The organism is Scopulibacillus daqui, from assembly GCF_016908855.1.
GTDB classification, from domain to species: domain Bacteria; phylum Bacillota; class Bacilli; order Bacillales; family Sporolactobacillaceae; genus Scopulibacillus_A; species Scopulibacillus_A daqui.
This window is the reverse complement of the sequence record NZ_JAFBER010000016.1, coordinates 1-57671: the sequence shown is the minus strand read 5'-3', so window position 1 is coordinate 57671 and position 57671 is coordinate 1. Positions and strand designations below refer to the sequence as shown.

General features: G+C 41.9%; 51 protein-coding genes and 3 pseudogenes (1 of these 54 running past the window's edge). 23 read left to right on the top strand and 31 right to left on the bottom strand.

Annotation, left to right across the window (positions count from 1 at the left end):
- Nucleotides 1–488, bottom strand: the 5' portion of a protein-coding gene (locus JOD45_RS11595) for a GNAT family N-acetyltransferase (RefSeq protein WP_205004055.1). Its footprint begins 37 nt before the window's first position; the window shows 488 of its 525 coding nt (coding positions 1–488); it begins with the start codon at nt 486–488; its stop codon lies beyond the left edge, outside the window.
- Between the two features lie 211 nt (nt 489–699).
- Here JOD45_RS11595 and JOD45_RS11590 point away from each other — a divergent pair, with 211 nt between their 5' ends.
- Both JOD45_RS11590 and JOD45_RS11585 read left to right on the top strand, forming a co-directional pair.
- The gene (locus JOD45_RS11590) at nt 700–1500 is read left to right on the top strand and encodes a Cof-type HAD-IIB family hydrolase (RefSeq protein ID WP_205004054.1); all 801 of its coding nucleotides are present in this window, start codon (nt 700–702) and stop codon (nt 1498–1500) included.
- Between the two features lie 261 nt (nt 1501–1761).
- On the top strand, nt 1762–2292 hold the full coding sequence (locus JOD45_RS11585; protein ID WP_205004053.1) for a DUF3189 family protein: 531 nt from the start codon (nt 1762–1764) through the stop codon (nt 2290–2292).
- A 32-nt stretch (nt 2293–2324) separates the two neighbouring features.
- On the opposite strand, the gene cls is transcribed toward JOD45_RS11585, so the two are convergent.
- Nucleotides 2325–3776 (bottom strand): cardiolipin synthase, encoded by a 1452-nt coding sequence (gene cls / locus JOD45_RS11580; RefSeq protein WP_205004052.1) that lies wholly within the window; start codon nt 3774–3776, stop codon nt 2325–2327.
- A gap of 235 nt (nt 3777–4011) precedes the next feature.
- On the opposite strand from cls, the gene coaA reads away from it, so the two are divergent.
- Complete coding sequence (gene coaA, locus JOD45_RS11575; RefSeq protein WP_205004051.1) at nt 4012–4929, top strand: type I pantothenate kinase; 918 nt, start codon at nt 4012–4014, stop codon at nt 4927–4929.
- A 34-nt stretch (nt 4930–4963) separates the two neighbouring features.
- On the opposite strand, the gene JOD45_RS11570 is transcribed toward coaA, so the two are convergent.
- Complete coding sequence (locus JOD45_RS11570; protein WP_205004050.1) at nt 4964–5299, bottom strand: YolD-like family protein; 336 nt, start codon at nt 5297–5299, stop codon at nt 4964–4966.
- Nucleotides 5296–6531, bottom strand: a complete 1236-nt coding sequence (locus tag JOD45_RS11565; protein ID WP_205004049.1) for a DNA polymerase IV — start codon at nt 6529–6531, stop codon at nt 5296–5298. The genes JOD45_RS11570 and JOD45_RS11565 overlap by 4 nt, the downstream gene beginning before the upstream one ends.
- Nucleotides 6532–7040: 509 nt before the next feature.
- Between JOD45_RS11565 and JOD45_RS11560 the strand changes: the two genes are divergently transcribed.
- The gene (locus JOD45_RS11560) at nt 7041–7580 is read left to right on the top strand and encodes an NAD(P)H-dependent oxidoreductase (RefSeq protein WP_205004048.1); all 540 of its coding nucleotides are present in this window, start codon (nt 7041–7043) and stop codon (nt 7578–7580) included.
- Nucleotides 7581–7605: 25 nt separating this feature from the next.
- Complete coding sequence (locus tag JOD45_RS11555) at nt 7606–8073, top strand: hypothetical protein (protein WP_205004047.1); 468 nt, start codon at nt 7606–7608, stop codon at nt 8071–8073.
- Nucleotides 8074–8240: 167 nt separating this feature from the next.
- Here JOD45_RS11555 and JOD45_RS11550 read toward each other — a convergent pair.
- The 3 genes and pseudogenes from JOD45_RS11550 to JOD45_RS11540 form a co-directional block, all read right to left on the bottom strand.
- A pseudogene (locus JOD45_RS11550) lies at nt 8241–8357 on the bottom strand (GNAT family N-acetyltransferase); the annotation flags it as partial.
- 50 nt (nt 8358–8407) lie between these two features.
- Complete coding sequence (locus tag JOD45_RS11545; protein WP_205004045.1) at nt 8408–9205, bottom strand: SDR family NAD(P)-dependent oxidoreductase; 798 nt, start codon at nt 9203–9205, stop codon at nt 8408–8410.
- Between the two features lie 252 nt (nt 9206–9457).
- A complete protein-coding gene (locus JOD45_RS11540; protein ID WP_205004044.1) occupies nt 9458–11071 on the bottom strand; it encodes a M20/M25/M40 family metallo-hydrolase in 1614 nt (537 codons plus the stop codon).
- 118 nt (nt 11072–11189) lie between these two features.
- On the opposite strand from JOD45_RS11540, the gene JOD45_RS11535 reads away from it, so the two are divergent.
- The 3 genes from JOD45_RS11535 to namA all read left to right on the top strand — a co-directional run bounded on the left by JOD45_RS11535 (nt 11190) and on the right by namA (nt 14231).
- The gene (locus tag JOD45_RS11535) at nt 11190–11921 is read left to right on the top strand and encodes a glycerophosphodiester phosphodiesterase (RefSeq protein ID WP_205004043.1); all 732 of its coding nucleotides are present in this window, start codon (nt 11190–11192) and stop codon (nt 11919–11921) included.
- A 215-nt stretch (nt 11922–12136) separates the two neighbouring features.
- Nucleotides 12137–13117 (top strand): alpha/beta hydrolase, encoded by a 981-nt coding sequence (locus JOD45_RS11530; RefSeq protein ID WP_205004042.1) that lies wholly within the window; start codon nt 12137–12139, stop codon nt 13115–13117.
- A 91-nt stretch (nt 13118–13208) separates the two neighbouring features.
- Nucleotides 13209–14231 (top strand): NADPH dehydrogenase NamA, encoded by a 1023-nt coding sequence (namA, locus tag JOD45_RS11525; RefSeq protein ID WP_205004041.1) that lies wholly within the window; start codon nt 13209–13211, stop codon nt 14229–14231.
- A gap of 29 nt (nt 14232–14260) precedes the next feature.
- On the opposite strand, the gene rnz is transcribed toward namA, so the two are convergent.
- Entirely contained in the window at nt 14261–15178 is a 918-nt protein-coding gene (gene rnz, locus JOD45_RS11520) for a ribonuclease Z (RefSeq protein ID WP_205004040.1), read from the bottom strand.
- A gap of 432 nt (nt 15179–15610) precedes the next feature.
- Here rnz and nagE point away from each other — a divergent pair, with 432 nt between their 5' ends.
- On the top strand, nt 15611–17566 hold the full coding sequence (gene nagE, locus JOD45_RS11515) for an N-acetylglucosamine-specific PTS transporter subunit IIBC (protein ID WP_205004039.1): 1956 nt from the start codon (nt 15611–15613) through the stop codon (nt 17564–17566).
- Between the two features lie 56 nt (nt 17567–17622).
- Nucleotides 17623–18540 (top strand): DUF7916 family protein, encoded by a 918-nt coding sequence (locus JOD45_RS11510; protein WP_205004038.1) that lies wholly within the window; start codon nt 17623–17625, stop codon nt 18538–18540.
- A 19-nt stretch (nt 18541–18559) separates the two neighbouring features.
- Here JOD45_RS11510 and JOD45_RS11505 read toward each other — a convergent pair whose 3' ends face one another.
- Nucleotides 18560–19789, bottom strand: a complete 1230-nt coding sequence (locus JOD45_RS11505; RefSeq protein ID WP_205004037.1) for a DNA polymerase IV — start codon at nt 19787–19789, stop codon at nt 18560–18562.
- 307 nt (nt 19790–20096) lie between these two features.
- On the opposite strand from JOD45_RS11505, the gene JOD45_RS11500 reads away from it, so the two are divergent.
- A complete protein-coding gene (locus JOD45_RS11500) occupies nt 20097–21494 on the top strand; it encodes an amino acid permease (RefSeq protein WP_205004036.1) in 1398 nt (465 codons plus the stop codon).
- Between the two features lie 122 nt (nt 21495–21616).
- Here JOD45_RS11500 and JOD45_RS11495 read toward each other — a convergent pair whose 3' ends face one another.
- Nucleotides 21617–22033 carry a DoxX family protein gene (locus JOD45_RS11495; RefSeq protein WP_380898763.1) on the bottom strand — a complete coding sequence of 139 codons (417 nt, stop codon included), beginning with the start codon at nt 22031–22033 and terminating at the stop codon, nt 21617–21619.
- A 129-nt stretch (nt 22034–22162) separates the two neighbouring features.
- Here JOD45_RS11495 and JOD45_RS11490 point away from each other — a divergent pair, with 129 nt between their 5' ends.
- Nucleotides 22163–22480, top strand: a complete 318-nt coding sequence (locus JOD45_RS11490; RefSeq protein WP_205004034.1) for a winged helix-turn-helix transcriptional regulator — start codon at nt 22163–22165, stop codon at nt 22478–22480.
- Between the two features lie 197 nt (nt 22481–22677).
- Here JOD45_RS11490 and JOD45_RS11485 read toward each other — a convergent pair whose 3' ends face one another.
- From JOD45_RS11485 to mce, 4 genes are all read right to left on the bottom strand, one after another.
- Nucleotides 22678–24135: an amino acid permease gene (locus JOD45_RS11485; protein ID WP_205004072.1), complete on the bottom strand. Its 1458-nt coding sequence runs from the start codon at nt 24133–24135 to the stop codon at nt 22678–22680.
- A gap of 700 nt (nt 24136–24835) precedes the next feature.
- Nucleotides 24836–25954, bottom strand: coding sequence for a M20/M25/M40 family metallo-hydrolase (locus JOD45_RS11480; protein ID WP_205004033.1), 1119 nt, complete (start codon nt 25952–25954; stop codon nt 24836–24838).
- Nucleotides 25955–26002: 48 nt separating this feature from the next.
- A complete protein-coding gene (locus JOD45_RS11475) occupies nt 26003–27547 on the bottom strand; it encodes an acyl-CoA carboxylase subunit beta (protein WP_205004032.1) in 1545 nt (514 codons plus the stop codon).
- Nucleotides 27548–27563: 16 nt separating this feature from the next.
- Nucleotides 27564–27989, bottom strand: a complete 426-nt coding sequence (mce, locus tag JOD45_RS11470) for a methylmalonyl-CoA epimerase (protein WP_338056088.1) — start codon at nt 27987–27989, stop codon at nt 27564–27566.
- A gap of 227 nt (nt 27990–28216) precedes the next feature.
- Between mce and prli42 the strand changes: the two genes are divergently transcribed.
- The 3 genes from prli42 to JOD45_RS11455 all read left to right on the top strand — a co-directional run bounded on the left by prli42 (nt 28217) and on the right by JOD45_RS11455 (nt 30004).
- On the top strand, nt 28217–28312 hold the full coding sequence (gene prli42 / locus JOD45_RS11465; protein WP_205004031.1) for a stressosome-associated protein Prli42: 96 nt from the start codon (nt 28217–28219) through the stop codon (nt 28310–28312).
- Nucleotides 28313–28788: 476 nt separating this feature from the next.
- Nucleotides 28789–29322 carry a peptide-methionine (S)-S-oxide reductase MsrA gene (msrA, locus tag JOD45_RS11460; protein WP_205004070.1) on the top strand — a complete coding sequence of 178 codons (534 nt, stop codon included), beginning with the start codon at nt 28789–28791 and terminating at the stop codon, nt 29320–29322.
- A 157-nt stretch (nt 29323–29479) separates the two neighbouring features.
- Nucleotides 29480–30004, top strand: coding sequence for a DUF420 domain-containing protein (locus JOD45_RS11455; RefSeq protein ID WP_380898760.1), 525 nt, complete (start codon nt 29480–29482; stop codon nt 30002–30004).
- A 103-nt stretch (nt 30005–30107) separates the two neighbouring features.
- Here JOD45_RS11455 and JOD45_RS11450 read toward each other — a convergent pair whose 3' ends face one another.
- Nucleotides 30108–31664 carry a hypothetical protein gene (locus tag JOD45_RS11450; protein WP_205004029.1) on the bottom strand — a complete coding sequence of 519 codons (1557 nt, stop codon included), beginning with the start codon at nt 31662–31664 and terminating at the stop codon, nt 30108–30110.
- A 556-nt stretch (nt 31665–32220) separates the two neighbouring features.
- On the opposite strand from JOD45_RS11450, the gene JOD45_RS11445 reads away from it, so the two are divergent.
- The gene (locus JOD45_RS11445; RefSeq protein ID WP_205004028.1) at nt 32221–33804 is read left to right on the top strand and encodes an APC family permease; all 1584 of its coding nucleotides are present in this window, start codon (nt 32221–32223) and stop codon (nt 33802–33804) included.
- A 139-nt stretch (nt 33805–33943) separates the two neighbouring features.
- Here JOD45_RS11445 and JOD45_RS11440 read toward each other — a convergent pair whose 3' ends face one another.
- Together JOD45_RS11440 and JOD45_RS11435 are read right to left on the bottom strand one after the other, a co-directional pair.
- Nucleotides 33944–34270, bottom strand: a complete 327-nt coding sequence (locus JOD45_RS11440; protein WP_205004027.1) for a CHY zinc finger protein — start codon at nt 34268–34270, stop codon at nt 33944–33946.
- A gap of 121 nt (nt 34271–34391) precedes the next feature.
- Nucleotides 34392–35858 carry a catalase gene (locus JOD45_RS11435; protein ID WP_205004026.1) on the bottom strand — a complete coding sequence of 489 codons (1467 nt, stop codon included), beginning with the start codon at nt 35856–35858 and terminating at the stop codon, nt 34392–34394.
- Between the two features lie 592 nt (nt 35859–36450).
- Between JOD45_RS11435 and JOD45_RS11430 the strand changes: the two genes are divergently transcribed.
- The 6 genes from JOD45_RS11430 (at nt 36451) to JOD45_RS11405 (ending at nt 42539) form a co-directional block, all read left to right on the top strand.
- The gene (locus JOD45_RS11430; protein ID WP_239549238.1) at nt 36451–37512 is read left to right on the top strand and encodes an iron ABC transporter substrate-binding protein; all 1062 of its coding nucleotides are present in this window, start codon (nt 36451–36453) and stop codon (nt 37510–37512) included.
- Nucleotides 37512–39068, top strand: a complete 1557-nt coding sequence (locus JOD45_RS11425; protein WP_239549237.1) for an ABC transporter permease — start codon at nt 37512–37514, stop codon at nt 39066–39068. The genes JOD45_RS11430 and JOD45_RS11425 overlap by 1 nt, the downstream gene beginning before the upstream one ends.
- A gap of 54 nt (nt 39069–39122) precedes the next feature.
- Nucleotides 39123–40196 carry an ABC transporter ATP-binding protein gene (locus JOD45_RS11420; protein WP_205004025.1) on the top strand — a complete coding sequence of 358 codons (1074 nt, stop codon included), beginning with the start codon at nt 39123–39125 and terminating at the stop codon, nt 40194–40196.
- A 332-nt stretch (nt 40197–40528) separates the two neighbouring features.
- Nucleotides 40529–41320 carry a fumarylacetoacetate hydrolase family protein gene (locus tag JOD45_RS11415; protein ID WP_205004024.1) on the top strand — a complete coding sequence of 264 codons (792 nt, stop codon included), beginning with the start codon at nt 40529–40531 and terminating at the stop codon, nt 41318–41320.
- Nucleotides 41317–42087 (top strand): fumarylacetoacetate hydrolase family protein, encoded by a 771-nt coding sequence (locus tag JOD45_RS11410; protein WP_205004023.1) that lies wholly within the window; start codon nt 41317–41319, stop codon nt 42085–42087. The genes JOD45_RS11415 and JOD45_RS11410 overlap by 4 nt, the downstream gene beginning before the upstream one ends.
- A gap of 53 nt (nt 42088–42140) precedes the next feature.
- Nucleotides 42141–42539 carry a 5-carboxymethyl-2-hydroxymuconate Delta-isomerase gene (locus JOD45_RS11405; RefSeq protein WP_205004022.1) on the top strand — a complete coding sequence of 133 codons (399 nt, stop codon included), beginning with the start codon at nt 42141–42143 and terminating at the stop codon, nt 42537–42539.
- Nucleotides 42540–42732: 193 nt separating this feature from the next.
- Here the strand turns inward: JOD45_RS11405 and JOD45_RS11400 are convergent, their stop codons facing one another.
- From JOD45_RS11400 to JOD45_RS11340, 13 genes and pseudogenes are all read right to left on the bottom strand, one after another.
- Nucleotides 42733–43302: an NAD(P)H-dependent oxidoreductase gene (locus tag JOD45_RS11400; protein WP_205004021.1), complete on the bottom strand. Its 570-nt coding sequence runs from the start codon at nt 43300–43302 to the stop codon at nt 42733–42735.
- A gap of 491 nt (nt 43303–43793) precedes the next feature.
- A pseudogene (locus JOD45_RS11395) lies at nt 43794–44957 on the bottom strand (MFS transporter); the annotation flags it as partial.
- A gap of 310 nt (nt 44958–45267) precedes the next feature.
- The gene (locus JOD45_RS11390) at nt 45268–45594 is read right to left on the bottom strand and encodes a MarR family transcriptional regulator (RefSeq protein WP_205004020.1); all 327 of its coding nucleotides are present in this window, start codon (nt 45592–45594) and stop codon (nt 45268–45270) included.
- A 280-nt stretch (nt 45595–45874) separates the two neighbouring features.
- Complete coding sequence (locus JOD45_RS11385) at nt 45875–46306, bottom strand: BrxA/BrxB family bacilliredoxin (RefSeq protein ID WP_205004019.1); 432 nt, start codon at nt 46304–46306, stop codon at nt 45875–45877.
- Nucleotides 46307–46433: 127 nt separating this feature from the next.
- Nucleotides 46434–46622 (bottom strand): annotated as a pseudogene (locus tag JOD45_RS11380) (AIM24 family protein); the annotation flags it as partial.
- 214 nt (nt 46623–46836) lie between these two features.
- On the bottom strand, nt 46837–48117 hold the full coding sequence (locus JOD45_RS11375) for a dihydrolipoamide acetyltransferase family protein (RefSeq protein ID WP_205004018.1): 1281 nt from the start codon (nt 48115–48117) through the stop codon (nt 46837–46839).
- A gap of 27 nt (nt 48118–48144) precedes the next feature.
- A complete protein-coding gene (locus JOD45_RS11370) occupies nt 48145–49128 on the bottom strand; it encodes an alpha-ketoacid dehydrogenase subunit beta (RefSeq protein WP_205004017.1) in 984 nt (327 codons plus the stop codon).
- 11 nt (nt 49129–49139) lie between these two features.
- Complete coding sequence (locus JOD45_RS11365; RefSeq protein ID WP_205004016.1) at nt 49140–50132, bottom strand: thiamine pyrophosphate-dependent dehydrogenase E1 component subunit alpha; 993 nt, start codon at nt 50130–50132, stop codon at nt 49140–49142.
- A gap of 13 nt (nt 50133–50145) precedes the next feature.
- Complete coding sequence (gene lpdA, locus JOD45_RS11360) at nt 50146–51567, bottom strand: dihydrolipoyl dehydrogenase (protein ID WP_205004015.1); 1422 nt, start codon at nt 51565–51567, stop codon at nt 50146–50148.
- Nucleotides 51568–51655: 88 nt separating this feature from the next.
- Nucleotides 51656–52783, bottom strand: coding sequence for a butyrate kinase (buk, locus tag JOD45_RS11355; RefSeq protein WP_380898719.1), 1128 nt, complete (start codon nt 52781–52783; stop codon nt 51656–51658).
- 15 nt (nt 52784–52798) lie between these two features.
- Nucleotides 52799–53893, bottom strand: a complete 1095-nt coding sequence (gene bcd / locus JOD45_RS11350) for a branched-chain amino acid dehydrogenase (RefSeq protein ID WP_205004013.1) — start codon at nt 53891–53893, stop codon at nt 52799–52801.
- Nucleotides 53894–53973: 80 nt separating this feature from the next.
- The gene (gene yqiS, locus JOD45_RS11345) at nt 53974–54876 is read right to left on the bottom strand and encodes a phosphate butyryltransferase (RefSeq protein WP_205004012.1); all 903 of its coding nucleotides are present in this window, start codon (nt 54874–54876) and stop codon (nt 53974–53976) included.
- Nucleotides 54877–55000: 124 nt separating this feature from the next.
- Nucleotides 55001–57064 carry a sigma-54 interaction domain-containing protein gene (locus JOD45_RS11340; protein WP_205004011.1) on the bottom strand — a complete coding sequence of 688 codons (2064 nt, stop codon included), beginning with the start codon at nt 57062–57064 and terminating at the stop codon, nt 55001–55003.
- 128 nt (nt 57065–57192) lie between these two features.
- On the opposite strand from JOD45_RS11340, the gene JOD45_RS11335 reads away from it, so the two are divergent.
- A complete protein-coding gene (locus JOD45_RS11335) occupies nt 57193–57459 on the top strand; it encodes a DUF2627 domain-containing protein (RefSeq protein WP_205004010.1) in 267 nt (88 codons plus the stop codon).
- A gap of 8 nt (nt 57460–57467) precedes the next feature.
- Here the strand turns inward: JOD45_RS11335 and JOD45_RS11330 are convergent.
- Nucleotides 57468–57671, bottom strand: a 204-nt coding sequence (locus JOD45_RS11330; protein WP_205004009.1) for a hypothetical protein, incomplete at its 5' end; no start/stop codon positions are given.

Below are 57671 nucleotides of genomic sequence, written 5' to 3'. Positions count from 1 at the left end.
GCATAGACCAATGCAGTATGCCCGTTAAACGTTACGGTTTTTGCGTAGGTCATGCCTGTCTTTCTGGCAACAAAAATCGAGGCGGGATGATTCGGATTAATGATCGAAATGAGGCGGTGCAATCCCAATTGATGAAAAGCATAGTCTCTGAATGCTTTAGCCGATTCAAGAGCAAACCCCTTCCCCCAGTAATCGCGCGCCAGCCAGTATCCTAACTCGACTTCTTGCCTATCCTCGACCTCCTGAACAACAAGCCCAGTATGGCCGATAATTTCACCGCTTTCTTTAAGAACTGCCGCAAACAGTCCCAGCCCGTCATGATAACTTGGCAAAATCCAGCTTTTTAAGCTTTGGGCCGCCTCTTGACGCGTTTTCGTTTCGCCGTTATTAATATAACGAACGACTTCCGGGTCAGCCCACAACGCTCCGTAAGCCTCTAGATCATCCATTGTATATTCTCTAAATAATAGCCTTCTCGTTTCAATCATCCTCTTCCCCTCTTTCTTAAACCTGTCTGAGTTTTACATTTTTTTCATTATAACAATGTTTTTATCTGCCAGTCATGATTTGGATGAAAAATCATATTAAATATTTTGAGTGTTTATGCGAATCAATGGACGTCTACTTCCAAAAGGTTTACAATTCATGCTAAATGGTTTTTTATATCATTTATTACATAAAAGAAAGGTCGGGAAGAGGATGAAACTGATCGTTTGTGATCTTGACGGCACCCTTTTAACTCATGATCTTAAAATTGCAGAAACAGACAGAGAAGCGCTGCAAAAAGCAAATGAATCGGGTATTGAAATAGCCATTGCTTCAGGAAGAATGTATCCCGATATCAGTCGAATAATGAGTCAATTAGACATAAAAGGCTGCAGCGTCGGCCAAAATGGGGCAAGCGTTTATTCCAAAACCGGGGAACTCATTGCCGAAAAAACTTTTGATCCCGAGCTGTTTTATGATCTTTATCATGCCGGCAGAAAATTAAATTCTGCCCTTACAACACTTATTTGTACTCATAACCAAATAATTATTGAAAAGCATTCAGATGAATCTTTAATTTTGGCTAAAAAGTTTCTTTCGCCTATTTTGGAAGATCATAATATTATTTCTAAAATCGGCGCCAAAGTCCATCCCAGCAAATTGACTTTTCTCGGTTCGACCGAAGCTGTGCTTGATGTCAAAGTATTATTGGAAAGCCTTTATGGCGATCATATCGAAGTCACCTTATCAGAATCCGGATGCATAGATGTGATGCCTAAAGGTATTACCAAAGGCGCCGGTCTCAGTAAACTGATGAACAGATTAAACATCCCTGTACAGGAAATGGCTTGCATTGGCGATTCATACAATGACTTATCTATGTTTGACTTAACGCCGTATAGCTTCGTCATGAATCAAAGCCCTGATGATGTAAAGGCGCGGGCAAACTATCAAGTGTCAAGCGTAGCTGATGCTGTTCATCGGCTTCTTGATGAAACGTTTCCTGTCAAATAGACCGTTTTATTAAAAACAGCTGTCCAACTCTAAATGAAGCAAGTGAAGAAAAATAGTCTTTTTCTCCACTTGCTTTTTTGCATTACTGCTGAACGTTGCCCTTCATATTTTTATTCTCAAAAAGGTTCAATGTCCCCCAACAGCCTTAAAGCTATTTTCCGAAAAGCGCTTTAAGATTCATTTTTATTTTTATAAATTCTTCCATCTCTGGGCATCATAAAAACTCATATAAGATCTTTTTTAAAGGGGAGGTGCTCCAGATTGATATATATCTACAATTGTTTCGGAGGCACACACTCATCTGCTTTGGCGGCTGCATACCATCTTAATAAATTGCCTTTAGATCATCAACCAACAAAAGAAGACATTCTCCGCGTGGACATTTTTAATAAATTAACTTATAAAGATAGAGGAAAGTTTTACTTGCACGGCGTTGATGAAGACAATAATAAAGTCTACACACTTGGAAGAGGCAACTCAAAAGCGTTAGTTCCTGCACTTCGCCATTTGGCTCTTATCCTTCAAGAAAAACAGGCTGTCAAAGAGCCGATTGTTATATCCAATACCTCTCCTACTGTTCCGTTAGCCATGACCTTTGGCGGCTTTTTCTCAAGAGGTTTGAAGCTTCATTTCATTGGCGTTCCTCTGCTTGTTATGGGCGCAAAAAAAGCCCATCAGAATATTATTAATCTTGTTAACCATACGAAAGAGTACGGACGGACATTAAAATCCGAAATTGAAATTTTGGATAATAAAGCTTTTAAAAGTCATTCTGCGATTGACAAGGCTTAATAAAGCAAAAAACTTGGCACAAGCCAAGTTTTTTATAAAATGGGCGATAACAGGCGCGAGATGGATTCTTTGAATTTGACGCGTCTGGGACGCTGCTTATATATTTCAGGCGTTAATTCCCAGCATTTCTTTAAATCTTGTTCAAACGTTTTTTTCAGCTCCAAAGAAACTTGAGAATCATAAATAAATGCGGTCGTTTCAAAATTCAATTTTAAACTTCGGATATCAATATTCGCCGTTCCAACCGAGGCAATTTTCCCGTCAACGACAATGGTTTTTGCATGAATGAAGCCTTCGTTGTAAATATAGCATTTCACCCCGGCATCAAGCAGTTCGCCAATATGAGATAAAGATGCCCAATAGACAAAGATATGATCCGGCTTATTAGGGATCATGATTCGGACATCGACCCCTGAAAGCGCCGCGATTAAAAGGGCATTCATAACACTGTCGCTCGGGATGAAATAAGGCGTTTGGATATATACGCTCTCTTTTGCCAAATGAATCATGCTGATAAAGCCATTTTTTATTTGCTGCCACTTCGAATCAGGGCCGCTTGAGACGATTTGCATTCCCGCTTTCCCTTTCGGCTCTAAGATATTCGGAAAATATTTCTCGTCAAATTGAAGCAAATGCTGGTGCGATGCATTATTCCAATCAAGGAAAAAGCGGCTTTGCAGCAAATGGACAGCACTTCCGCATATTTTCAAATGGGTATCGCGCCAGTAGCCAAATTTCTTCCTTAACCCTAAATACTCCTCACCTACATTAAAACCGCCCAAAAATCCGCATATACCGTCAATCACAACAATCTTACGGTGATTGCGGTTGTTTAATTTAAAATTAAGGTAAGGGATTTTCGATGGAAAAAAAGCGGCCACTTCGCCGCCCGCAGCTCTTAAATCCTTAAAAAAGCGCCTCGGGACTCTTGTCCCCCAGTCATCGCACAGAACCCTGACTTTAACGCCCTCGTTCGCTTTTTTTGTTAAGATGTTCACCAGCTTTTTCCCGAGGTCATCATTTCTAATAATGTAATACTGCAAATGAATGTGCTCGCGGGCTTGTTCCAGACTTTCAAACAAAGCTTCGAACTTTTTACGTCCATCCGTAAAGATTTCAATATGATTATCTTGTGTGAAAGTAGAATGCCCTTTGTTAAGATTCATGTAGATCATTTCTTCATAATCTACCATGACAGGGTCATTATAGTGAACCAATTCATGCCTCAGTTCATTTTCTTGTTTCTGGATAGTCTCTTGTATTTCATCAATTTCCTTTGAAGATAAATGAAATATTTTCTTCTTGCTCAAATTCCGGCCAAATATGAGATAAATAATAAAGCCAGCAATCGGAATAAAAACTAAAACCATCAGCCACGACCAAGTGGAAGCAATGTTGCGTCTTTCAAGAAAAATAATCGCAGCGGCAAGAGATATGTTTAAAATTAAAATAAGAGTAAATAAAATGCTGATAACTAGACTCATCAAGTTCCTTCCTTTATTAGACCTTATTCTTCTATATCTTTAGCAAATTTTTATTCTTATACAGAATACCATAATTGATGGTTTAGTGTTTACAACAAATGATGATTTTATCAAATAAGAAGACGTCAGCCAGCTCTTTCATTCCATGATAAAAGGCATTTTAAAGCTTTCTTATTAATCATACTCATGTGGTAAAATAAAATAAAGCATTTATTCCAACTTTAAGGAGATCCATATGAAGATAAGTAAAAAGCTTCCTCATATGTATTGGTCATACACGCGCGGACAATGGATGGAACGAACGTCCCCATTCACTTTAAAGCCGGTTCGCCCTATTAAGCTCATTAGTGATAAGGAATTAAAAGACATATACTTGCCGCTTGCAGTCTTCATTAAGGAGCGTTATCAACTATCGCTTCGCCGCCGTCAGCATATTGCTTCGATGCTGGAGGAATCTCCGGCTCCAACACCATTTATTATCGGCATTTCAGGAAGCGTTGCGGCCGGAAAGAGCACAATAGCTGTTATCTTCAAAGAACTTCTCGCCCAATTGCTTGATCAGCCGGCCATTGATATCATTCCGACGGATAACTTTTTATTTTCTAATGAAATTTTAGAGAAAAAAGGACTCTTGGAGCAAAAAGGTTTTCCGGAAAGCTATGATACAGAGTCATTCATACATTTTCTTCAATCCATAAAATTCGGTCAAGGCGAACAACTTATTCCCGTTTATTCTCACGCTAGTTACGATATCATACCCAATAAATATCAAACGGTCCGTCCTTCAGACATTTTTATTGTCGAAGGCATCAACACCCTTCAAAGGGTTAAAATAAATGAGTCCGGATTGGCCGTTCCTGATTTTCTGGACTATGCGATATACATAGATGCGCCTGAAGACTATATTATAGAATGGTTCCTTCAACGGATTGAGTCTATATTTTTGGACAATCAACATATACCGTCTTCCTATTTTCATCAATTTGCCGGTTTATCGGTACAAGGAGTTCGCCAGCTGGCCAAACAAGTTTGGGAACAAACCAATGGGCCTAATCTGCGTCAGTTTATTTCCCCTGCCAAATATCGTGCGGATTTAATTTTAGAGAAAGACCGCAATCACCAAATAAAGCACATTAGTTTGAAAAAGATTTAAAGCCGCCCTTCGCAGCTGAGCGGCTTTTTCCCTTTTACAGTTTCACCTCAAGAATATCGGCGGCTTTTAACGTTAAGCTTTGCATTGAGCCGCCGGCAATCCGCAATTTTTTATTGATGTCATCGAAACCATCAATATAGCCGGCTGCCTCATGGAGAGCTCCGTTTTGAAAATAAACCACTCGTACGGGCAAACGGTTGTTTTTAGCATAGCAAATGGATTGATTTAATGCTTCAAGCTGCTGTTCATCTAATATCGGCTTAGCGATTTTTTGCTGATTTCTTCTTCGTTTTAATAAAGCTTGTTTATGTTCGGGGAGAAACATTCTCGACCCCTCCCAAAGCTTATTTCCCCGCTTAAGTTCATTCATTTATAATGCCCCCCTATCTTCTTCGCCCGATCCGCTGCCTGGCCGGCTTCGGTCAGAGAGATTGCCCTTATGATCGCATCCGGGCCGTAACGCTGCTTAATTCGGTCCATTGTATAGCCTATTTCCCTCCGCAATTCATAGTCATCAAAAAAACTGATTTGCCGTACCTTATCGCTGCATAAATGAGAAAGGTTGACCGTTATTCTGCGAACCGGCTGCCCATCCCAAAATTTTAAAAATAATTTTTTTGCTTCATGAAAAACATCCATTGTATGATTCGTAGGATTTACAAGGGTCGTTTGCCTATAAAAACCTGCGGGTGAATCGTTGTTTGCCCCTTGGCATCCCGTCGAAACAGTGTATCCCATCACACCGGATGTCCGGGCCCTAGAGCATACCTCTTCACTAAGCTCTAAAAGAATAACCTTAATTTCTTTTTCGAAATTTTGATAATCGCGGGGGAGTGTCATGGCATGGCCGATAGCTTTCTGACCTTCATGGGATGAAACCGAAACCGGCGAATGATCAATGCCGTTCGCTGTTTCCCAAAGGACTTGGCCGTTGATCCCCCACTTTTTCTTCAAGATGTCTAACGGATAGTTTGCCAGCCGGCCAATCGTTGAAATCCCCAGCCGGCGCAGATGCCTTTCCATACGGCTGCCGACACCGAACATGGCGCCAACAGGCAAAGGCCACATGCATTGCTTGATATTATTTTGGTTCAGCTGAAATATGCCGGTATCGTTCTTTTTTGAAAAATGATCGCAGGCGATTTTGGCCAAAACCTTGTTTGGCCCTATTCCGCACCGGGCATTTACGCCTGTTCTATCTTTAATGGCAGCCTTGACCTTTTGAGCGATTTCAGAAGGCATCCCAAAAAGGCGCTGACTCCCCGTAACATCCATAAATTGTTCGTCAATTGAGTAAGGTTCAACCATGTCCGTAAATTCTTCCAGTATATCTGTAATTTCCATTGCAACATCAAGATAGCGCTGCATGCGCGGGCGGACAACTACAGCCTCCGGACAGAGCTGCTGCGCTTCCCAAAGCCTATAAGCATTCTTCACACCGCGTTTTTTAGCAAGAGGACAAGCAGCCAAGACAACCCCCGACCTTCTTTCAGGATCACCTGAAACAATCACTGGATGATTTTTTAATTCAGGGTGATCAGCTTTTTCAACACTAGCATAGAAAGATTCCATATCAACGAGAAGAATAGCCTTCTCTGCCATGTTGTCCTCACCTCACCAAAAAATTTAGAAACAGAACATGCATTCCCATGACAATATTTATTTTATACGAATAAACGTTCGTTTTATACTGGTAAATAATACTTTTTACCCTTTTTGAAGAAAATGTAAACAAGAACTTCAACACCCTTTGTTTACACATTTCCCCATTGACTCATGAAAAACATATTATATAATTGTCTTTGTGGTTAATTCGTATACAAATTATTTATCTTGCTAACTAAAGTAATAGGTATAAAGACATGCTTGGTAAGCAAAAAATGTATAATAGTTGTTTTAAACATTTAGGAAACATTATAATAAGTTAAGGTATTTACCGGTCAGCAGGAGGCGACGACAAAATGTCCTCATTTCTTATTGTTTATATAGTCTGTGCCATAATCATTATTGTCGGCTTAAATGTGATGCTGCGCCGTCAATGGAACAATCGGCAAAGCAAAAAATAAGACATAGCAAAAAATAATGTGATGCATTAAAGGGGAGACAATCAAATGAACATTTATGTTGTTTATGACAGTGAAGATGGCCACACTCAAGTACTGGCAAGAGCTATCGCGGAAGGGGCTGGCGAACATCCCGGATCCAACGTCTATTTAAGGCACGTCAAAGAGGCCGATGTTCGAGAGCTTGCTAATATGGATGCGATTATATGGGGCTGTCCGGGCCACTTCGGTTCAATTAGCTCCGGCCTAAAGGAATGGATCGATAAGTTAGGATACTTATGGGCAAGAGGAGAATTGATAAATAAAGTCGGCGCCGTTTTCTGCACGACGGCGACCCACCATGGCGGCACTGAAATGACGCTTTGGAATTTAATAACGCCAATGCTTCATAACGGCATGATTATCGTCGGTCTTCCGGCCAATGTTCCTGAAAATGTCTTATACGGCTCTTACTATGGTGTAGGTATAACCTGCCCTGTTGAATACAGTGCCGATGCCCCGCCGAATATGCCTTCAGACAATGACCTGGCTTTAGGAAGAGCCCTTGGCCGTCGTGTGGCTGAAGTCACCAAAAAACAAATAAGTTAAAATAAAATAGCGGGGTGAGGAGTATATGTTATTTTTTGTCATTTGGGTTATTGTTGTTATAGTGGCATTGGCCTTATTAATGACATACAACATTATTGCTTTTAGAAAAAACGAAGCAAAACCTAACAATAAAGAAAGAAAAAATGCAAAAGAAGTAAAGGAAAATGCGCCGCCTGAAGCTGCGCCTAACCATATTTCAGACGAAGAAAAAACCTTTGATTATACTGTAAAGGAAGAAAAAAGCGACATTAACGATAATCCTTCCTTTGTTGCAGAACAAAAAAGCGTTGGCGATATGCCTTCAAACGATACAGAAAAAGCGCCTTATACACCTGATCAATCAGACATCAAAAGCGATGACAAAGATTATCGGAGGGCGCTTCGGGAATTAATGTCCGGACAAACCGCTGTTGAAGAAAAAGCCGAGGAAGAAAAAGCTTCCAGTGACTCTGAATATCGTGAAGCACTTCGGTCATTATCGAAAAAACAATAAAAAATGAACGAGACCAAGGAACATCATCGTCCTTGGTCTCTAAATGTTATTTAGCTTGTTTTTGTTTTGCCCATTGAACCACTTCAACCACACCGCTAAACAAACACTGAAATCTGAAAATAGAATCATTATTAGTGGTGTACTCTACTGTGTAAAACTAACATGCTTTATAAATAAATAGCCATTAAAATATCATCAACATAGGTTCCGTCTTCAAAACGAATTTGATTAACTTGGCGTCCCTCTTCTTTAAAACCCATTTTTTTATAAACATGCATTGCCCTAGCGGCTGGGGCGAAATTATCCTCGTTTTTATTCAATTGGATGATCACATTTATTTCTTATTCAGCAGGTTAGCAGCAGCTTTTTCAACCAATCTGGGGAAAAATTGATAAAGCCGGGCGCCGGCATTCATTGTCCAGGGAATATTAACTTCGCGCGTATTTGTTCCGATCACATTAACAACCCTTTTGGCCACTTGTTCAGGTTCAACGATATACCGGCTGACATTGGCTATATATTGGCCGCTCGGATCAGCGATGTCAAAAAAATTCGTTCGTATTGGACCAGGGTTGACAGCTGTCACATGAATATTTGTTTTCGCAAGTTCCATTCTCAGCCCATTGGTAAAACCTAGTACAGCATGTTTGCTTGCAGCATATACGGTTGATTTTGGAGTTGCAAGCTTCCCCGCAATGGATGCCACATTAATGATATGCCCCCGATTACGCTTCAACATATAAGGAACGAGCATCCTCGTGCAAACCATTAGTCCGATCACATTCACTTCAAACATTCGTTTAATATCATCGGGGGACGCTTCGGAAAAATAATCGAACACGCCAAATCCGGCGTTATTAATGAGAGCATCTATATCTTTATGTTTTTCAATCATTTCATTAAATACAAGACGCACCGCATCTGAATCGCTAACATCAAGACTATGGATATCCGGAACGATATCATAATCATGATGGATATGCCTTTGAATCATTTGCAGCTTGTCCAGAGATCGAGCCAACAATATAGGAACGGCGCCCCTGCTTGCAGCGATGATTGCCATTTCCTTTCCAATCCCGCTGGAAGCGCCCGTAATAATAATTTTTCGGTTTTTTAAGGATTTGTTTCTCATTCATATTTCCTGCCTTTATGTGTGCAACGCTTTTTTTATAACTGTTTTTATATCAGAATACATCATTTCTTTGTATATGCCGGTTTGCAAAAGCAATATATGTTAAATAAGCTTTGGAAAACATCTCTTTCCAACATCAAATGCCGTTTCCTCGCCCGATATGATGCAGCTTAACACGCTATGCCTTCGCTCTGCTTCAAACCAAGAACACAAGCACGATGATCAGATGATGCTAGTTTCCTAACACTCTCCTTATCGCAAAAGCTGCTCAACACAATATGTAAGCAATGGACGGAGTTTTCCAAATGAGAAATCCACATCTAATCGTTCTGTCCATTTATGGGCATCTTTTCCATAAGGTCCAAGGTTTAATACAGGCAAATTAAGCGTCTGCATAGCATTTATAGGCAAATCATAACGTTTCCCGTTAAGCGGCATATTGCCAAACAAATGATACAAAGAAACCGAATCCTGCTGCAAAGCTGCGTAACTTAAATCAGACAGGCCGGCAAAATAATATTGATGTTCTATATCAATGTTCTGTTCTTTTGCCGCCTTAATGACGTTAGTCACGACATCCATGATCCGAGGGTTATCTCTTGATGAAACGGCCGGATAAAACGGCGGACTGTAAAACAAAATGATCATCGGCGCCAAATGTTTGCATAGACTGGCTAAATCGTATACGAGCCTTGTTGACAAATCCCTGTCGCCAAGCTCTTGAAAATTAGCCAGGGTATAAGATTCGAGACGATCTATCTCAGATTGTCCATATAAGGCAATGGCTTCTTTTTTTAATTGTTCAAATGTCATCACTCGGACGGACATAGACTGAGGCTTAAACGAAGCCCATTGAGAGAACTTTTTTGATTGGTTAAAATGATGTTCTTCAATCTGTCCGGCCGCCGCCTTCGCAACTTTTAACAATTCAGCATTAATCTCATCAATCGGCTGGTTAAGTGTTAAAAGATTGAACATGGCAACAGCTGTATGAGGGATTTGAACAGAATAATCGATCTTTAAATCTTTTTGCATTAAATTTGTTGGCGGCGGTGTGATTTCTCCTTCAATCATTTCACAAAAGTCTGTATTTAATTCCATTAAACGGTTAATTTCTGAAACCATATAATTCGCATTAAGACCTGAAAGCGGCTCGCCGACATGCGTTTCTTTTCCGTAACAAAAAAATCCGGGCAGCACTTTCCCGATAGAACCCGTATATATATAACAAGTTTCATCACCGGGATATTTTGAGAAGGAAGGCTCAGTATTCAGAACAGCCGTATATTCTAAGTCATATTTTTCAGCTAAGTCTAAAAGCACGCTTACAGCAGTAGTCATCCCAAGAGAATTGACTTCTTCATCAGGAACAGATAATAATAAAACATTTCCAGTAAAATGGCCGGCGCTTGCTTCTTCCAAGACTGACATTTCTAAAGCTAAGCCTGCTTTCATATCCATGCTGCCTCTTCCGAACAGCCATTGTCCTTTCTCAAGGTCATCTTTCACATCTTCAGGCAAACGGTCTTTGTGATTGTTAAACGCCTGCGTTAATTCATCGGGCCTGAAAGCAAGGTTTTTCCAATCGCCGAAGTCCTCAATGTCGACAACATCAAAATGGCTGAGCAAGATGACAGTCTTTTTTGAACGGCCATTTTTTACTAAAGCGGTTACAAGTTTGCGGCCGTCATGAGTCGGATGCAATTCTAACATATGCGGATTTGCTTTAAAAAAATCGAGTTCGGATAATTTGAGCTGAATATACTCACTCATAGCAATTTCGGATGCTGATCCGGTGACGCTTGGAATCTCTACAAGTTTGACTAATAATTCCTTCAGTTGTTCTTTCGTTTGCCAATTTCCCATAGTCTATGATCACCTTTCCACGCCATATACTGTATTAAAAAATTCTATGTTTTTTCTCGAAACCCTTTAATATTTCGACATGTCATTATATGATTAGCGTATAGATTGGAGTGTCGAGATGTCAACAAAGATATTCGCTCATCGGGGTTACAGCGCAAAATACCCTGAAAATACAATGCCTGCTTTTCTTGCGGCACATCAATGCGGCGCCCACGGCATCGAGCTAGATGTGCAATTGTCAAAAGACGGCGTACCCGTTATTATTCATGATGAAGCCGTCAACCGTACAACTAACGGAAAAGGACTGGTGAAGGACATGACTGCCAGCTGCCTGACTAAACTGAACGCAGGCCAGCGGTTTAAATGGCTTAATCGAAAAGCAGCCATTCCTACATTAGAAGAAGTGCTTGATTGGCTGTCAAAAACGAACCTTATTCTAAATATCGAATTGAAAAATAGTGTCTTTCCTTATAAAGGAATGGAAGAAAAAGTTATTAAAATGGTTCATGACTTTGATTTATCATCGCGAATCATATACTCGTCATTTAACCATGACAGCCTTGTGAAAATTCATAAAATCGATTCTTCGGCGGAAACGGCAGCCTTATACAAAAAAGCTATGCCAGTGCCATGGGAATATGCAAAGTCTATACATGCATCAGCTATTCATCCGCATTACCGCAATGTAACTAAAGAACTCATTGAAACGGCGCAGCAACATCACATCCAAGTGAGAGCTTACACGGTAAATAAAACCAAACTTATTAAACAGCTTATTTCATGGAAAATAGCTGGAATTATCACTGATAATCCGTGCCATGCCCTGTCTTGCCTGGAATCTTCCAAATAACCGAATATCATCTTTTTATCATTGGCCGGCGGTTTGATCTCGCTCGTAAATCAACAGCGGATAAACAAACCGCTGGCCTTTGATATTTTTGGATCCAAAATTCGACAACGATTATTCTACAAAATATCATTCATTTTTTTGATATAATGCATTTATAATTAACTAAAAATTCACAAAAGATCAACTGTTTCACTTAAGAAAGGAGGGCTATTTATATGGGGACCGTTATCCGTGAAATACATAAGAAGCCAAACCTAAGACCCCCGAAAAAAAGAAGAAGATGGATCATGACTTTTATTTCTATTATCATGATTATCCTTTTAGCGATCATCGTCATTAGCTACTTTGTGACAAACGCTTTGATTCACCCTGCGCGGCAGCCTGTTGCTGAAAATCCCAGTGCTGTCGGACTGCCGTATCAAAACATCACTTTTACAAGCAGAGAAGGGCACTTAAAATTAAACGGCTGGCTGATAAAGGCTGAAAAACCAACGCACAAATGGATCATTCTTTCCCACGGCTACACAGAAAACCGGTTAATCTGGCCTGACATTGATTCCGGCAAACCGGGTCTAGAATTCATGAAATTCCTTCACCAAGCAGGATTCAATGTTGTCACCTTCGACTTTCGCAACAGCGGATCATCGGAGGGCAAAACAACGACCGTCGGCTACTATGAAAAATATGACTTACTGGGAGCCATAGATAAAGTTAAAAGCTTTGATCGTCATGCGGAAGTTGGCCTCATCGGCTGGTCACAAGGCGCTGCGACATCTTTAATGGCCGCTCCGAAGAACCCATCCGTTAAATTTGTTGTCGCTGATTCTCCTTTTACTAATTTAAAAAAATACTTAGAAACAAACCTGCCCCATTGGTCACACTTGCCTTCATTTCCATTCACACCCGTTATTCTTGATTTTTGGGCGCCGATTTTATCAGGGTTGGATGCGAGTGAAGTTTCACCCATCAATGCCGTCAAACATTTTAACGGCCCAATCTTGCTTATCCATTCAACAGCTGACGAAGCTATTCCGGATTCCAACAGCCTGGCCATTTATCACAAATATAAAAATCATAAAAACATACGCCTTATCACATTTGATGAAGCAAGCCATACTGAATCATTTTTGTTGTTTCCTGACCGCTATAAGAAAGCCCTATTAAACTTTTTTGCCCAAAACAACTTTACGCCTTGAGCATTTTCAATGTACCTAAAAAAACCATATGCTATAATAGCGTGCACATGAGAATATTATCACTGGAGATTTTCAAAAGGATGTGAGACAAATGGCAAAGCAGCTCTTCTCTTCTTATACAATAAAAGATTTGACGCTAAAAAACCGCATCGTCATGTCGCCAATGTGCATGTATTCTTGTACAAATAAGGATGGGAAGGTTACGAATTGGCATTTAACCCATTACACAAGCCGCGCTGTCGGCCAAGTCGGCCTGATCATTGTCGAAGCAAGCGCCGTTACCCCGCAAGGAAGGATTTCTGACCAAGACTTGGGCATTTGGAGCGATGACCACATCGAAGGGCTAAAACAATTAGTAGACCTTAACCATGAGCATGGCGGAAAAATCGGGATTCAAATCGCCCACGCCGGCCGTAAAGCGGAAATCGACGGCCCCATCATCGCGCCGTCGCCGGAAGCATTTAATGAAAAAATGAAAGTCCCTGAAGAGATGACGATTGAAGACATTAAAGAAACAGTGGAAGCGTTTAAGCAAGGCGCCCGCCGAGCCAAAGAAGCCGGATTTGATGTTATTGAAATACATGGAGCCCACGGCTACTTAATTAGTGAATTCCTGTCACCGCTCGCCAATAAACGGACGGATAAATACGGCGGTTCAAGAGAGAACCGTTACCGCTTCTTATCGGAAGTGATTGATGCGGTTAAAGAAGTCTGGCAGGGACCATTGTTTGTCCGTGTTTCAGCAAATGACTTTGTGGAAGGCGGAAATACACCGGATGACCATGTTTATTTTGCTAAGAAAATGAAAGAGCAAGGCGTAGATTTAGTCGACTGCAGTTCAGGCGCTGTAGCTCCAGCCCATATTGATGCCTTCCCTGGCTATCAGGTTCCTTATGCAGATCAAATCAAAAAAGAAGCCGGCATTCCAACAGGGGCCGTCGGTCTTATATTAGATCCTTTCCAGGCAGAAGAAATTCTGAAAAACAACCGTGCCGATTTAGTCTTTTTGGGCAGGGAACTGCTCCGTGATCCCTACTGGCCGAGAACGGCGGCCGTTAAGTTGGGAGAGGCGATTGATACGCCTGTGCAATATGAACGCGGCTGGCGGTTTTGATTAAACCGCTCGCCTTTAATAAAAGAAAATTAATCTATTTTATACGTCCAAAAGTCTTTAGCTAGATAAACAGGGCTGAAAATCTCCCGCGCTTCTTCAAGCAGCAAATGATCATCTTCTTGAAAGCGGGAACTGATATGGGTCAAAATCAAGGCGGCAGCATTTGCCGCCTTCGCTGTTTGAGCCGCTTGCGACGATGTTGAATGGAAATAGTCGTAGGCCTTTTCCTCCATCCCATGAGAAAACGTCGATTCGTGAATAAGCACATCCACTCCTTCAGCAAGGTCTACAGCCGCCTGACAAATTCGCGTATCGCCTAAGACAGCAATTTTCCTGCCTTTTTTGTCTGGTCCAATATAGTCGGAAGAATTTAAGGTTCGCCCATTAGGCAGCGTAACGGCTGCTTTTTCTTTAAACTCTCTATAAATCGGCCCCGGCATGATCCCTTCAGCCTTTAACCGATCAACCAAAAGCGTCCCCGGCTGATCCTTTTCCTCAATACGGTATCCATAGCAAGTGATGCCGTGCTCAAGTTCTTTTGCTGATACTTTAAAATATTTATCCTCATAAATAACGCCATCCTCATCGATTTCAATGATTTCCAGCGGGTATTTTAAATAAGTTGATGATATAGAAAGGCTCATCTCAATAAAATCCTTAATGCCCTTTGGGCCAAATACAGTTAATTGATCATCTCCGCCTTGAAATGAGCGGCTTCCTAACACGCCCGGCAAGCCATAAATATGGTCGCCGTGCAAATGAGTGATAAAAATCTTTTTGATTTTAGATAGTTTAACAGAAGTATGAAGAATTTGATGCTGGGTCGCTTCGCCGCAATCAAACATCCATGCATCGCCTTGATATTCAGGCATCGTAAGCACCATTGACGCCGTATTGCGCAATTTGGCGGGCACGCCGGCACCGGTGCCCAGAAAGGTAAAGTACATATGTATCATTCCTTTATATATCGAACTAAATGGCCCATTCAATTATAAAGCATCTCACCGTATTAATAAAATCCTGTCCCTTCCCTTTTTAAAAAGAAAAAAAGATAGTGCGATTGACACAATACAATATTGACAGCTTTTGATCTTCTGAAAAACTTAAGCAAAACAAAATTTCATTGTCCGGATATATCATATAAAATATCGAAACGGAATATTTATTTTAAAAGTCATACAACTCGTTTTTATTTTTCATTGGCCGGCCGTCTACACTGAGAAGCCATACATAAAATGTAATATAAAAGTCCTAAATACGCCGTTATCTATCAATCTAAGGGGGTGAAATAAACAATCCATTTTTACCATATATACAGAGGCAATAAAGAAAGCGCTATCATTATTTTATGTCATTGAAATCAAAAGGGAGGTTCAACCATGTTAAGCTTTCTTCAGCGCATTGGCAAATCTTTAATGCTCCCGATTGCCATTCTGCCTGCAGCTGCCATTTTAGTGCGTTTAGGCGACAAGGACATGCTTAATATTCCTTTCATACATGGCGGCGGACAGGCGATCCTCGATAATCTTCCGCTTATTTTCTCTATCGGCGTGGCGATAGGCTTTTCGAAGGATCAAAGCGGTACAGCCGGTCTCGCCGGAGGTGTTGGATATCTTGTCCTGACAGCCGCGGCTACCGCTATTAATAAAGATATTAATCTAGCTGTCTTAGGCGGCATTATAGCCGGTATTCTCGCTGGTCTAATGTACAATCGCTTTTACAAAATCCAGCTGCCGGATTGGCTGGCTTTCTTTGGCGGCAGGCGCTTTGTACCGATAGTAACTTCCATTGCTATGGTTATATTAGGCGGTATTTTCGGGATAATATGGCCGCCCGTACAACAAGCCATTGAAGCTGTCGGCAATTGGATCATTGACTCCGGAGCCATCGGCCTGGGAGCTTTTGGCTTTCTCAACCGTCTGTTAATCCCAACAGGGCTGCATCATGTCGTCAATTCTCTTATTTATTTTGAGTTCGGCACTTATAAGGATGCCGCCGGCCATATCGTTCACGGCGATTTAACAAGATTCTTTGCAGGAGATCCAAATGGCGGCAAATTCACCGCAGGATTTTTCCCGATCATGATGTTTGGTTTGCCGGGGGCTTGTCTTGCCATGTATGCCGCCGCACACAAACATCGAAGGAAAATGCTGGCCGGATTCTTTTTCGGCATTGCCTTCACCTCTTTTCTGACCGGGGTGACTGAGCCGATCGAGTTTTCATTTATGTTTCTGGCCCCTTTTCTATACGTGATTCACGCCTTGCTGACAGGCTCTTCACTGATTGCCGCCAATTTATTGGGCGTCCATGATTCATACGGTTTTTCTGCCGGCGCGATTGACTATCTCTTAAACTTCACTAAAGCACAGCATCCGTTGCTGCTGCTCTTACAAGGCGTTGTTTATTTCTTCATTTATTTTGCCGTCTTTTATTTTGCTATAAAACGATTTAACTTAAAGACGCCTGGACGTGACGATGACGGCAAAAACGGCCCCGGCGATACTTCCTGGTTATTTGATCAACAGGTTTCATCTCCTGCTGTTAAGGAAAAACTATTAAACGATAAATATACACAAGCTGCCTATCATTATTTGCAAGATCTCGGAGGCAAAGACAATATTGATTCACTTGATCATTGCGCTACCCGCCTGCGCTTAGTCCTAAAAGACATGAGCAAAATAAACGAAAGCGCGTTAAAGAAACACGGTGCAAGCGGTGTGATGAAAATGGGCAAAAGAAACATCCAGGTCATCGTCGGTACTAAAGTTGAATTTGTGGCTGACGCTATGAGGGAAATCATCCAATCAGACCAGTCATTTGTACCGCCAGCCGGAGTCATTCCGGAACCCGAACTTGAAAATGGCCGCCGTGATCCGTTAACTGCGGATGACTTTATGATGCCATTAGATGGCACCTTATTGCCCATAGCTGAAGTGAAAGATGAGGTCTTCTCAAGAAAAATGATGGGCGACGGGTTTGCCATTGAACCAACCGAAGGAACGCTGATCTCGCCTGTCGATGGTGAAGTCATTAACATCTTCCCAACCAAACACGCTATCAGCATCAAGTCGAAACAGGGTTATGAAATCTTAATTCATCTTGGACTGGATACCGTTGATTTAAAAGGCGAAGGCTTTGAGGTGTTAGCAGAAGAAAATACTGAAATAAAACAAGGGGATATCCTCATAAAAATGGATCTTAACTTGATAAAAGAACATGCGCTGTCAGCTGTCACACCGGTTGTTTTTACGAACTTAAAAGAAAATGAGTCCATTGAGCTTCATAAAACCGGAAAAATGACTAAAGGAACAAAAGGCATTATAACGATTAAATAACAAGAAAGGAGTTCTCTTATCAGTAAGGGGACTCCCCATTTCAGGAGGCAGAATTCATGAAAAGACTCATAAGCTGTTATGCTTCAGATCTTAAAGCCATGAACGGACAGCAATTAAAGCAGGCCATCGCGGCTTCGGAAGGCAGAGTTATTGTTTCTGAGGCCATTCCGACCGCTGCCCCGCTATACAGAGAAGTCACTAATATCGAATTGGCGGCGGCTTTCGGCACAGATTTAATATTATTTAACCTGTTTGATGTCTTCAAGCCGCAAATCATTGGATGGGAAGCGATTGACCCGGAGAATCTTATCGGAGAAGCGAAAAAGCTGACTGGGCGTCCGATTGGCGTTAACCTTGAACCCGTTGATCCGAAGGCAAAAGCCGCCGAAGAGTTAAGCCCTCTGCCGAAAGGGCGTATGGCTTCGAAAGAGACATTTAAAGCCGTGAAAGAATTAGGTTTTGATTTTATCTGTTTAACAGGCAACCCGAAAACAGGCGTCACTAACCATGAGATTATCGAGGCGGTTCAAGCCGCGAAAACGGTGCTTGGCGATGATTGTTTCATTATCGCCGGCAAAATGCACGGAGCCGGCATTATAGGAGAGGCAGGATCACATATCCTTTCGCAAGAAACAATAAAGGCGTTTGCGGAAGCAGGTGCAGATGTCGTCTTAATCCCTTCCCCGGGTACGCTGCCGGGAGTGACGAATGACGTTGCGCTCAGTTGGGTCAAAGCTATAAAAAAAGAAGGCTGCCTCGCTATGTCCGCCATAGGGACAAGTCAAGAAGGGGCAGACGAAAGCACCCTCCGACAAATAGCGCTCAATAATAAATCAATCGGCGCTGACATCCATCATATTGGCGACGCCGGCTATACCGGGATTGCTGTCCCCGAAAATATTATGGCCTATTCAATCGCCATCCGCGGCAGAAGGCATACTTATGTTCGCATGGCCTCTTCTATTCTGCGCTAAAACGATTCATGGGCATGAGTCAATGATCATGCCCGGCGTCCTTTTTTCTTGACCTATGAGCGTTTTTATAATTTGCAGCAGAACCTATCATACCTTCTCCGAATTTCGATTCTATTTGATTAATCGCCTGAATAAGCGGCTCATCCTTCAAATCGCTTTGATAAGAAAATAAATCCAATTGTTTGCTGGCATGGCCAAGTTCTTCGAACGATTGAACGGTAATGCCTAATAGCCGGATCGGCCGGCCGTCCCAATGTTCATGAAAAATCGGCATAATATGACCCATTATATCATCTTTGGTCTGTATCGGCTGTTTAACGGTATGCCCTCGGCTGATATTTTTCCAGTCGTGATACCGGATCGATAAAGTGATTTGATAAGCGGATACCTTTTTCTTTCTTAGTCTTCCTTCTATTTTTTCCGCCAGCATCATTAATGTTTTCCGAACAACTGCCACAGATGTTGTATCATCAGATAAGGTCGTCGATTGACTGATACTTTTAAAAGTTTCTTCTGCCTCAGGGTCAACCATTCGATGATCAATGCCGTTGGCTCTTTCATATAACTTTTCTCCGTACAAACCAAAACGCTCCGCTATATACGCTTTATCGCTTTTGGCAAGATCGCCTATTGTATGAATGCCGATTCTCTTTAACTTTTCCTCTGTTTTAGAACCAACGCCATGCATCTCTCCAACCGCAAGCGGCCATAATTTTGATTGAATGTCCCGTTTTCTAAGAACAGTAATGCCCAATGGCTTTTTCATATCGGAGGCCATTTTTGCCAAAAACTTATTCGGGGCTATCCCAATACTTGATGGCACTTTTAATGTATCTAATACTTTTTGTTGAATTGATTTTGCTAATTGAACCGGATGAATATCAGACGCAACCTCGGTTACATCCATATAGCCTTCATCAATAGATACTTTTTGAACGAGAGGCGTATAACTCCGCAAAAGCTGAAATAACCGCTGTGAAGTTGCCCTATAAAGCGGAAAATTCGGCGTTTTAACGATCAATTCAGGACAATGCCGCTTCGCTTCCCAAACAGGCATCGTTGTCCTTACGCCTTGGGCCCGCGCCTCATAACTGCTTGTTACGACAATCCCGCGGCGGTCCTCAACCTTACCTGCTATGGCCAACGGTTTTCCTCTTAATTCCGGATCATGAGCCGTTTCAACTGAAGCATAGAAGCTGTTCATATCAATATGAAAGATAATGCGAGCGCGTTTTTTGGCGGTATCCATTTTGATCACCCATTATCAAATCTTCATTGCTCTTATCTATATTATACACCTTAGTTTTTCTTAACAATAATTTTAAAATAGACAAGCTGTTCATTCGATAAAATGAAAAAAATTAACAGCCATGATCCGCGTATCTTTTCTTTCTCGTCAATGTTCGTCATGATATAATAAAAAATGAGTCAAATCATCTGAATTTTAAAACGACTGAATTATTGAACTCAAATGAATTTCCATTTAGATTGAATACCCTTTTATAAGAGAGAGCTGATATTTGAAATTCCGGCAATTAATGGTAGGAGGAGACGCAATGACAAATAAAGAGTTAAATAGGGGTTTGAAAAGCCGTCATATTCAGATGATTGCTTTGGGCGGCACGATTGGTGTTGGATTATTTATGGGATCTACCAGCACCATTCAATGGACAGGTCCATCTGTCATGCTGGCTTATGCGGTTTCAGGAATATTTATATTTTTAATCATGCGGGCAATGGGAGAAATGTTGTATTTAGAACCTAGCACAGGTTCATTTGCGACCTTTGGCCACAACTATATCCATCCTTTGACAGGCTATTTAACCGCTTGGAGCAACTGGTTCCAGTGGGTTATTGTAGGTATGTCGGAAATTATTGCCGTTGGAACGTATATGCAATACTGGTTCCCGGATTTGCCGGCATGGATACCGGGAATCATCGCCATGATTATTCTTGGGGCAGCCAACTTGATTTCGGTTAAATCATTTGGCGAATTTGAATTTTGGTTTGCGATGGTTAAAATCATTACAATTATATTGATGATTGTCGCTGGCTTAGGCCTTATTTTCTTCGGGTTCGGGAATGGCGGACATGCCATCGGGTTATCAAACTTATGGAAGAACGGGGGCTTCTTTACAGGCGGATGGTCAGGGTTCTTCTTTGCTTTGTCATTAGTTGTTGCATCTTATCAAGGTGTCGAACTCATTGGGATAACAGCCGGTGAGGCAAAAGATCCGCAAAAAACATTGACTAAAGCCATTCAAGGCATCATTTGGCGCATTTTAATCTTTTATATCGGAGCCATTTTTATTATTGTAACGGTTTACCCTTGGGATCAATTGGGTGCCATCGGCAGTCCTTTTGTCGCAACTTTTGCGAAAGTTGGTATAACGGCTGCAGCGGGAATAATTAACTTCGTTGTCATTACTGCTGCAATGTCTGGATGCAACAGCGGCATTTACAGTGCGGGCCGTATGCTTTATACACTGGGAATGAATGGCCAGGCGCCTAAGATCTTTACGAAACTGTCTCATAATGGCGTCCCATTGCTCGGTACAATAGGTGTACTGGTTGGTTTAGCCATTGGTGTTATTCTAAGCTATACAGCTCCAGATAATTTATTTGTATATGTATACAGCGCAAGTGTTCTTCCTGGAATGGTTCCATGGTTTGTTATTCTTATCAGCCATATTCGCTTCCGAAAAATAAAAGGCACTGAGCTGGACAACCATCCGTTTAGAATGCCCTTTGCACCTATAACAAACTACTTGACCATCGCTTTCTTAATAATGGTATTAATCGGTATGTGGTTTAATGATGATACACGCATATCGCTTATTGCAGGAATATGTTTCCTCGGTCTTGTTACAATAAGTTATTACGCTTTTGGAATAGGCAAACGTATACCGTCAGATGCAGAAATTTCCCGGGAAGATGATAAAGCCTTTTCATAAAATCAACCTCATCTTTGTCGTTTAAACAATCAGACCGAAGACATTCGATGTCTTCGGTCTTTCTATTCCCATCTTAGTTTTTTACCTGAAACAACTGTCAGCGAATATTCGTTTTGTACAAATCAAGCTGAAACTTTTTCATCTTGATCAGCATTTTTTGACCGAAAAATCACACGATCCAATGCGGGCAGTGACTGATTGGCAAAAATAAAATAAACAGAGATGACGAATAAGGCTAATTCAAATTCATATCCTCCCATAAAACCTGAATTAAGCTTAACTTTTACAATTGCCCCCAGCATAAGTAAAGCAAACAGAGCAGATACGAGCCGCGTGCCGAGTCCCAAAATAACCGCTATACCGCCAGCCAGCTCAATGACCGCTGTAACGATACCGAGGAATCCCGGTAAACCTAAGCTTTCAAAGAACTTCTCTGTCTGACTAATACCGCCCTGAAACTTAGAAAACCCGTGTATAAAAAATGTTAATCCTAAAAACAGGCGTAAAATCAGTGCAGCTGCTTTTTCCTTTTTTCCTATCATTACTTTTCCCCCTTTGGTTACTTTATGTAAGTTAGTTTATAAATATTAATTGCTTTTGTCAAGTATAAAATTTATTATTTGTTATGGCACTGTCTTTGTTTTAAAATATCATTGAGGTGGATGGAAATGAAACAATCTTCAATATGCCCAAGATTTGAAAAAGCAGTCGCCTTACTCAGCCATCGTTGGACTGCATTGATCATTTATCAATTACTTTCTGGTCCAAAACGATTTTGTACAATTGAGTCTTCTATTGCCATCAGCGGTAAAGTGCTCTCAGAAAGACTAAAGGAATTAGAACATCACGGAATTGTTAAACGGAAGGTATTTCCTGAAACGCCTGTTCGAATAGAGTATTCTTTAACTGAAAAAGGACTCGCATTTGCCCCTGTATTGAAGGAAATTGAAGAATGGTCTCAAACGTGGATGTCAATCGAAGAATAATCTGCAAATCATTAAATCTATGTATTCTGATGTAAGAAGAGCTGTTTCACTGTCTTTCTTCTCGATATTTTCACTTTAACTTTTCAAGAACCTTATGAATTATAGTCAAGCCGCTGTCTATTTAATGGATGCCGACCCCCTTTAAGGGGAATCGGCTGATACCATCAGGGATGGTTGAAGAACGGGTTATGTTTACATTAATCTTTTTGAGGATCTAAAACACATTCTTTAAGAGGTATGACCTTCGTCTTCTTCGTCAATTTATATCCAAGCCATATGAAAACAAACAATGGAATACTTAGATAGATAGATATAACACTTTTCCAATCTATATGCCCGCCTGTCATTTCTTGATAACCTTGCCCTAATAATACAAAGAGACAAACAATCAAAGCAAAAATTGGTCCTAAAGGAAACCATTTTGCCCGATAAGGAAGATCATCTAATGAATAGCCTTGGGCAATATATGCTTTTCGAAAACGATAGTGGCTGATAGAAATGCCAAGCCAATTAATAAATCCAGTTACCGATGAAGCACTAAGCAGCCAATAATAGATGGCGCCATCGCCAACTACAGAAGATAGAAATGCCAAAATTCCGAATATTGTTGTGGCTAGCAGCGCGTATATCGGCACCCCGCGGCGGTTCACTTTGCCTAAAAAACGCGGAGCCTGACCCGATAAAGCCATTGCATGTAAAATTCGGGAAGAACCATAAAGAAAAGAGTTTCCTGCTGACAATACTGCCGTTAAAATGACAGCATTCATGACCGAAGCTGCAAAAGCCAAGCCGGCCTTTTGGAAAATCATCGTAAATGGGCTGACCATCACATTATCGCTAAGCAGCTTATGATTAGTATAGGGGATAAGCAAGCCTATAATAAATATCGCCAGCACATAAAACAATAAAATGCGCCAAAAGATCGTTCTTGTTGCTCTAGGAATATTTTTTTCCGGATTTTCGCTTTCTCCAGACGCAATACCGACCATTTCTACGCCTTGAAATGAATAGGCGGCTACAAGCATTACGCTAAAAACGGTCATAAAACCCCCACGGAAAGGCGCATCGCCGATCGTTAAGTTTTTAAATCCGACAGCTTGTCCGCCCATAATGCCAAAGATCATTAAAACCCCAACAATAATAAAGATAATAACCGTAGCCACTTTAACAAATGAAAACCAATACTCTCCTTCTCCATAACTTTTAACAGACAAGACATTGATTGTAAAAATAATAAGAAGAAACATCCCGCTCCATAATAATGATGGACTGTGAGGAAACCAAAACTTCATAATGAGTGTCGCAGCTGACAATTCTGCAGGAAGCGTAATGGCTCCGTTAAACCAATAGTTCCAACCTAACGCCAAACCGAAAGCAGGATCAACAAACCGCGTGCCATAAGCACTTAATGAACCGCTTATCGGCATGTAAGCTGCCATTTCTCCAAGCGAAGTCATAATAAAAAAAATCATTATTCCAATCATCATGTAAGCCAAAAGCGCACCGCCCGGACCTGCCGTATGAATGGTAGCGCCAGTGGTGAGAAATAATCCCGTACCAATTGCTCCTCCTAAAGAAATCATAATAAGATGACGGAATTTCAGATTTCTTTTCAACTCATGTTCTGATGAACTGGTCTCGCCTGTTTCAAGCATCTGGATGGTTTTTTCCAAATTCTACACTCCCTATCTCATTTGTTTTCAAGTGCGATTTGGGAAGACTTTACTTGAATAGTTTAAAGCATTGTTTCTGATATGATTTCAGCAAAGCCGGAGCATCGTATGATCAGACTTGACTTTCCCATATATCCTGTAAAAAGGCATGGCTGTATATAAACCTATGCCATTAGAACGATGGATTAATCGTTTCCTAACTTAAGTCCTTTTTAAAAAGCGCCGCGTTAGCGCTTCGGTTATGTTACCGCTTCCATTTTCTTAATATTTCGATATTTGAAACGCCATTTCACATTTCATTTATATAGAACTATCATCATTATACCTATTTTTCATTATATTTCAATGGTTCAGATAATTATTTCACTCTGCTTTTTTCGACATCATTCAAAATATAATCATCATGCTTCCTGCCTTTATATACCATCAAATCTAATAGGCTTGGATTTTTTGTATGATTTCCCGGCATGAAAAAAGCCTGATATCGGCAAATTTGAACTGACCTCTGTCAACTAGCATAAACAGACGATTGGTTGAAGTTTGGAACAAATTTTATCCGTTACTTATATCTCCTTCTTCTAGTTTCTTTAGAAGCTCATCATCATTTTTTGAAATTATAACTAAACAATAAAAAAGCGTGTCCCGGAGATTCGAGACACGCCCTTTGGTCATACCGGTGTGTTTAAGCTTTTGTTACTTCCTTAATAACCGCCAGCACCATTTCGCTTGTTTTGTAAAGTTCTTTAATCGGCATTTTTTCATTGGTTGTATGGATGTTTTCGTAGCCGACAGCAAGGTTAACGGTTGGAATGCCATGTCCGGCAATGACATTGCCGTCGCTTCCTCCGCCGCTTTCCAATAACCGAGGCTCGCGGCCGATCGACTGAGCGGCACGTTTGGCTACTTCAACTAAGTGATCGCCGTCTTTGAATGCGAAGCCCGGATAGGCAACTTCAATGTCCACTTCAGCGCGTCCGCCCATTTCTTGCGCGGTCTCTTCAAAAGCTTTTTTCATTTTTTCGGTTTGAGCTTCCATTTTTTCTTTAACAAGCGAGCGGGCTTCGGCAAGGATTTCTACGTAATCGCATACGATGTTTGTTTGTTTTCCGCCGGCAAAGCGGCCGATATTCGCTGTTGTTTCCTTATCGATTCGTCCGAGCGGCATTTTCGTAATGGCTTTGGCAGCAATGCTGATAGCTGAGATGCCTTTTTCCGGCTCTACTCCAGCATGGGCGGTTTTGCCGTAAATTTTGGCGTTTATTTTCGCTTGTGTTGGCGCCGCAGTGATAATGTCTCCGACAGGGCCGTCGCTGTCCAGAGCATAGCCGTACTTTGCTTTGACAAGAGACGTATCCAAGGCTTTGGCACCGACAAGACCTGATTCTTCGCCGACAGTAATAATAAATTGGACAGTGCTGTGAGGCATGTTATTTTCCTTAATGATGCGAATCGCCTCTAACATAGCGGCAAGACCAGCCTTATCATCTGAACCTAAAATCGTTGTGCCGTCTGAAACGATATAACCATCTTGGATTGAAGGCTTAATGCCTTTGCCGGGAACAACAGTATCCATATGGGACGTAAAATAAATGGTATCGCCGCCGGCTTTCCCTTCAAGCGTGCAAACTAAATTGTTTGCGCCGTGCCCTGTGATTTCTTTAGCATTGTCTTCTTCTACTTTCAAGCCGAGACTTGTAAATTTTTCTTTTAATACTTTGGAAATCTCCTCTTCCTCTCCAGTTTCCGAGTCAATTTGGACAAGCTCCATAAATTCTTTGACGAGTCTTTCTTCATTAACCATAACGCATCACCTTTCTATGTAAATGTTTGCGAGAATCACATTCTCCTGCTATAAAGGCATATTGCCGTGTTTCTTCTTAGGGCGGCTTTCTTTTTTTCCTGACAGCATGTCAAGTGCTTGCACCAGTTTAATCCGCGTCTCTCTCGGGTCTATAATATCATCAATCAAACCGTGGGCAGCTGCCACAAAGGGACTGGCGATTTTCTCCCGGTATTCACGGGTTTTTTCCGCTTTTGTTCTTTCCGGATCGCCGCTTTCTTTTATCTCTTTTGCAAAAATAATTTCAGACGCACCCTCTGGTCCCATCACTGCGATTTCAGCATTTGGCCAAGCGTAAACTAAATCAGCACCGATCGACTTGCTGTTGAGCGCGACGTAAGCGCCTCCGTAAGCTTTTCTTAAAATAACTGTGATCTTCGGCACTGTCGCTTCAGAATAAGCATACAAAATCTTGGCGCCATGACGAATAATTCCGGCGTGTTCCTGCTTAATGCCCGGCAAGAAGCCAGTAACATCTTCAAAAGTGACGAGAGGAATATTGAATGCATCGCAAAACCTGATAAAACGTGAAATTTTATCTGAGGCATTGATATCCAGCCCGCCGGCCATCATCTTTGGCTGATTGCAAATGACGCCGACTGTCCTGCCTTTCAATCTGGCAAATCCTATCACTGCATTTTTTGCAAATTGGCTTTGCACTTCAAAAAATGAGCCATCGTCAAATACTTGATGAATGACTTTGCATACATCATAAGGACGCATCGGATCAAAGGATACCGCATCCAATATATCTTCCAGATAATCGTCATCTTTATTTGGATTTGCTTTTGGCGGCTCTTCTTCGCTGTTTTGCGGCAAATAACTTAAGAGACGGCGGACAAGCTTTAGTGCCTCTTCCTCACTTTCCGCTGAAAAGTGGGCATTCCCGCTGATCCGGTTATGTACATTTGAACCCCCAAGTTCCTCAGGGGAAATTTGTTCACCGCTGATCGCTTCAATCACCTTAGGTCCGGTAATAAACATCTGACTGGTGTTTTCAACCATAATAACAAAATCAGTAAGGGCAGGAGAATAGACCGCACCGCCTGCACAGGATCCCATAATAACTGAAATTTGCGGGATAACGCCTGAATAAACCGCATTCCGGTAAAACACTTGGCCGTAGCCATCCAAAGACACGACACCTTCTTGGATGCGAGCGCCTCCAGAATCATTCAAGCCGATCAATGGAACGCCGGTTTTTGCGGCAAGATCCATGACATGTGCAATCTTTCGACCATGCATTTCTCCAAGCGCACCGCCGAATACGGTAAAATCTTGGGCAAATAAATAAACAGACCGCCCTTCTATTTTACCATAACCAGTCACAACACCCTCGCCAGGCGCTTTATCAGAAAAACCTAATTTTTGCGCGCGGTGTTCAATGAACGGATGCAATTCAACAAATGTCCCTTTATCCAGCAATCGTTCTATCCGCTCTCGAGCCGTTAATTTGCCCTTTTTATGCTGCTTAAAGATAGGGTTATCACCGCCGCCCAGTTCTACGTTATAACGCTTGTCGGAAAGTTCTTTGATTTTTTCATAGATATCCATGCTATAACTCCTTCTCCTATTGTTGGCATAATTCATAAAGGACGCCGTGTGTTGAATTCGGATGGATAAAGGCTATAGTCACTTTTTTTGCGCCAATTCTCGGCTTTTGGTCAATCATCCGGATGCCTTGGGCTTTTAATTGCTGAATACGCTCATCGATATTTTCCACTTTTAGGGCGATATGATGGATGCCTTCGCCTCTTTTTTTAATGAATGTGGCCACCGGGCTTAAATGATTCATCGGTTCAAGCAGTTCAATCCGGCTATGACCCGTTTTGAAAAAGGCCGCTCTAACCTGCTGATCTTCCAATTCTTCTGTGCCTTCATATTCAAAGTTCAAAATCTCTTGATAGAGCGGAATCGATTTTTCTAATGATTTTACAGCAATACCAATATGATCGATGTTTTGGGATTCAAAAGTGCTCTCTTTCAATTTCTTCACCTCGAATACATCTTTCCATTAGTATTCACAAAAATACCGCAAATCTAATCTATTTATGATTTTTAAAACGCTTGTCCGTAAAATGAACCATTATAGACCGCCCTAATACTTGGCGATTTATACTTAACATATAAAAAATTTTTCATTTATCTCGAATTCATGTTATAAATGTTATAATATAACCTCTGCTTTATAGAATTTATTAGTTTTTTATAGGAGGGAAAGATATGCCTCGCAAAACTTTTAAAATCGTCATTTTTATAATGCTTCTAGCACTGATATTAACGACTTTTTCTTCAGCGTTTGCCATGATTTTTTCATAAGAAAAGATTGAAATCACGAACTGCACCCCGATTGTTAAACATAAATCATGCTTGGAGGTGCAGTTTTTCAATGAGATGACTGGAAAATAAAGGTGTTTGAACTCGTGAAACGTGAATCTCTTAACTGGAGAGGAACAAAAACGGGGCATTAAGAGTGAAGGTTTCCAAACAGGAATTGAAAATCCTTCGTTTCATAAGAGGGTATAGAAGATACTGAAGAAAGGCTGAAACGTTTTGTCCGTATATCGCCTAAGTTTTCGGCTTTTTTAAAGCCAGAAATAAAGCCCCTTCTAAATCATCAGCAGTTCCTCGCTCCTTTCAAAACATTAACTTCTTCCTGCCTTTTCTTATATAACCTTTCGTCTGCCATTAGTTGATGAATAAAGCTGATAGTGTCTGAGGATTACAGATGAATTGAATGGAATGACCGCCTATGATAATTTATTATTTAAAGAATAATGAAAGGAATTAAAATGATGGAAGGAAAAAAATACGAACTAGCAACCTTTGCAGGCGGCTGTTTCTGGTGCATGGTCAAACCATTTGATGAATATCCGGGAATCCATAAAGTCGTTTCCGGCTATTCTGGCGGCCATACGAAAAACCCTACTTATGAAGATGTTTGTACAGGTGAAACAGGGCATTATGAAGTTGTGCAAATCACTTTTGATCCGGCTGTTTTCCCGTATAAAAAATTGCTTGACATCTATTGGCCGCAAATAGATCCGACTGATGACGGCGGACAATTTTTTGACCGGGGCAGCCAATATCGAACCGCTATTTTTTATCATAATGAAGAACAAAGAATTTTGGCAGAACAATCTAAAGAGGAATTGGCAAAAAGCGGACGGTTCAATAAGCCGATTGTCACGAAAATTCTGCCCGCCTCAACTTTTTATCCAGCGGAAGAATATCATCAGCATTTTTATAAAAAAAACCCGGAAGAATACGTTCAGGAGCGGCAAGCGTCCGGACGGAATGATTTTATTAAAAAACATTGGGAAAAATAATAGAATTGCTGATCCGTTGTCAATTATAATGTCATTTTATGAACAATTTGCTTATTAATGTTTCATCACTCTGTCACTTTTGTTCAATAAAGAAAATGTTACAATAATCTAAGAGAAACTATTAGTGAGGAAGATGATAATGAGTGAGAAGCGTTCCATGAAAGATAGAAATTTTGCACCATTGATTATTACATTTTCCATCGTTGTAAACATTATCATTGCCGTTTTATTTTTCATGCCCAAGAACCATAAAAGCGTGCCGTTTGATCTCACCATTTTCCCGAGATTAAATGCAATTTTTAATTCATTTACTTTCGTATTCTTATTAGTTGCGCTTTACTTTATTTTAAGGAAAAACGTTAAAATGCATAAACGATTTATTTTAGCGGCGTTTACATCAACGGCTTTATTTCTTATTTCCTATCTTATATACCATTCATTTGCTCCAGATACGCATTATGGCGGCGAAGGAATCCTTAAGTATATTTACTTTTTCGTATTAATCACACACATCACATTGGCGCCGATTATTGTCGTGCTGGCACTTTTCACCTTAACATGGGGATTTCAGACGAAAGTCGAAAGGCATAGAAAATGGGCTCGCTGGACAATGCCATTGTGGCTGTATGTCAGCTTAACAGGCGTTATTGTTTATTTGATGATTTCCCCATATTATCAGTAAGCTTATAACATAAGCGCTAAGAAACCTCTCTGTGTTATCGCAACAGAGAGGTTTCTATTTGGAGATTAAACATCCATGCTCATTATCCTGTCATTGAAAACGATCATTTGTCTTGAAAATTGCCTGTAACTGTGTTGAAAATCCATTCATAACCATCCTTGGCTCTGATAACAAGATGATCACCACGATTTTCAATAACTTTAACCGCTCCATGTTTGCCAGGTGTTTTAAATTTCTTTTCACTTATCAGCAATCGTTTGTTATTTAATTGGTGGACAATGATAACGCCCTGTTTAAGATCGTTCTTAAGAGCCCCTGCTTCAACGGTTGAGTATTTCCCTTTACTTTTCGGGCTCTGATTAGTTCCTCTCCAACCATTGGTAAAATTAACCTGATGATTATTGATTGGATCATCAATGTGTGACAGTATTTTGGCTGTCCATTTTTTGTCATGCTGAATGACATCAGGGATAGACTTCACATCAGCCTTTAGCCTATATTTATTGCGAGCTTGCTGCATATCTTTTAAGTGCCGGTTTTCAATCGCTTGCTTTATTGCCGGCAGATGAATATTATCGCTTTTTTTCATTGAAGCAGACCGTTCACTAGAGGCCGATTTTACAGTTGTATCGCTGCTTTGGGCTGAAGTTTCATCTGTCCACCATGTGATGTCTGTAGAATATGGAAGTTCTGACTGGCGGGTATCAGGGTCTTTGTTAAGTTGATCGTATAGCTGCTGCCATCCTTCTTCAGGCTTATTATCTGTTCCTGCTATACAGTTGCTGTCTTGTTGGTTACAGGCGCCGTCTTGTGTCATTGCCCCTTTCAATTGCATGCCATGATCATGTACTGCCGCATATTTGCTTATATTTTGCCATTGTTTCGCTGATGTACCGGATTCGTTGTAAATTTCGGGAATAGCCAACGCCGGCGGGGCTCCCCACGAGATTTGATAGATGTCCTCTTGCGTCCAATTATTGCTGCACATCCCATTGCCGGAGCCTGTTGGGGCATCTTCGGCCGGACAGCCGTCGGCGCTGCCATAATTATATAAAAAGTAACGATAGGCGGAAGCGTACCCATCCACCCATTCTTTCGTAGCGTCAGGACTATTAAATATTGGTTCCATATCATTGCCGCCGTCTAAAACGACTTGATCAGAGTATGAGTGATCAGCATTATAGCTGGCGATATGATTCACCATCTCAGCCCATGCTTTGCCGTTCGAATAAGTCGCCTGGCTTGAATTATTCGTTCCTACAACTAAGTGTATGGTCGATTGATTATCTGACCCTGTCCCTTTCCAATAGCCTTTTGAATAAGCCTCAACAGCATTCTCCACTTCTTGAAGCGAAGCATCCGGCCCTCCAAACAAAGAAGGCCCGCTGTCGGCGCTTTTCGTTTGACTGCCAAAATCAAGGATAATCACGCTGTTTTGTGTACCCGGTGTTTTATTATCTTCCTGTCCTTTCTGATATCCCATGTCATAAAGCGTATTAGTATCGATAGTATTCATATAATAGCTTTGACTTGCCGGAGGAGGCGACACAGCATATGCAGGTTTAGAAATAAAAATAATGAAAGCCAACAAAGCTGTCATCATCACACAGCAAACAAGGCTTTTTCTTTTAACAGGAAAAAAGATATTCCTATTAATCACATCATTCCCCTCTCTTTTCTATCTTTATCGTTACAATCATAATGTTATAGTTTTTTAAACTGCTCCACTTCACCCTATTTTCCTAAATTTTGACGCCGTTTGACATTATTCCGCCGAAAGAAACAAACCAAAAGCACTATCGTATCGAATGCAATCGAAAAAACCGGAGAAAATGATACTTATTCCTCCGGCTTGTAAGTCCTTTGACCTCACATTTAAATTAGCATGATGTACACAAAACCTAATGCTTAGTCACATTTTTTCTTTTATCACTTGATAATATCGATCCTTAGATTAAAAATCTTTGAGATTTTTTGATGTTTCATACATTGCTAGTATTTTAGGACTATGGAAAGCTGATCACTCGCGCAGCCTCCTTATCATTGATGTTGGCCCCGAAAACCAAATGATCGCTTTTATTTTTTGATTATAAAAATGATTTTGAATACATTTTTGTGTATAATATATATAATATAAACAATTTTAAATTGTTTTAAATTTTTTGCTGTTTTGCATGAAAAAACTCAAATAGAAGGAAAGGTGTTGCTTTCTAGGCATGAATTTAGAAAAACAGAGCGATTTTAAAAGAAAATTAAATGTTGTTGATTTAACGCTGCTTGGTTTAGGATCCATCATTGGTTCCGCATGGTTATTTTCCTCGCAAATAGCCGCTACTTATGCCGGGCCTGCAGCGGCCGTTTCATGGGTACTCGGCGCCCTCGCTATTGGACTTTTAGCATTAACATGCGCTGAACTTGGCGGCGCGCTGCCGCATACAGGGGGACTTGTCCGTTACCCGAATTATTCCCACGGCCCTATCCTTGGATATCTCTCCAGTTTTATGTTCTTTATCGCCACTTCTGTTGTCCCGGGACTCGAAGTGGAAGGCATGCGCACTTATGCCAGCCAGTGGTTCCCTTCGTTAGGGGCTGCGAATCCAACTCTCCTCGGCTGGTTTGTTCAGTTCGCTATTTTAATTATATTTTTTCTTTTAAATTATTGGAGTGTTAATGTTTTCGGAAAGGTTAATTCAATCATTACCTTCCTTAAGTTTGTGATCCCAATTATGACAGTGATTGTTTTGCTCACCCAATTACATCCAGCGAACTTCCATATGCATGGATTTGCGCCATTCGGCTTCAGCGGCATTGAATCTGCTGTGTCAACCGCTGGTATCGCCTTTGCCTTTATGGGCTTCCAGCAGCCGATTATTTTTGGCTCTGAAGCCAAAAACCCCGGTCGTACCATTCCATTAGCAGTCTTGCTGTCGCTTGGGTTAGCGACTATTTTATATCTGTTTCTTCAATTTTCTTTCGTCGGCGCTTTGCCGGATCACGTTGTTCAGAAAGGCTGGAGTAAGCTGTCGTTTAGTTCACCGTTTGCGGATCTTGCTGTGCTGCTTGGATTGGCTTGGCTCGCCAATACAATGTTAGCCGATGCTGTTCTTTCCACTGGAGGTACAGCTAACATTTATATGGGGGCGACGGCAAGAGGCGTCTTTGCTTGGTCTAAAAATGGAACGTTCTTTAAAATATTTGCAAAAGTCGATAAGAAGACTGGTGTTCCCCGCCCTTCACTTTGGTTTACATTTATTTTATCTGTTTTTTGGACAGCACCTTTTCCATCTTGGGATAAACTGATCAATGTCGCCTCGTCGGCTGCGGTTCTTTCCTATATTTTAATCCCTATTTCAGTGGTGGCGCTGCGCCGGTCAGCGCCGGATTTGCACAGGCCATTTAAGCTGAAAGGCATTTCGATTATCGGCCCGCTTTCCTTTCTGATCGCATCTTTTATTGTCTATTGGACAGGATGGCAAACGATCTCTTGGCTGATAGGGTTAGAAATGATGATGTTTATCGGTTATCTGTTTTCTAAGAAAATCATTCAAGCTTCCAAGATTGCTTTTGCTCAACAAATCAAATCAAGTATATGGCTGATTGTCTATTGTTTGGCTATGATTGCAATCAGCTATTTGGGGACATTTGGTGGAAGAGGTATTTTGCCTGCACCATGGGATCAGATTGCCGTTATTATTATATCGTTAGCCGCTTATTACTGGGGCGTTGCCAGTGCACTTTCAACACCTGCTTTTGAAGAAAGTGATGGAGTTGAACTTAATGCGAAAAAAGAATATGCTTAGCCGTTTGGGAGCACCTGCTGACGCGCAGGTGCTCTTTTCCGTTTTTTAACATATTACGCTATCTTTCTTCATGAATTTCAGCCTATTCTATCCAATAACAGCTCCGTATGAAATATGTTAAGGTGCCGTTAACTTTTGCTCATTCAAAGTAAAGATGGTAATGCCTTTGGCATCCCGGATTAAATTCAGCGCGGCACTTTGGACAGTTTGAATCACATTCCAAATATTCTTTGATTGTAAGTTCATATCTGCACGCCCCGCATAAAACAGCCTTTGTCTCCTGTTCTGACCTCGTCCAAACCTCTGCAGGATGATCAGCTAATGCTTCGTGGCATTCATAACATGGAAAGTAAGTTCGGCAGCATTTAAATTTTATCGCGATAATATCCTTCTCCGTGTGATAATGCTTACAGCGTGTTTCTTCATCTGTGTCAACACCTAAAACTTTATGTCCTTTAATCTCCATAAATCCTCCTGAATCTAAAAGACTGCTAACTTTATTATAATACAAAAATTAAAGACAGGCCGCCGTATAAGCAGCCTGCCCTATTCCATAGATTGAGATATAATAGGATTTTCTTTCAAACTTAAGTTTGTTTGCCGGTATTAACAGAGATGCCAAGACCTTCCGCAACTCTTTCGCCGTATTCAGGATCGGCCTTGCGGAAATGCTCAATTTGCCGCAATTGAATGTCCTTCTTGACCGGGCGCATGGCGTCTACAATGTTAGCCGCTAACCGCGAACGTTCTTCTTCACTTAACAGCCGGTATAAATCCCCTGGTTGAGTATAGTGGTCGTTTCGATCATAAGCGGCACTTTCGGCAACGCCTGAGACCGGAAGCGGTGCTTGAACGGCATCCGGGACTTCTTTCGGACCATTGAAACTGTTCGGTTCGTAGTTTCCTGATGCCCCGCCATTGCTGTCGAAACGCATCGCACCATCGCGCTGATAATTGTTTATGTCATTCAAAGGACGATTGACTGGAAGCAATTGATAATTCGTTCCTATCCGATAACGATGAGCGTCATTATAGGCGAATAATCGGCCTTGCAGCATTTTATCAGGGGAAAAATCAATGCCAGGGACAATTGTTGCTGGAGAAAATGCAGCTTGTTCAATCTCCGCAAAGTAATTTTCCGGATTTTTGTTAAGCACCATTCGCCCAACTTCAATCAGCGGATAATCCTTTTGCGACCAGACTTTTGTCACGTCAAAAGGGTCAAATTTGTAATGTTCTGCATCTTCAAGCGGCATGATTTGTACATATAGTGTCCACGCCGGATAGTCGCCTTTTTCAATGGATTGATACAAATCACGTGTAGCGTAATCTGGATCTTCACCAGCTATTTTCTTCGCTTCTTCAGCTGTTAAATTTTCAATGCCTTGTTCTGTTTTGAAGTGATATTTTACCCAAACGGATTCTCCGTCTTCATTCGTCCATTTAAATGTATGGCTGCCATATCCGTGCATGTGGCGCCATGTTCTCGGAATGCCGCGGTCCGAAAATAGAATGGTCACTTGATGCAATGACTCGGGCGACAATGAGAAAAAGTCCCAAACCGCATTTGGATCTTTGCAATTTGTTGCCGGATGGCGCTTTTGCGTATGAATGAAATCAGGAAACTTAATGGCATCCCGAATAAAGAAGACCGGCGTGTTATTGCCGACAAGATCATAATTGCCGTCCTCTGTATAAAATTTTAATGCAAACCCCCGGGGATCTCGTTCTGTATCCGCCGAACCTTTCTCACCGGCGACAGTTGAGAAGCGCGCCAGAACCGGCGTACGTTTGCCGACTTTTGATAAAAATTTGGCTTTCGTCCATTTCGTCACATCGTTAGTGACTTCAAAATACCCGTGCGCTCCCCCTCCTTTCGCATGTACGACACGCTCTGGGACACGTTCACGATTAAAATGGGCCAACTTTTCAACCAGATGAACATCTTGCATTAAGACAGGGCCGCGTGATCCGGCGGTTATTGAATTTTGGTTATCGCCTACTGGCGCACCCGTATTCGTCGTTAGGGATTTTTTATGATTTGAATCGGTCATTAGAAACTCACCTCAGATTTTTAGTGGTTACAACTAACATTATAATTGATACCTAATAAAAATCAATACTTTTTAATAATAATTATAAATTAGTTGCAGTTATAAACTTCGCCTTACTCATTAAATACCCCGTTTTTATTCAGGATAAAACCTATTTAACTACCTTTTTAATAAAGCTGGGCTTTGCAAGTCATCGATTCCTCAAGAAGAAAAAGGGGCAAATGACCGCGATCACTAAATCTACAAAAATGAAAATGAAAATGATTTTCAATGTATACATTTTATTGACGGATAATGAAAAAGGTTGAAATTTGGACAACTTATTCCGAATTTATTGATCTGCGGCTTTTTCTGAAAAAAGAAATCATCTTGGCGGCAGAAGGCAGAGGTTAATGAGACTTAATAAGCGAGCCGCCGCCTCCCCCTTCCTTTCTCTCCTTAAAACCTTTTAAAAAAATCATATTTAATATATGAATTTATGATTGACAAGATAACTATATAGTGAAATAATAAAAATGCTGTGTAGTGATAATGATTATCATTTCCAACCTAGTATAATACCTACTATTGAACTACATAAGGAGGATGACTAATGAAAACAACTAAAAGACTTCGTTATGGACTTATGGTTGGGGCAACTGTATTGTCGCTTGGAGTCATGAGTGCGTGCGGCAGTGCGAATGATTCATCTCAGGCCGGCAAATCAGAGTCTTCGAAATCAGATTCAAAGACTTTAACAATATACAATGGACAGCACGAACAAACGACAGAAAAATTGGTAAAGGCTTTCGAGGAAAAGACCGGCATTAAAGTTAAAGTGCGCAATGGCGGAAGCAGTGAACTCGCCAACCAAATTGCCGAAGAAGGCAAGAACTCGCCTGCGGATGTCTTCTATTCAGAGGAATCTACGCCTTTAGCAATGCTTGCCGATAAAGGCATGCTGGAAAAAGTTGATTCAAATACACTTAAGCAGGTGCCTAAACAATACAGTGATAAGAACGGTGATTGGATCGGCGTAACAGCAAGGACGCGTGTTGCCGTTTACAATACTGATATGATTTCTGAAAAGGAATTGCCTAAGTCTGTTCTCGACTTTGCAAAACCAGAGTGGAAAGGCAAAGTCGGTTATGTTCCAACAAGCGGCGCTTTCCAAGAGCAAGTTGTTGCTATCGCAAAAACTAAAGGAGACGACGTCGCAAAGAAATGGCTTGAAGGCCTCAAAAAATACGGCAAAAAATACAATAACAACGGTGCAGCATTAGATGCGGTTCGCCGCGGCCAAGTGGAAACTGCTCTTATCAACAACTACTACTGGTTCCGTGAAGCAAGCGAATTAGGCAAAGACAAAATGCATTCTAAGCTTTATTACTTTAAAAACCAAGATCCGGGCGGTTTAATCACGATTTCCGGTGCCGGAGAACTTAAATCAGCCAAACATAAAAAAGAAGCGGATGAATTCCTTAAATTTATAACCAGCAAAGAAGGACAGGAAGTTCTGGCTAAAAATAGCGAAGAATATCCGCTTCACCCAGGTGTCACATCTAAATATGATCTTAAACCGTTAAATGAACTTGAGCCTCCTCATCTCTCGCCTTCCGATCTAGGTGACGGCCAAAAAGCATTGAAGCTTCTGCAAGAGGTCGGCTTAAACTAATGCTTGGGTTCATATCGAACGGTAAATGCCATCAGCGGAGGAAAATTCACTTTCCTCCGCTATGGATGTTTGTACCGACAATTATTGTCATTCTATTTGTTTTGCTGCCCTTAGTATATATCATACTAAGAGCTAAACAAGCAGGATGGCATACTGCGATTGAGTTAATATTTCGGCCGAGAGTTTATGAGCTGCTTAGGAATACTGTTCTTTTGACTGCAACCGTTACACTGGCTTCAATGACTATCGGTTTAATAACAGCTTGGTGCATTGAAAGGAGCAATTTGCCGGGAAGAAGGATATGGAATGTTATATTGACATTGCCTTTCGCTGTTCCTGCCTTTGTCAGCAGTTACAGCTGGGTTTCATTAAGCCCTAAGCTGCAGGGGTTCGGCGGCGCGGCATTAATACTAACGCTGTCAAGCTATCCGCTTGTTCACCTTCCCGTAGCAGCTTCCTTGCGGGGCATGGATCCGGCATTAGAAGAAACAGCTCGCTCATTAGGCTACAGCCAGTGGCGAACTTTCTGGCGGGTGATCCTTCCGCAAACGCGCCCTGCTTTATTTGGAGGAGCGCTTCTTATTGCATTGCATATGCTTGCGGAATTCGGCGCTTTATCATTATTAAGGTTTGAAACATTTACAACTGCTATTTATGATGAGTATCAATTGGCATTCAGCAACGCTTCAGCGGCCATGCTTGCTGCCGTTCTGCTCGTTCTTTGCCTTATATTACTGTTTTTTGAAGTGATAGTCCGAGGGCGTGCGCGCTATGCTAGAATTGGCAAAGGCGTCGCTAGACTAAGAAAACGCGTCCCGCTTGGAAAAACAATGCCGTTAGTCATCGTTTTTTTCATTATGCTGGCTTTGTTAGCCATCGGCGTACCTATGGCGATGCTTGTCTATTGGCTGATTATTGGTAGTTCCAGAGCCTTTCCAATCTATGAGTTAGGGACTGCCATTATTTCTTCACTCGGATTGGCTTTCGGCGGCGCCCTTTTCACAATCATTTTTGCGATTCCAGTTGCAGTGCTTGCTGTTCGTTATCGCGGCTATTTAGCAACGTTAGCTGATAGACTCCCGTATATGCTTCGCGCTGTGCCGGGATTAGTGATTGCCCTTGCGCTCGTATTCTTCTCTGTTAATTATGCTTATTCTTTGTACCAGACGACATTTCTTTTGTTGATCGGATATGCTTTATTGTACTTGCCGCTTGCTTTAGCATCCATCAGGGCTGCTGCAGAACAGGCGCCGATTCGTTTGGAAGAAACCGCACGAACGCTTGGAAAACGGCCATTTCAGGTCTTTTTCTCTGTCACTTTGCCGCTTATCCTGCCCGGAATCGGATCAGGTGCAACTCTCGTATTCCTTGAGGGAATGAAAGAATTAACGGCAACATTATTGCTTCGTCCAACAGGGATTAATACGCTTGCTACTGAAGTATGGACGCATACGTCGAATACTGAATATGCTGCTGCGGCGCCTTTCGCGGCTCTGCTCGTGCTCGTTTCAGGTATACCTGCTTATTTGCTTACCAGACATAGAAATAAATTCTGATATCATCACATGTTCAAAAAATATGCGAAACAGTACTTTTTGGGGGGATTTATAATGAAAGACTTGCGGATAACGTCGCTTAATAAGTCATTTGGAAAAGTTAATGTGCTTCGTGATGTTAACCTGCATGTACCATCCGGTCAAATCGCGGCTGTACTCGGTCCTTCTGGATGCGGCAAAACAACGTTGCTAAGAACGATTGCCGGTTTTGAAGAACCTGAAATCGGCCAAATTAAAGTCGGTGATACAGTCGTCTGCAACAGCAGCCGCACCCTGCCGCCGGAAAAGCGTAAAATTGGGTATGTTCCCCAAGAAGGCGCTTTGTTTCCTCACCTTACTGTTGCCGGCAATGTTGCCTTTGGCTTACCGCGCAAGCTGCGCCGCTCAGGCCGTGTTGAGGAGATGTTAGAGTTAACTGGAATGGCTAATTTGGGCGATCGCATGCCGCATGAGCTTTCAGGCGGGCAGCAGCAGCGGGTGGCGCTGGCCCGAGCACTGGCTCCCTCGCCATCACTTATTCTTCTTGATGAACCTTTTAGCGCATTGGATGCCGGGCTCCGGGCTGCGCTTCGTGAAGATGTCCGCCAGGCTCTTAAAGAATTAGGAACAACGGCTATTATCGTTACCCATGATCAGGAAGAAGCCTTGTCAATGGCTGATATTGTGTCAGTTATGAAGGATGGGCAAATCATTCAAACGGCTGATCCAATGACATTATATAAATCCCCTGTTGACCTTGAAACAGCAAATTTTGTTGGTGAAACAATCCAGCTGACAGCAAATATCAAAAACGCCTGTGCCAATTGTATATTTGGCCAATTACCTATCCAGTCATGCTGTCAGGCTTCATCTAACCAAGCGACAGTCATGATTCGCCCTGAGCAATTTATCATCCAGCATCCGGAAGAAGGCATCCGCGCCCAAGTCACCGCAGTGAAATATCTTGGCCATGACGCACTGCTTACTTTACGCATCATTGATCATCCCCAAGGAGAATTTGAGGTCTCTGCCAGGGTAAGCGGTTTGTCTAATTATAATATCGGCGATATTGTCGGTTTGAAAGTTGACGGCGAAGTGATGGCCTATCCTTTCAAAAACAAACAAGATCAAATATCAATGCCGGTATAATATCCAAACCATCCCTTGTTTTTGGGATGGTTTTGTTTATTCCGCCAGCCTGGCCTCCCGGCGAATGGAACAATCCTCCTTGTGAGCCGGGCTGAGTTGTTCTAGGGTATTTCCCCAACCATTGTATAACAAATAGCTGAACTTGATGCCGTTCTGAATCCGCAACATCCAAAATGACATTAACAGGAAAGCAGAATGGTTAGAACATTGAAAATTAAAATGATATATGCTATCGTGTATATTACAAGCCTTCTGAAAATTAACGAAATTGTTTTCTGTACAGGTGTAACTTACTTTTCCTATTATGAAGTTATGAATCGCGGGGTGATAATGTGAAGAAGGCAACAGGTCAATTATGCGGTTCCAGACAGACAGCCGAATTTTATGTTAATCCAGCGGACGGGACTGCTATTTTAGATCATAACCATCATAGTTTAAAAGATTTGCCGTGGGATATTCCTGTTTCGGGAACAATCTATGGCACGGCTCTGAATTATAAGGGCGCGCTTGCTGCTCTCGGTGAATCCGTTAATGAACCGCCTTATCAAGCGCCGCCAAAAGCGCCTATTTTGTATATCAAACCTGCAAATACGATCATCAGCTGCGGCATGCCGATTCCATTGCCTGAAGATATTACAGAGGTTGAAATCGGCGCTGCCCTCGGCATTGTCATTGGCCGGACAGCGGTGCGCGTAGATGAAGAACAAGCTGAATCATACATCGCCGGTTACACGGTCGTTAATGATGTCAGCATCCCCCACGAAAGCGTTTACCGGCCGGCTGTAATGCAAAAATGCCGTGACGGATTTTGCCCTGTGGGTCCTTGGGTCATCGACAGGAAAGCGGTTACAAATCCAGATGATTTAAATGTAAGGGTTTTTATTAATGGGGAATTAAAACAAAGCAACAATACGAATAACCTTATCCGCCCTGTCAGCCGCTTGATCTCAGATGTCACAGAATTTATGACACTCAATGCCGGCGACGTCCTTCTCGTCGGCGTGCCCGAGAATGCGCCGCTGGCTAAAAAAGGCGATATTGTCAGAATTGAAATTGATGAAGTTGGTGTATTAGAAAATCATATTGCAAGCGAAAAAGAACTGGTTAAGGAGGCCGTACGATGAAACGAGCACGCGTTGCCTATGCCGGCGCTATTCATCATGCCGTAGAGTTTAACGGCCGGTTAAAATTAAATGATGGGAGAATGGTCTCGGAAAATGAAGTCGTGTGGCTCCCTCCTATCGAGCCTCGCACTGTTTTCGCACTTGGGTTAAACTATGCCGATCATGCCAATGAATTGGCATTTAAAGCCCCGACCGAGCCGGTGGTCTTTTTGAAAGGCCCAAACACGTTCGTCGGTCATAATGCTCAAACACGGCGTCCTTCGGATGTTGCTTATATGCACTATGAATGTGAATTGGCTGTTGTTATAGGCAAAAAAGCCCGCAATGTCAAACGAGAAGAAGCTTACAATTATGTCGAAGGCTACACTGTTGCCAATGATTATGCGCTTCGGGACTATCTGGAAAACTACTATCGACCTAACTTAAGAGTCAAAAACCGGGACACTTGTACACCTATCGGACCATGGCTCGTCGATGCTGAAGATGTCCCTGATCCTATGAATCTTACCCTTCGCACTTACGTTAACGGGAAAATAACACAAGAAGGAACAACAAGTGATATGATTTTCAGCATTCCTGATTTGATTGAATATTTAAGCGGATTCATGACGCTGGATAAAGGCGACGTTATCCTTACCGGCACGCCTAAAGGGTCGATTGATACTGCAGTCGGCGATGAAGTGGTTACGGAAATAGAAGGCATTGGCCGGCTTGTCAACACGATTGTCAGCGATGAAGCCTTTTCAATTGCCGGATCGGAAACTTAAATGATATGTGTTGGAACGCCTGTCATGGCAAACTATAGAAAGGGGCCGAAACCATGCCGCATATCATTGTAGAATATACGGACAACATTAAATCAGAAGCCGATATTCCGGATTTATTAAAAAAACTGAACGGCGTCCTTATATCACGGAGTCACATTTTCCCGACTGGAGGCATTCGCTCAAGAGCGATTGAACTCCATGATTATTGTATTGCAGATGGATCTGAAGATGACGCTTTTGTACATGTTACTTTTAAGATTGGCTCAGGTCGCTCAGAAGCCGATAAAAAAGAGACATGTGAAGCGCTCTTTGATGTTATTAAAGCACACTTTGCCGAACTGTTCGAAAAACGCTATCTTGCCCTGTCATTAGATTTAGTCGAATTCGGAGAGGGCGGCACGTATAAACACAATAATATCCATTCCCGCTTTAAAAAGCCATACTTATCTTAATAAAGAAGCAAACGAAACATAACAGTACCCAATCGCCAAAAAATTTCCCGGCGATTGGATTTTTTCTTTTAAGGATTCTTCAACTCTTTTATTATGGTTTAAAAAAACACCCCATTGGCAGACTTTTTGCTGTCTGCTCAATAGGGTGTTTTTAGGCAGATTAACAGGGATATCATCACTTGATGAATACAGTTTATCTGGATAATTGCGGGCTGTTTTGTTTACCCCTGATTAATGTACTTGTAACATTAGCTACATGTTCACCAAGGTGTTCGCCCAACTTGAGGCCTTTTTCAAAAAGCGATTGTCCCAGGACGTCATTTGCATCTTCAATTGGAGATGTCACACCTACGCCATAATAACTGCCGTACAATGCATTTTCAGGTATATTAGCCGGCAATCCGACAACCATCATGCCTTGGTGAAGCATCGGCGTTATTAAGTTAAGCATTGTAGCTTCTATACCGCCGTGGATAGTAGCCGTTGTACAGAATACCGCCCCTACTTTGCCGATCAATTCGCCTTTGGCCCATAAATATCCAAGTTTGTCAATCCATTCTTTCAAACCAGAGCTAATGGTGCCAAAATGTCCGGGACACCCCCAGATGATGGCGTCCATTTCTGCTAAATCTCTAACATCTGCCTGGTCTACGTGGCTTAAAAAGACCTTCGCCCCTTCTACTTTTTGTGCCCCTTTAGCCACTGACTTAGCCAGCTGTTCTGTATGACCGTCTTCACTATCATAAACGATGTAAATATTCATCGATTGACCTCCTTCATCTCACGGTTAATTGAACGCAATGCCTTCCGAATGCCTTCATCGCTGACAAGCTGTTCTTCGGAACGCTGAGCGTTTTGCTGAATTTTCCTTATAGCATCTCGAAATTCTTTGTCATTATTTATTTCCTCATTAACATCATTATCGTTATTTTCAAGGAACATTTTAAGAGCCTTCCGATAATCTGAATCCTTCAGGTATCCATGATTGTGATGCGAAGGCTGAGCAGGTGTTTGGAAAGCCTTAATAGCTTTGCGGAAATCCGCATCTAAACTTTTTTGCTGCTGTTTGTCAGCTGTACTTGGAAAAGGCTTTTCTGCTTGGAACGCGGCAGCCGCTTTATGATCTAAATGATCATTTGCACTTAATCGCTCCGCATGGTTTTGCTGAGAAGCCGCAGCAAACTCAGGTTTAGGATGCGGGTGAACAGCAGGTTTCGCTTGCGTTTGAGCGGTTTCTTTCTGTTCCTTGTTCGGATTATCAAGGAATTTCTTTCCTATAAATGCTGCGCAAATAGAAAGAAGGAACGCAGCAGCAGCGACATAGAACGAAATACTTGGATCAAACCACTCAGCCAGCTTACCGGCAAGAAATGGTGCAATAGCCCCGCCGATAAATCGCAAAAAGCTGTATGCCGCAGAAGCTGTAGATCTCTCAACAGGAGAAACTTCCATCACTAATGTTGTAACCAAAGTACCGTTAATGCCAAGGCAGGACCCTGCAATAATAACGAGTGCAGCCAGCGCTGTACGAGCTTGCATATGGATGCCGAGTATATTAATGACAGATGAATGAGCTTGCAAAATAAGACCCATAGCCAGCATAACCAGCATTAATAGGAAAAGCATCAAGCTCATTGTCCGGCGCACATTAAAGCGTCTTTGCAGAATAGGCGCAATGAATACTGAGGTAATCGCCATGAAAATACCCCAGCCAAAGAATACCCATCCCAGCGAATGGATGCCCATGTGCAAGACGAATGGTGAATACCCAAGCAAAGTAAAGAATCCATAGTTATACAAAAGGGCTGTAATACCCATTGTCAATAAGCCGCCATAGCGCAATGCCTTAATCGGATCCGCTATAGAAGTTGCTTTCTTTGGCTTAGGCAGGTTAGGGAGAAAAATAGTTAAAAAGATAAATCCAATTAACATAAGAACAGCGACGCCAAAGAATGGCCCGCGCCAGCTGATGCCGCCTAAGAGACCGCCGGCAAGCGGGCCGACAGACATACCTAATCCCAGCGCAGCTTCATAAAGAATAACAGCACCTGCTGTGCCGCTGGTGGATACACCAACAATTGTCGACAGAGCAGTCGCAATGAATAAAGCATTGCCAAGCCCCCAGCCGGCACGGAATCCAACAATTGCACCTACTGTATTGGACATTCCAGCCAGTGCGGAGAAAACAATAATTAAAATAAGGGCAATGAGCAACGTCCACTTTGCTCCGATACGGCTTGAAACCGCACCAGTAATTAACATCATAACACCTGTAACTAACATATAGCTAGTAAACAGCAATTCAGTCTGACTAGCTGTTGCATGAAGGCTTTTGGCAATAGACGTTAGAATAGGGTCAACTAATCCGAGACCCATGAACGAAATGACACAGGCAAAACATACGGCCCAGACAGCCATCGGTTGATTAAAGCTTATCTTATGGCTATCGCCGTGCGCCGATGGTTGGGGCGATGAAGGATGAATGGTTTGTTGCACCCCCGAAAACCTCCTTTTGATAGTTAAAAATAGTAATCTAAAAATATAAATCTACAAATTTATAAAGAAGACTTGGCTGCCAGCAGGCTTCAGACCATAAGCCTCTCTTACACTGTTCACTGCTTTCTATGTTGTCCTTAACAAGATGACTTTTCTTGCATACATGCAAAAAGAAGAACCGATGCGCTTTTCAGCTCACGGCCTCATCTCCTTTCTAATGCTGCTGGAAAGGCTATTCGAATAATTTTCGGCAAAGCCTTTCGAGTTCAACCACTTCTTCAGGGCTAAGCTTCTTGTAATAGCGATCAAGCACTTCATTTGAAGCTTCCCTTACTTCATGCAGATAATTTGATCCCTTATCAGTAAGCGCTGCTTTTACAACACGCCGATCTTCATCCGACCTTAATCGTTTGACAAGATTGATCTTGTATAAACGATCAACAAGAGATGTTGCTCCTCCTAAAGAAATTTGCAAGTGCTCAGCGACTTCAGACATTTTCAATGGACCATAATGATCTAAGAGCAGCAGCAGATGAAATTGAGAGCCTGTCACTTCCACGTTAATATGCTTGCGTATATCTTTTCGAAGGAGCCGTATGGCTGCGATAAAGGGATTAACAGATGAATAAATGGATTCCTTTGTAATAATAAGTCCCCCTTTAAAATCACTGATAATATCCTAACCTAAATAATAAGGTAGTGTCAATAGTTTAACTATGTAAAGTAAATATTTTTATTGCCCCCCCATATTTTTATTAAAACGGGTTATGAATTGTTCCAAAATAAGGCGCAAAAAAAGCTGCTTACTTCAATCGGTAAACAGCTTTCAAAAAATTTTCTTATGAACAATGCTCATCAAAAAGTTTTTCTATTTTATTGGCAACTTCCATAGGCTCGTAGCCTTCAATTTCGTGACGTTCAATCATTTTAATTATTTTGCCGTCTTTTAATAAGGCAAAGGAAGGCGACGATGGCGGATAACCTGTAAAATATTCACGCGCACGTTCAGTTGCTTCCTTATCCTGTCCTGCAAAAACAGTAACAAATTGGTCTGGTTTATGATAGCAATTTGCCGCATACGCTGCCGCAGGACGAGCAACACCGCCGGCACATCCGCAAACAGAATTAATCATCACAAATGCAGTCCCCGGCTTTTGCAAGGCCTCGTCTACTTCTTCAGGCGTCTTTAACTCTTTGTATCCCGCTTCGGTTATTTCACGGCGAGCTGTATTAACAATATCATTCATAAAAATATTAAAATCCATACCCATTATTTCCACTCCTTAAAAATAGCTTGTCTTATATTAATTGTAACTTGAAATAATCTAAAAAAACAAATAAACAACCTTCTCATTATTCATTTGTTTAAAAAATTGATTACTTCCCATCGATCATCTTAAATAATCCGCCTAAAACACTGCCCTCATCTTTGCTGCCGTCGCCAAAAATCGTCTCCATTTCTATATCGTCGTCCATCATCATAAGAGCGCCGGCTTCTGCTATGACCGTTTCATCAGGGGCAAGTTCAATTTCAACAAATTGCATATCATCCCCATAAATTTTGTAATCTATGTCATGAGTGTTCAAGGACAGCCCTCCAAATCTATACTGAGACAGATCATTTTGATTTTATTATACGATAATCAATGGGCTATTAAAATCTTTTATATAGGGTTTAATATTTTTCTTAAAGGGTATAGGAACTAATATCATAACACTTCCAAATCCTTTTACCCCCTAATATATTTTTAAGGGCTGCCCATAAGCCAATAACTATGACTTAAAGGGCAGCCCCCTTTTTTTAATATATTGATGTATTGTCTTCGGAGATGTTCTCCAATATTTCTTTTACGCGAGCCAAGAAACGGCCTGCTACTAATCCGTCAAGAACGCGATGATCAAGAGATAAGCATAAATTAACCATATCTCTTACGGCGATCATGCCGTTTTCCATGACAACCGGGCGTTTAACAATTGATTCAACAGAAAGAATGGCCGCTTGCGGGTAATTAATAATTGGCTGAGACAGAACTGAACCAAATGACCCTGTATTATTGACAGTAAACGTTCCGCCTTGCATATCGTCGCCAGTCAAACGATTGCTGCGCACTTTTCCTGCCAGTTCGTTTACGCTCTTGGCCAAACCTTTGATGCTTTTTTCATCAGCGCCCTTGATCACAGGTACATAAAGCGCATCATCGGTAGCTACTGCGATAGAAATATTAATCTCTTTTTTCTCAATGATTTTATCCCCTGCCCACATTGAGTTTAGGCGAGGGAATTCTTTCAGGCCTTCGACGACTGCCTTGATAAAGAACGGCAAGAAAGTCAGGCTGTAGCCCTCTTTATTTTTAAAATCATTCTTTACTCTATTTCTATAATTAACAAGGTTTGTCACGTCAACCTCAACCATCGTCCAAGCATGCGGCGCTTCATGCTTGCTTCGCACCATATTGTTTGCGATCGCTCTGCGGACACCGTTCACCGGTATTTCAACGTCCCCCGGAGCGACAGGAACAGATGCAGGCTGCGCTGTTTCTTTCTTATCTGAAGCTTGAGGTTGTTTTTGCGGCTTAACTGCTTCTTCTTTCGGTTTATCATCAGGTTTCGGAACATTGCCGGATTCAATCAGCTTAAGAATATCTTTTCTTGTAATCCGTCCGCCTTTGCCAGTGCCTTCAACTTGTTCCAGGTCGATATCGTTTTCCTGAGCTAATCTTAAAACTGCCGGAGAATACCGCTTTTTCATGCTTGTATCTTTTTCAGCGGGTGCTTCTTGTTTGTTTTCGTTCTCTGCTTTACCCGCGCCGCTTGTATCTGCTGCGGTATCGTCCCCTGATCCTTCCGTCTCGATATAACACATCAGATCGCCGACGGCCAGTGTTTCGCCTTCTGAAGCAACGATTTCTTTGATGACACCTGTAAACGATGAAGGCACCTCTGCATTTACCTTGTCGGTCGTTACTTCTGCAATCGGATCATATTTCTTTATTTCATTGCCGGGCTCAACCAGCCACTTGCTTATTGTTCCCTCTGTGACACTTTCGCCAAGCTGCGGCATTGTAATTTTTTCTGTTGCCAAATGGATAACCTCCTATCTGATAACCTCTTAAAATTCAGCGAGTTCCCTAATTGCTTTTTCGACTTTTTCAGGATTAATCATGAAAAATTTCTCCATAGGCGGTGCATATGGCATCGCAGGTATATCCGGTCCCGCAAGCCGCTTAACTGGGGCGTCTAAGTCAAACAAACATTCCTCAGCAATGATCGCTGATACTTCACCGATAACGCTGCCTTCTTTATTATCCTCAGTGACAAGCAAGACTTTGCCTGTTTTCTTTGCTGCGCTGATAATCGCCTCTTTATCTAATGGATAAACCGTTCTTAAATCCAAGATATGAGTAGAAATGCCTTCATTCTCCAATTTCTCAGCCGCTTGAAGGGCAAAATGGACAGCTAATCCGTATGTGATGACAGTAACGTCATCACCTTCACGCTTAACATCGGCTTTGCCGATAGGCAATGTATAATCGTCTTCCGGCACTTCGCCTTTGATTAATCGATAAGCACGTTTATGTTCTAAGAAAATAACCGGGTCGTTATCGCGAATAGACGCTTTAAGCAAGCCCTTGACATCATAAGGTGTTGAAGGCATGACCACTTTCAGCCCAGGAACATTTGCGAAAATAGCCTCAACAGACTGAGAATGATAAAGCGCGCCGTGAACGCCGCCGCCGTAAGGAGCGCGGATCGTTAACGGGACATGCCAATCATTGTTGGAACGATAGCGGATTTTAGCAGCTTCCGATATGATCTGGTTCACAGCCGGCAAAATAAAATCTGCAAATTGCATTTCGGCTACTGGACGCATACCGTACATAGCGGCGCCGATGCCAACTCCGGCAATTGCCGATTCTGTCAGCGGTGTATCCATGACGCGATTTTCCCCAAATTCTTCAATCAGTCCTGCTGTAGCTCTGAAAACACCGCCTCGAACACCAACATCTTCTCCTAAGATAAAGACGTTTTCATCTAATGCCATTTCTTCTTTCAGCGCTTGTGTCACCGCATCTATATATGAAATAACAGCCATGTGTCCCCCTCCTATTCCTCGTAGACATATTTCAGTGCAGATTCCGGCTCTGCATACTCAGCGTTCTCCGCATAGTCAGTAGCCTCATCTACAATTGCAGCAATCTTATCATTGAGTTCTTTTTCTTTTTCGTCTGTTAAAATGCCAACATCTTTCAAATAAGCGGCAAATGTGATTAAACCGTCTGTTTTCTTAGCTTCTTCAACCTCTTCGCGCGTCCTGTATGTACGGTCATCATCGTCGCTGGAGTGCGGGGTTAAACGATAAGAAACGGTTTCAATAAGCGCTGGGCCTTCGCCTTTTCTTGCCCGGTCTGCGGCTTCTTTCACAGCCTCATATACAGCGAGCGGATCATTTCCGTCAACCGTTTTGCCAAACATTCCGTAGCCTTGAGCCCGGTCAGAAACATTTTCACAAGCTAATTGTTTTTTTACCGGAACAGAAATCGCATACTTATTGTTTTCACACATAAAAATAACCGGCAATTTATGAACACCGGCAAAGTTAGCCGATTCGTGGAAGTCGCCTTGGTTTGAAGAACCCTCGCCAAATGTAGTTAAGGCAACAATATTTTCGCCTTTCATTCTGCCTGCTAATGCAGCGCCGACCGCATGAGCGACTTGAGTCGTTACAGGGGAAGATTGTGTTAAAATCCTGTTTTTTCTTTGGCCGAAGTGTCCAGGCATTTGTCTGCCGCCGGAATTTGGGTCTTCAGCTTTTGCAAAACCGGATAGCATAAGATCTTTCGCCGTCATGCCAAAGGCAATAACCATACCCATATCACGGTAGTAAGGGGCGATGATATCTTTTTTGCGGTCAAGAGCAAAAGCGGCGCCGACTTGAGCAGCCTCCTGTCCCTGACAAGAAATGACAAACGGAATCTTGCCGGCACGGTTTAACAGCCACATACGTTCATCAATTTTTCTTGCCAGCAGCATCGTTTCATACATTTCAAGAACGGATTCGTCCGATAATCCTAATTTCTCGTGACGATTATTCGTCATACTTCTAACCTCCCTAAGAATGAATAGCTTTGCCATCAACAGCTAAAGCCGCTTCACCCATGATTTCAGATAATGTTGGATGAGGATGAATGGTTTCTCCGATTTCCCATGGTGTTGCATCAAGAACCCGCGCAAGCGCAGCTTCAGAAATTAAGTCAGTCACATGAGGGCCGAACATATGAACACCGAGAATATCATCTGTCTTCTTATCTGCAATAATTTTCACAAATCCATCCGCTTCGCCGTATACCAGCGCTTTACCTATAGCATTAAAAGAGAATTTGCCTACTTTAATGTCATAGCCTTGCTGTTTGGCTTCATCTTCCGTCAGACCAACAGCTGATGCCTCTGGACGAGTATAAATACAACGAGCCACTTGTGTATAATCAATCGGTTTAACATCGTGACCTGCAATGTGCCCAACCGCCGTTATCCCTTCGTGGGAAGCTACGTGTGCAAGCTGCATGCCGCCGATGCAATCTCCGATGGCATAGATATGGGATTCAGCTGTCTGATAGAATTCGTTTGTTTGAATAAGGCCTTTTTCAGCTTTAATGCTTGTGTTTTGCAGTCCGATATCTTCAATGTTCGCTTGACGCCCAACCGATACAAGAATTTTATCAGCCTCATATGTTTCTAATTGTCCATTAATTTCCGCTTTAATCTTCACTTTGCCGCCCTTTTCAAGCGATTCAGGCAGCACCTTGGCGCCGGTCGCTATGTTAACGCCTTTTTTCTTTAACTGGCTTTGCATTTCTTTTGAGATATCTTTATCTTCTGTCGGAATAAGGCGGTCAGCATATTCCAAAACAGTAACTTCAACGCCAAAATCAGAGAACATCGAAGCCCATTCTACACCAATAACACCGCCGCCGACAATAATGATTGAAGAAGGCAGTTCTTCTAATTGGACGGCTTCATCAGAAGAAATGACTTGTTCACCGTCAATATCCAATCCCGGAAGCGTACGCGGACGGGAGCCAGTAGCAATAATGACATTTTGCGGGACAAGCATTTGATTGTCATTGCCGTTATTCATTTCAACGGAAATAGTGCCGGGCATCGGCGAAAATATAGAAGGACCTAATATGCGGCCGTATCCTTCATAAACGTCAATCTTTCCTTTTTTCATTAAGTATTTCACACCATTATGAAGCTGATTAATAATGGCTTTTTTTCTATCATGGACTTTTACGGCATCTAACTTGACATCTGAAGCCATAACGCCGTATTTTTCGCCTTCTTTTGCTGTCGCAAAAACTTCCGCACTTCTTAATAGCGCTTTACTTGGAATACAGCCCCGATGCAGGCATGTACCGCCAAGTTCCCGAGCTTCGACAACAGCTGTTTTTAAGCCAAGCTGACTTGCTCGAATAGCGGCAACATAGCCGCCCGTTCCTCCCCCAAGTACAACTAAATCATAATTTTCTGCCATGCGGATATAACACTCCTTTAAAGGTTTCAAAACTAAGCAACATTTGATTGATCAATGTCCGTTTCTTTTCGTGATGTCATGAAAAAGCTTATTGTTTTACCATTTGAGCAGGTTTCGGACTTGCAGGGTAAACCTTAGCTTGTTCTTCTCCGCGAAGCACGCGAAGCGTTCCCTCTACAAGCGCCCGCAATTCGTCTTCACCAGGAACGACGATAACATCAGCAATCCAGTCGATTCTCTCTATAATCGATTTGACGAAATCTTTTCCGTACGCAAGGCCGCCGGTTAATATAATGGCGTCGACTTTCCCTTTAAAAACAGTGCTTGCAGCACCGATTTCTTTAGCAATTTGATAAGCCATGGCATCATAAATTAATACGGCGTATTCATCGCCTTTTTCAATCATTTCTTCGACTTTTACTGCGTCATTTGTATTAAGATAACCGACAAGTCCCCCTTGACCAACTGCTTTCTTCATCATTTCATCTCTATAATATTCGCCTGAAAAGCACATAGAGATGAGGTCGCCGACTGGAATTGTTCCCGCTCTTTCAGGTGAAAAAGGACCTTCTCCATGCAAACCATTGTTAACATCAACCACTCGCCCTTTTCTATGCGCGCCGACTGTTATACCGCCGCCCATATGAGCAACAATAAGATCAAGCTCGCTGTAGTCTTTGCCAAGCTGCTTTGAAACACGGCGGGCAACCGCTTTCTGGTTTAAAGCATGAAAAATGCTTTTTCTTTCTATATCTGGAAAACCTGAGATCCGGGCAATCGGTTCCATTTCATCAACAACGACCGGATCAACAATAAATGAAGGAATGTTCAGCTGTTCGCCGATTTCAAATGCAAGAATGCCGCCAAGGTTTGACGCGTGCTCGCCGCTGTAACCAGCCCGAAGATCTTCAAGCATTTTGTCATTAACAGCGTATGTGCCGCCTTCGATTGGCCGCAATAAGCCGCCCCGGCCGACAACAGCGCTGAGATGAGAGAGATTTAATCCCTCTTCATCCAGCGTTTTTAGTATAGATGTTTTCCGCATTTGATATTGGTCGATAATCGTCTTAAATCCGGCTAATTCACTTGCATCATAGCGGATTGTTTTTTCAAAAACCGGTTGTTCATCACTGTATACTGCGATCTTTGTTGAAGTAGATCCTGGGTTGATAGCCAAGATGCGGTACTCATTTTGTTGCAATGTAAATCCCCCCATGATGAATTTATCATATTAACGACGGCTTAAAGCATGTTTGCCGTTTTGCAAAAAAGTACTGCGGGTATTTTTCATTGATTCGATACGCTCTTCAACCAAACGGTCAGCCGCTTTATAAGTTGGGATATTTTCACGTTCTGAGATCTCGTAAATGCTCATTAAGCTGTCGTATAGACCTTCAACTTTCTTCATGGCGCGCTCACGATTGTAGCCTAATAATTCGTCGGCGACATTAATGACACCGCCGGCATTGATAACATAATCCGGAGCATAAACGATGCCTTTTTCATAGAGGATATCACCGTGCTTGTCTTCACGAAGCTGGTTGTTGGCTGAGCCGGCAATCATTTTTGCTTTAAGCTTCGGAATGGTTTCATCATTAATGACCGCGCCTAATGCACACGGAGCAAAGATATCACAGTCCACGCCAATAACGTCATCAGGATCAACTGCTTTCGCACCAAAAGCTTCAACCGCTCTTTGAACGGCTTCTTTATTTATATCAGCAACAATTAAGTTTGCGCCTTCCTGATGAAGGTGTTCGCATAAGCTGTATGCAACATTGCCTACCCCTTGTACAGCGATTGTTTTTCCTTCAAGGGAGTCTGACCCAAAGGCATGTTTTGCTGTTGCTTTCATTCCTTTGTAGACGCCGTAAGCAGTCACAGGAGAAGGGTTTCCTGATGAACCAAAAGCCGGTGAAATGCCTGTCACATAATCCGTTTCTTCATGGATGATATCCATATCTTCTACAGTTGTGCCTACATCTTCAGCTGTAATGTAACGGCCGTTTAATCCTTGAATATAGCGGCCCAAAGCACGGAACATGGCTTCATTTTTATCTTTGCGCGGATCGCCGATAATAACCGTTTTACCGCCGCCAAGATTTAATCCCGCTGCAGCGTTTTTATATGTCATACCTCGCGCCAGACGAAGCGCATCTTCAATAGCTGCTTCTTCTGAATCATAATTCCACATTCTTAGCCCGCCAAGCGCCGGTCCCAGCGTTGTATCATGAATCGCTATAATCGCTTTCAATCCGGATTGCTTATCTTGGCAAATAACCATTTGCTCGTAATCATATTTTTCCATATATTTTAGAATTTCCATGTTATAATGCCTCCCTATTGATTAAATCATGTCATTTTATAAAAACTAAAAAAACGTCTTGCCTTTTTTGTAACAGTGAACTATTTGGCTGATGCTTTAACAGCAAGCAAAATAGATGTTAATTTATTTTCCGGTGTATCGGATCGCGAAGTTAAAATAATTGGCGCCTTCGCACCGGTCACAATGGCTCCTACCTTCGCTCCAGAAAAATATACGAGCGATTTATAAAGCACATTGCCTACTTCAATGTTTGGAACAACAAGAATATCGGCTTGACCGGCAACAGGGCTTTGCAACTTTTTATGTGCGGCTGCTTCTAAAGAAACAGCGTTATCAAGCGCAAGCGGACCATCAATGATACAATTTGCGATTTGCCCCCTCTTGTTCATTTGTGTCAAAGCCGCCGCATCAACAGTAGCCGGCATTTTCGGATTCACCGTTTCGACTGCCGCGAGCAGCGCGACTTTTGGTTGATCACACCCGACTGATCGCGCAACTTGAACAGCGTTATTAATAATATCTACTTTTTGATCGAGATCAGGTGCGATGTTCATTGCTGGATCAGTTACAAATATGAGCTGTTTATAGCCGGGAACTTCAAAAGCAGCAACATGTGAAAGTGTTTTTCCGCTTCGTATGCCATACTCTTTATTAAGAACAGCTTTTAGGAGCACAGCAGTTGGAAGCAGCCCTTTCATTAAGACGTCTGCTTTTTTGTCTGAGACAGCCCGAACCGCCTGGGCAGCGGCTTCTTGTTCCGATTCGGTATGAACAATCTCAACTTTTTCAAAAATATCGGGTTCGGAAATTTCTTTTAGTTTTTCTTCAATTTGATGTTTAGCTCCAAACAAAATAAAACGTCCGAGCTGTTCATTAACTGCAGCGGTTACAGCTTGCAATACCGCTTTGTCGTCGGCTTGTGCAACTGCAATCACTTTATCTTCACTTTTAATGATGTCGTTTCTGAGTTGTTCGAGTGACATTAGCCATCCCCTTTCGCTTCATTCCGACCAACTTTTTATATGCAATTTTCATGCCAACTGATTTATTTTGAAAACGCTTTATTTAATAGGATATCAACCATGCAATGTTTTTCATATGTGAAAATTATTGCATGCCGTCTTTTGCAATCCCGTGTTTTTCCATTTTGTAATAAAGATTCCGGACAGAAATGCCCAAGTCCTTTGCGGTTTTGGTCTTATTCATATGGTTTTCTTTTAACGCCTTTTTGACAATTTCTTTTTCATATTGGCTTAACTGTTCGATAAGTGTACCGGCCATCTTCAGGCGATCATTGTTGTGATGTGTTTCTGACTTCGGATCTAAATTTAATGGGGGAATATGCTTTGATAAAATTTGCGATTCATGAAAATTCATATGGATGATCGCCCGCCCAAGAACATTTTCAAGCTCTCTGACATTCCCAGGCCAACTGTATTGCTTGAGAACTTCAATGGCATCAGAAGAAATCCCCTCGATGTTCCTTCCGTAGTCTTGGTTAATTTTATTAATTAAATGTGCGGAAAGGTCGGCAATGTCTTCTTTTCTTTGCCTTAATGGCGGTATAAAAATCGGCATGCGGTTAAGTCTGTAATATAAGTCCTCCCTAAACGCCCCTTCTGCTATCCGCTTTTCAAGGTTGACATTTGTGGCTGTAATGACACGGACATCAACTGGAATAGGTTTCGTCCCGCCGACACGAACAATCTCCTTCTCCTGCAGGACTCTGAGCAGCTTAGCCTGCATATGTGTTGAAAGCTCTCCAATTTCGTCGAGGAAAATGCTGCCGCCGTTAGCTTCTTCAAAATAACCCCGTTTGCCTCCGCGTTTGGCTCCTGAAAAAGCGCCTTCCTCATAGCCAAACATTTCACTTTCCAACAAGGATTCTGAAATCGCTGCACAATTGACGCGAATAAATTTCTTGTACTTTCTATCGCTGGCATTATGTATAGCATGAGCAAACAATTCTTTGCCCGTTCCGGATTCGCCGCGAAGCAGTATGGTGATCGGTGTTGAGGCCGCTAATTTTGCTTGTTCAATAACCAGACGCATTTCTTCAGACCGGGCAATAATATCTTCAAATGAATATTTTGCTTCAAGCGTTCTTATAATTTGCCTGGCTCGATGAAGTTCATTAGTGAGCGATGTAATTTCAGACATGTCTTGAATAACACCCACGCTGCCTTTTAGTTTGCCATTAACGATAATGGGAGCCACATTGACGATAACATCCCTCTTGGCAGGACCGACGCGCATGCGCACACCGCGGACAGGCTTCCTTGTTCGAAGCACTTTCATATGCATGCTTTCACCTTCAGAAATATCAGCGGTTGCCGGCTTTCCAATAACATCTTTTTCACTCAGGCCCGTTAATTTTGTATAAGCCGGATTGACAATTAACCCCCGGCCATGTTCGTCCACAACTGAGATGGCCTCTTCAGAAGACTGGATAATAGCCGTCAGCATTGTTTGGATGCTTTTAAGATTGGTTACCTCTTCAGCCATATCCTCAATAACCGTGATGTCCTTAAAAACAGCAAAGGCGCCTAAAATGCGTTTTTTTGAATCGGTAATTGGCAATCTTGTCGTTATTATTTTCTTGCCGTTATCCAACTGCTGTTCTTGATTAATTTCCGGCTGCCCGGTTTCCATGACTTTTGTCAGCCTTGTTGACGGCATAACATCACCGATTTTTTTTCCTAACACTTTCTCGCTTTTATACCCGGTAATCTTTTCTGCGCTTGGGTTAAAGAGCGTGACTTCTTCCTTATTGTTAATGGCTATCATAGCATCGTGCGTCAGTTCTAATATCAGCTGCTGTTGGTGGGTGCGTTTTCTCAGCTGCTTAATTAAGCTTTCTTTTTGCGAGATGAGCTGTGAAACAAGGTTCACAATTTCATAAGGGATAACAACAGTACCGGCTGACTTCTTCTGTGTGATTTCTGTTAGGCTAGGCTTTTCTGAAGCCATTAAAATAATATCCAGTTGATCATGAATGAACGGCTCCCAGGATGGCCCGCAGCTTATGCTTTTTCGCTTTGCAAATTGAACACACGGTGACTGGTCATTTTCATCAACGACGCCAACAATCTTAAAAACATTTGAATCAACCAGCATATTCAAAATATCCAGACTTTGTTTTTGACCGCCAATGATGAGCACCGATTTCATTTTCCTCCCACCGCCTTTGCAAAGTTTTTCATAACTATCTTACCCGAAATAAGCAGACATTGACAATTGGACAGTTTTATTTTGATTAGGTAAAATATAATGAAAAGACTGATAAAGGAAGTGTTTGTATGTCCCGTTTTATTGCACTTCTTCTTATTGTTGTTCCCGGAGCGATCGCAGCAGTCGGCATTAAATTAATGCGCGATACACTCTTTGATTTTTTGAACCCGCCTTTTCCATGGATTTGGCTGCAATTTGTATGCGGATTTGTTTTTGCATTAGCCGGCGTCTCCTTTATCGGCGGATGGATTTATTATCGAGATAAAAAAAGGAATTATTCATACCGTGAAAAAAGAAGAAATAAGATAAATAACGGAATAAGCAAAAGACAGTGATCTGATGGTTAATAAACCATTGATCTGCTTTTAGACTGCTTAAAGGGCTTGTCTGATAAGTCCTTAAAATGAAGCAAGTGGAGAAAAACAAATTGTTTTTCTCCACTTGCTTTTATCTTTTTTCGATTTTTCTTCGAAAGCAGCTGGCGGATGCCGGCTGCTTTCAGTATGTTGTGGGCTAATGCCACAATCCCAAACTCGACATGAACCTT

Bases quoted from the DNA above. Each gene is read 5' to 3' on its own strand.
- yqiS (WP_205004012.1), bottom strand. From the start codon at position 54,876: ATGTCACTCGAACAACTCAGAAACGACATCATTAAAAGTGAAGATAAA.
- JOD45_RS11445 (WP_205004028.1), top strand. From the start codon at position 32,221: ATGAATTTAGAAAAACAGAGCGATTTTAAAAGAAAATTAAATGTTGTT.
- JOD45_RS11440 (WP_205004027.1), bottom strand. From the start codon at position 34,270: ATGGAGATTAAAGGACATAAAGTTTTAGGTGTTGACACAGATGAAGAA.
- JOD45_RS11400 (WP_205004021.1), bottom strand. From the start codon at position 43,302: ATGAATATTTACATCGTTTATGATAGTGAAGACGGTCATACAGAACAG.
- cls (WP_205004052.1), bottom strand. From the start codon at position 3,776: ATGAGTCTAGTTATCAGCATTTTATTTACTCTTATTTTAATTTTAAAC.
- JOD45_RS11385 (WP_205004019.1), bottom strand. From the start codon at position 46,306: ATGGGTATGGATTTTAATATTTTTATGAATGATATTGTTAATACAGCT.
- JOD45_RS11570 (WP_205004050.1), bottom strand. From the start codon at position 5,299: ATGAATGAACTTAAGCGGGGAAATAAGCTTTGGGAGGGGTCGAGAATG.
- JOD45_RS11555 (WP_205004047.1), top strand. From the start codon at position 7,606: ATGTTATTTTTTGTCATTTGGGTTATTGTTGTTATAGTGGCATTGGCC.
- lpdA (WP_205004015.1), bottom strand. From the start codon at position 51,567: ATGGCAGAAAATTATGATTTAGTTGTACTTGGGGGAGGAACGGGCGGC.
- JOD45_RS11430 (WP_239549238.1), top strand. From the start codon at position 36,451: ATGAAAACAACTAAAAGACTTCGTTATGGACTTATGGTTGGGGCAACT.
- nagE (WP_205004039.1), top strand. From the start codon at position 15,611: ATGTTAAGCTTTCTTCAGCGCATTGGCAAATCTTTAATGCTCCCGATT.
- bcd (WP_205004013.1), bottom strand. From the start codon at position 53,893: ATGGAAATTCTAAAATATATGGAAAAATATGATTACGAGCAAATGGTT.
- JOD45_RS11435 (WP_205004026.1), bottom strand. From the start codon at position 35,858: ATGACCGATTCAAATCATAAAAAATCCCTAACGACGAATACGGGTGCG.
- buk (WP_380898719.1), bottom strand. From the start codon at position 52,783: ATGGGGGGATTTACATTGCAACAAAATGAGTACCGCATCTTGGCTATC.
- JOD45_RS11420 (WP_205004025.1), top strand. From the start codon at position 39,123: ATGAAAGACTTGCGGATAACGTCGCTTAATAAGTCATTTGGAAAAGTT.
- JOD45_RS11510 (WP_205004038.1), top strand. From the start codon at position 17,623: ATGAAAAGACTCATAAGCTGTTATGCTTCAGATCTTAAAGCCATGAAC.
- JOD45_RS11370 (WP_205004017.1), bottom strand. From the start codon at position 49,128: ATGGCTGTTATTTCATATATAGATGCGGTGACACAAGCGCTGAAAGAA.
- JOD45_RS11455 (WP_380898760.1), top strand. From the start codon at position 29,480: ATGAAAGATAGAAATTTTGCACCATTGATTATTACATTTTCCATCGTT.
- JOD45_RS11405 (WP_205004022.1), top strand. From the start codon at position 42,141: ATGCCGCATATCATTGTAGAATATACGGACAACATTAAATCAGAAGCC.
- msrA (WP_205004070.1), top strand. From the start codon at position 28,789: ATGGAAGGAAAAAAATACGAACTAGCAACCTTTGCAGGCGGCTGTTTC.
- namA (WP_205004041.1), top strand. From the start codon at position 13,209: ATGGCAAAGCAGCTCTTCTCTTCTTATACAATAAAAGATTTGACGCTA.
- JOD45_RS11480 (WP_205004033.1), bottom strand. From the start codon at position 25,954: ATGGTTAATGAAGAAAGACTCGTCAAAGAATTTATGGAGCTTGTCCAA.
- JOD45_RS11535 (WP_205004043.1), top strand. From the start codon at position 11,190: ATGTCAACAAAGATATTCGCTCATCGGGGTTACAGCGCAAAATACCCT.
- rnz (WP_205004040.1), bottom strand. From the start codon at position 15,178: ATGTACTTTACCTTTCTGGGCACCGGTGCCGGCGTGCCCGCCAAATTG.
- JOD45_RS11500 (WP_205004036.1), top strand. From the start codon at position 20,097: ATGACAAATAAAGAGTTAAATAGGGGTTTGAAAAGCCGTCATATTCAG.
- JOD45_RS11540 (WP_205004044.1), bottom strand. From the start codon at position 11,071: ATGGGAAATTGGCAAACGAAAGAACAACTGAAGGAATTATTAGTCAAA.
- JOD45_RS11545 (WP_205004045.1), bottom strand. From the start codon at position 9,205: ATGAGAAACAAATCCTTAAAAAACCGAAAAATTATTATTACGGGCGCT.
- JOD45_RS11590 (WP_205004054.1), top strand. From the start codon at position 700: ATGAAACTGATCGTTTGTGATCTTGACGGCACCCTTTTAACTCATGAT.
- JOD45_RS11335 (WP_205004010.1), top strand. From the start codon at position 57,193: ATGTCCCGTTTTATTGCACTTCTTCTTATTGTTGTTCCCGGAGCGATC.
- coaA (WP_205004051.1), top strand. From the start codon at position 4,012: ATGAAGATAAGTAAAAAGCTTCCTCATATGTATTGGTCATACACGCGC.
- JOD45_RS11490 (WP_205004034.1), top strand. From the start codon at position 22,163: ATGAAACAATCTTCAATATGCCCAAGATTTGAAAAAGCAGTCGCCTTA.
- JOD45_RS11340 (WP_205004011.1), bottom strand. From the start codon at position 57,064: ATGAAATCGGTGCTCATCATTGGCGGTCAAAAACAAAGTCTGGATATT.
- JOD45_RS11410 (WP_205004023.1), top strand. From the start codon at position 41,317: ATGAAACGAGCACGCGTTGCCTATGCCGGCGCTATTCATCATGCCGTA.
- JOD45_RS11485 (WP_205004072.1), bottom strand. From the start codon at position 24,135: ATGCTTGAAACAGGCGAGACCAGTTCATCAGAACATGAGTTGAAAAGA.
- JOD45_RS11565 (WP_205004049.1), bottom strand. From the start codon at position 6,531: ATGGCAGAGAAGGCTATTCTTCTCGTTGATATGGAATCTTTCTATGCT.
- prli42 (WP_205004031.1), top strand. From the start codon at position 28,217: ATGCCTCGCAAAACTTTTAAAATCGTCATTTTTATAATGCTTCTAGCA.
- JOD45_RS11505 (WP_205004037.1), bottom strand. From the start codon at position 19,789: ATGGATACCGCCAAAAAACGCGCTCGCATTATCTTTCATATTGATATG.
- JOD45_RS11425 (WP_239549237.1), top strand. From the start codon at position 37,512: ATGCTTGGGTTCATATCGAACGGTAAATGCCATCAGCGGAGGAAAATT.
- JOD45_RS11365 (WP_205004016.1), bottom strand. From the start codon at position 50,132: ATGACGAATAATCGTCACGAGAAATTAGGATTATCGGACGAATCCGTT.
- JOD45_RS11560 (WP_205004048.1), top strand. From the start codon at position 7,041: ATGAACATTTATGTTGTTTATGACAGTGAAGATGGCCACACTCAAGTA.
- JOD45_RS11475 (WP_205004032.1), bottom strand. From the start codon at position 27,547: ATGGATATCTATGAAAAAATCAAAGAACTTTCCGACAAGCGTTATAAC.
- JOD45_RS11530 (WP_205004042.1), top strand. From the start codon at position 12,137: ATGGGGACCGTTATCCGTGAAATACATAAGAAGCCAAACCTAAGACCC.